Consider the following 57671-nt stretch of genomic DNA (forward strand, 5'->3'; position numbering starts at 1 on the left):
GTGTGCAGCGCTATACTGGCCCGGTCCCCATCGTCGCGCAGCGTGGTCGTGTCCTGGATGGCAAGGATGCGCCGACCAGAAACCCTCTCCTGCGTACCCTCGCGTGCCGACCCGATCATCTCCGACGACGTCACGCGCGCGTTGCGCAAAAAACGCGTAATCCGCATCTCTCCAGCACGGCTCCCACCAAGCGAGCGTACCCGTACCCGCGCCGCGCCGGTGCCCACCAACCGACCAAGCAAAAACGCCCCCCTTTTTGAAGGCGCAGGTCCCCAAAACAGCCCAGCCCTGACTTCATCACTTGCCCTCCGATCAAACCCCTCAACGGAATCAGATCGAACACCGAACCGCAAGATGTGTGAACGTCCTAGGGCCTTCGCCGGGGAACAAGTAGCTGGGAACAAGTCCGGCGTGACGGAATGGAGACCTGGAGTGATGGGGTAGAGATATGGAGAATGCCGCCTTCACCCGCCATTCACCCCGCGAACGGCAATGGTTGCCGTCACGTCAATTGCCTGTGAGGGATTTCTCGGCGATATGTCGGCCATGAAGCGGCTCATCGCGTTGTTCGCGGTTTCCATCCTGCTCTGGGCTCAGCCCGCGGTTGCGCAGTCGATCCTGCGCGACGCGGAGACCGAGGCGCTGTTCGCCGATATGTCGCGTCCGATGATCGTCGCGGCGGGGCTGTCGCCCAACACGGTCCGCGTCGTCCTGATCAACGACGATTCGATCAATGCGTTCGTGGTCGGCGGCCAGACCGTCTATGTCCATTCGGGCCTGCTCAAGGCGGCGGACAATGCCAACGAGGTGCAGGGCGTCATTGCGCACGAGCTTGGCCATATCGCCGACGGGCATGTCATCCTGCAGGACGCCGGGACCAAGCCGGCGCTCGGCATCACCATCCTGAGCATGGTGCTGGGCATCGCCGCGATGGCGGCCGGCGCGGGCGATGCGGGCGCCGGGATCATGGCCGCCGGGCAGACCGCGGCGATGGGCAAGTTCCTGGCCTTCACCCGCGTTCAGGAAGCGACGGCGGATGCGACGGGGGCGAAGTTCCTGCGCGAGGGCGGTGTCAGCGGGCGCGGCATGCTGAGCTTCTTCAAGAAGCTGCAGAATGAGGAATATGCCTATGGCCTGTCCAATATCGATCCGTTCGCGCAGAGCCACCCGCTGAGCGGCGCGCGCGTCGCCAATCTGACGGCCGACGTCATGGCGTCGCCTGCCTGGAACAAGCCGAACGACCGGGCGCTCGAGGATCGGTTCAAGCGGGTGAAGGCGAAGCTGCAGGGCTATGTCGCCCCCTATCAGCAGACGCTGAACAGCTTCCCGGAAAGCGACCAGTCGATCTACGCGCATTATGCGCGCGCCTATGCCTGGCATAAGGCGGGCTATCCGGACAAGGCGGATATGGAGGCGCAGGCACTGGTGAAGGCGCTGCCGCACGACCCCTATTTCCTTGAAATCAAAGGCCAGATCCTGCTCGAGGCGGGCAAGCCGGGCGAAGCGCTCGGGCCGTTGCGCGAGGCGACCGAGCGGTCGAACAATGCGCCGCTGATCGCGACCACCTTCGGTCACGCGCTGATCGCGACCGATGACAAGACGAACTATCCCGAGGCGATCAAGGTGCTGCGCCAGGCAGTGGCGCGCGACGACGACAATCCCTTTGCCTGGTATCAGCTCGGCACCGCCTATTCGCGCACCGGCGACGAGCCGCGCGCGTTGCTCGCGACCGCCGAGCAGGCGAGCCTGACCGGCGATGTCCGCACCGCCGCCTATACGGCGCGTGGCGCGATGCAGGGCATCCCGCCCAATACGAGCGACTGGATCAGGGCGCAGGATATCGCGATGACGGCGCAGAACGAAATGGACGACAACCCAAAGAAGTATAAGCGCCGATGATCGAACGCCTTTCCAAAAATCCACTGGCGCTCGCCGCGCTGGTGCTGATCGCCGCAGTGTTCGGCGCGGGGGCGTTCTGGCTTGTCCAGCGTGGCACGCCGTCGTCGCTCGGCAGTGCCGACCAGGCCCGGGTCGAGCGTGTCGTGCGCGACTATGTGCTCGCCCATCCCGAGATCATTCCCGAGGCGATGCAGCGCCTGCGCGAGCGCGAGGCGGGCAAGGTGATCGACGCCAATGCGAGCGCGATCCTCAAGCCGTTCGGCAGCGCCTGGGCCGGCAATCCCAATGGCGACGTCACCGTCGTCGAATATTTCGATTATAATTGCGGCTATTGCCGCGCCAGCCTGCCCAATGTCGCGCAACTGATCGCGTCCGACCCCAAGGTGAAAGTGGTCTATCGCGAGTTGCCGATCCTGGCCGAGACGAGCGCCGCGGCAGCCAAGCTGAGCCTCGCTGCTGCCGACCAGGGCAAGTTCACCGCGTTCCACGACGCGCTCTATGCCGCCGGGCCGGTGACGCCGGAGAGCATGACCGCGGCGGCGCAAAAGGCCGGTGTCGACATGCAGCGCGCCGCCGCCTTCGCGCCCCGCGCCGAGGCGGAGATCGCCTCCAACCTGCAGGTGATGCGGCAGCTTGGCATGACCGGCACGCCGAGCTTCGTGATCGGCAATCAGGTCGTCTCCTCGGTCCTGACGCTGGAGGAGTTGCAGAAAGCGGTGGCGGAGGCGCGCGCCAGGAGCTGAGTTTTCCCGCTGTGGTTGTTCCGCGTTGGCTGCATCCTTATTTGTGCGCCAACGAAAAGGGGCTCCATGGAAACCATCCTGTCCGTCAAGGGCATCTCCAAGACTTATGCGTCCGGCCATCGTGCGCTCGAGCCCGTCGATCTCGATATCAGGAAGGGCGAAATCTTCGCGCTGCTCGGGCCGAATGGTGCGGGCAAGACCACGCTGATCAGCATCATCTGCGGGATCGTCACGCCGTCCTCCGGCACCGTCACGGTGATGGGACATGACGCGCTGACCGACTATCGCGCGGCACGCCGGCTGATCGGGCTGGTGCCGCAGGAACTGTCGGTCGACATGTTCGAGACGGTGCTGGCCACGGTGCGATTCAGCCGCCGGCTGTTCGGCCGGCCGGGGCATGACGACTATATCGAGCAGGTGCTGCGCGACCTCTCGCTATGGGACAAGCGCAAGTCGAAGATCATGGAGCTTTCGGGCGGCATGAAGCGCCGGGTTCTGATCGCCAAGGCGCTGAGCCATGAGCCCGACATCCTGTTCCTCGACGAGCCGACGGCGGGTGTCGACGTGTCCCTGCGGCGCGACATGTGGAAGCTCATCCACCGGCTGCGCGAAAAGGGCACGACGATCATCCTCACCACCCATTATATCGACGAGGCGGAGGAGATGGCCGACCGGGTCGGCGTGATCGACAAGGGCAGGATCATCCTGGTCGAGGAGAAGGCCGAACTGATGAAACGGCTGGGCAAGCGCCAGATGCTGATCTCGCTTCAGGAGCCGATGACCAGCGTCCCGGCGGCGCTGGGCGAATGGCAGGTCGAGCTGGCCGATGAGGGCGCTACGCTGGCCTACAGCTTCAATGCCGAGGACGAGCATATTCCGGCATTGCTGGGCAAGCTGGCTGAGCTCGGCATCGGCTACAAGGATCTCGAGACCCACAAGAGCTCGCTTGAGGACATCTTCGTCGACCTTGTCGAACACAAGCCGGTGGAGAAGGCGGCATGAGCGCAGCATCCGAAGACTCGCGCTCGCGCGCGCCGGCGATCAACACGCACGGCATCTGGGCGATCTATCGCTTCGAAATGGCGCGTGCGCTCCGCACCCTGTGGCAGAGCCTCGTCACCCCCGTCATCACCACCTCGCTCTATTTCGTTGTGTTCGGCGGGGCGATCGGGTCGCGCATGCAGGAGGTCGGCGGGGTCGGTTACGGCAGCTTCATCGTGCCGGGCCTGATCATGCTGACGCTGCTGACCCAGAGCATCTCCAATGCGTCGATCGGCATCTACTTCCCCAAATTCACCGGCACCATGTACGAACTGCTGTCCGCGCCCGTCTCGCCGATGGAGATGGTGGTAGCCTATGTCGGCGCGGCGGCGACAAAGTCGATCGTACTCGGGCTGATCATCCTCGCGACGGCGGCCTTTTTCGTGCCGCTGCAGATCGCACACCCGATCGAGATGCTGGTCTTCCTGATCCTGACCAGCGTGACCTTCAGCCTGTTCGGCTTCATCATCGGTATCTGGGCGAAGGGGTTCGAGCAGCTTTCGTTCATCCCCGCGCTGCTGATCACCCCGCTGACCTTTCTTGGCGGGTCCTTCTATTCGATCGACATGCTGCCGGAGCCGTGGCGCACGATCAGCCTGTTCAATCCGGTCGTCTATCTGGTCAGCGGCTTCCGCTGGGCGTTCTTCGACAAGGGCGATGTGAGCGTGGCGCTGAGCCTGGGCGTGACGGCGCTGTTCCTGGTGGCGTGCCTCGTGCTGGTCGGATGGATTTTCAAGACTGGCTGGCGGCTGAAGAATTGAGCTAATTCCTCCCCGGAACGGGGAGGGGGACCATTTGCATCTTCTGCAAATGGTGGAGGGGCCTGGAGCGCGGAACGACTGCCCCGCGCTCCAAGCCCCTCCACCACGCGCTGAAGAAGCGCGCGGTCCCCCTCCCCGAGCAAGCTCGGGGAGGAATTTTTACATCACCGGCAGGGTCACCTTCGATCCGGCGCACACCTTCTGGGTCGCCTTCACGAAATCCTCCGCGCTGGCGCGCATGATGTTCGGCACGAACTTCTGCGGGTTGCGGTCGAGCATCGGGAACCAGCTCGACTGGACCTGAACCATGATCCGATGGCCTTTCAGGAAGACATGGTCGCGCTCGTGCAGCGGCACGTCCCATGCCACCACCTTGCCCGGCACCAGCGCCTGGGGCGCGGTGTCGCTGGCGAGGAAACGGCCGCGGCGCACGTCCATCGCAATCGGCAGCTGATAGCCGTTTAGGGACTTCGCATAATCGCCGACCTGCAACGGCTCCGGCGCCTTCGCATAGGTGTCGGGGAAGACGTCGATCAGCTTGACCACGAAATCGCTGTCGGTGCCGCTGGTCGACGCCATCAGCGTCGCCGCGACGGTGCCGGTGACGGTGAGGTTCTCCGTCAGCGGTGCGGTCATATAGCTGAGCACGTCGGGACGGCCGCCGAGGAAGCGCTGATCCGCTGCCTCCCACCAGCGCCAGTCCGGGCTGAGATAGGTACCCGACATCGGCCGCTGGCGGAACGGCACCGGGTTCGCCGGGTCGGACACATAGTCGCGACATGCCTCGCTCGCCGCCGGGGCGGTGAAGGACAATGAGCCGTCGGCATGGAGGAACAGGTCCTTCGCCGTGGCGCCGGGCGCCGGCCAGCTCTTATAGTCCTTCCACGTCCAGCTGCCGCTCTGGAAGCTCTTTACCGAGGCCTCGGGGCGCTTGCCCTTGCCGTGCAGCCAATAGGCGAAGAAGGGCGCCTCGATCTGTTCGAGGAATTGCTGGCCGCTCGGCACGCCGTACGGGATCGGGCCGAGGCTCTCGTTCGGCGTACGCCAGGTACCGTGTGCCCAGGGTCCGGAGACCATCGACACCAGCCCGTCGGGATCATTCTGCTTCTGCTTGAAATAAATCTGCCAGGAGCCCCAGGGATCCTCCTGGTCCCAATAGCCRGCGACGTTCAGTGTCGGCACCGTCGCCTTGCCGAGCGTGTCGCTCCAGCGCTGACCGGTATAGAAACTGTCGTGATTGGGGTGGTCGAGCAGCGCGGTGAACATCGGCACCCGGCCCTTGAAATAGTGCTTGTCGAGATTCTCGACCGGGCCGAGCTTCAGGAACCAGTCGTAGGTGTCATAGGTGTCGTATTCGAACGTCTTGTTGTCGTTCTTGTCGAGTTGGAGCGAGGAGACCCAGTCGGTCGCATAGCTGAGGCGGAGCGCGCCGTTGCGGTGGAGGTCGTCGCTCTTCCAGTAATCGATCCAGGCAGCCTGGGGGCTGACCGCCTTCAGCGCGGGATGGGGGTGGGCAAGCGCGACCGCGGCGGCGAAGCCGGGATAGGAGACGCCGAACATGCCGACCTTGCCATTGTTGTTCGGCACGTTCTTCACCAGCCAGTCGATCGCGTCATAGGCGTCGGTCGCTTCGTCGATCGCCTTGGGATCGTTGGGGTGAACGGCGGTGGACAGGGTAAAAACGCCGTCCGACTTGAAGCGGCCGCGCATCGACTGCGACACGAAGATATAGCCGTCCCTATCGAGCGCTTCCCACTGCTTCGGCACCGAGGCCGGGGCGTTGAGGTTCAGGCCGTAGGGCGTGCGGGAGAACAGGATCGGCAACGGGCCCGTCTGGTTGCGCGGGCGCAGGATGACCGTCTGCATCTTCGCGCCGTCGCGCATCGGCACCATCACCTCCTGCAGGATATAGGGCGACTGGGCGGCGGCTGGGGCCGCCTGAGGGCGGCCTGCAACGAGGGGAGCGGCCCCACCGAGTAAAAGGGCGGCGATGGCGCAGGCGGATTTCAGATGATGCACGAGCGTCTCCGTGGCTGGACGGCGCACATCCTGCGGCTGGAGGGGCGGAAGTCAATCGCGGCGTCAGGGCGCCTTGTGCGCGGCCCGCCTCGCGAGGAGCGCCGCCAGCGGATTGAGCTTCGGCTCGCCCACTTTCCGCAGCGTATTCTCGTCGCGGTGGGCAAAGGGCTCGGTACGGCCGTGCACCATGAGGACCGTGTCGGTGGCGTAGCTGAAGGTCCCGTCGGGATTGAAGGTGATCTCGATCCGGTAGCTGTCGGTCCTGAAGGCATATTCGAGAAAGGCGGTGGAGCAGATGCCGTTCTCGGTCTGGCCGCGCTCCGACGTCACCACGATGCTGTCGGCGTCGGGCGTCGATTGGCCCGAGGCGAGGGCGACCTGGCCGCGCGGGATCGCGACGGTCTGAAGCACCATGCCCGTTGCCGGCTCCCACAGCCAATAGCCGACCTGATCGTGGAAGGTGATGTCCTCTTCCTCGGTGGTGATGTGGATATGGTAGCGCAGGCCGTAGAGGAGCTGCGGCCCGTTCGCCTGCGGGTCGATCGGATCGAAGTCGATGCGTTCGATGAAGACGCGGCGCTCCGGGCCATCTGCCTTTGGATTCAGGTCGATGCCCTTGCGCGCGTGCCAGCGCCCCGCGAGCCGCCGCAGCGGGCCGAGATTGGCGAGGGTGTCGGGATCGACGTCGGTCGGCTCGGTGAAGACGTCTTCGTGGAGGATCATGGCTGGCCTTTCCAGGAGGGGCGACTGCCCGATCAGTGTTTCCGCAAAAGACTGGCGATCTGCAACAGGGTCGCGATGCCGGCAAAGACGATGCCCAGGATCGCGACAGCGCCCCAGCCGCCATGAGTCCAGGCCCAGGAGGCACCGGCGGACCCAACCGCGCCGCCCAGGAACATGATGCCCATGAAGATCGTGTTGAGGCGGGACCGGGCCTCCGGGCGGAGCGCGTAGACGACATGCTGGTTCGACACGATCGCGCTTTGTACGCCGAAGTCGAACAGCAGCACGCCGACGATCATGCCGGCCACGGACTGCCACAGGCCGAAAATCACCCAGGACAACAGGGCGAGCACCGCGCCCAGCGCGATCACCCGGTGCGGCCCGTGCCGGTCCGCGATGCGACCTGCGACCGGCGCGGCAAGAACGCCGACCGCCCCGACGACCCCGAACAGCCCGGCGACATCGGCCCCCAGCCCGAAACGCGGCTCCTGCAGGCGGAGGGCGAGGATGCTCCAAAAGGCGCTGAAGGCACCGAACAGCAACGCCTGAGTGATCGCGGCTAGGCGGAGCGCGCCGAATTCACGCCACAGGCCCACCAGCGACCAGATCAGCTGGCCGTAATGGAGGCCGCCGGCCGGTTCGCTGCGAGGCAGCTTGGCCGCCATCCAGCCGCCCGCGACGAGCGCGATCGGGACACCGAGCCAGAACATTTCCCGCCAGCCGGCATGGGCCGCGACGAAGCCCGACAGGGTACGGCTGAGCAGGATGCCACAGAGCAGGCCCGACATAACCGTTCCGACGACCGCGCCGCGCCGGTCGGGCGAGGCAAGGTGGGCGGCGAGGGGCACGATCTGCTGCGCGACGGACGAGATGGCGCCGACCAGCAGCGAGGCGGCGACGATCAGCCCGGCGCTCGGCGCCACGGCCGCCAGCGCCAGTGCGCCGGCCAGCGCCACGAACTGGATCACGATCAGGCGCTTGCGCTCTACCAGGTCGCCGAGCGGGACCAGCAGGAACAGCCCCAGGGCGTAACCGAGCTGGGTCGCGGTCGGGATCATCGCGGCGGCGGGGCCGGGCAGGTCGCGTTCGATGACGCCGAGCATCGGCTGGTTGTAATAGATGTTGGCGACGGCGAGGCCCGCCGCCACCGCCATGGCGAAGGTGAGGCTGCGGCTGAGCCCCGCCTCGGCGGGCCTGATCGCTTCTGCTGCGTGAATCGTCATGCGACGGGCTCTAGGCCGATTGGCCGACCGCGCCCACCATACGAACATTTGGGGAGAGATATAAATCGGACCGGAATGGCACTTATTGGACCCCAAGACGTTTAGTTGCGCAATCGTATCGAACGATTGGCCTCAGGAGCAGGACTATGAAGATCATCACCTTGTGCAGCGCTATTGCGCTTGCAGCGATCGGCAGCACGCCGTTGGCGGCACAGCAGGGGCAGGACTGGCGCGGCAACAGCAGCAGCTCCGGCTGGGACCGCGACGCATTCTGGCGCGGCGCGCCGGCCGGCCCACGCGAGCGCATCACGTTCCTGCAGCAGCGGATCGATCGCGGCGTGGCTGATCGCAGCATCGACCGGGGCGAAGCGCGGCGGGCGCAATCCCAGCTCAATGGCATCCGCACCGACCTGAACCGTGGTCGGCTGACGCCGCCACGCCGCGAGATGATCCTCAACCGGCTCGACGATCTGAGCCGGTCGCTCCGCTGGGCTCGCCAGAACGACCGGGACGGATATCAGAACGGTTACCGGAACCGCGACGGCTATCAGAATGGCCGGGATAATGACCGTGGACCGATCGCCGGCCGTGACGACGATCGCCGCTTCGCGACCGATTACGACGCCTCGCGCCATTACCGTGACGATCCCCGCTATACCGAGCGTCGCCTGTCGTCGAACGATGAGGTCTATCGCGGGTCGGACGGGCGCTATTATTGCAAGCGCAACGACGGCACGACCGGCCTGATCATCGGCGCGATCGGCGGCGGCGTGCTCGGCAACGTCATCGATGGCGGGCACAACCGCGTGGCCGGTACGCTGATCGGCGGTGCACTTGGCGCGCTGGCCGGCAAGTCGATCGACCAGAGCAACAGCGACGTTCGCTGCCGCTGATCCAGGTATCGGTCAGGAGAAAGGCCCCGTCGGCATTGCCGGCGGGGCTTTCGCGTTGTGGCCAAGATCAGCGGCGGTCGGGCCCGATAACGTCGCGGGCGACATCCCCGATCGCGGTCGCCGCCTCGTCGGTAAGGCCGTGCCCATGGGGATCATGGTCGGCCGTAGCGGCGCCGGGCCGCTCACGGCGGCGGTACCAGAGGAGCAGCAGGATCGCCGCCGCCGCACCGAGGACCACATAAAAGCCGAGCATATCACCTTCTCCGATCGACGGGCACCGCCCGGAAAGCCGGTTGCAGTGCCCATTCCCTTGGGGCGGCTGCGGGTATCGCACCGCCCGATTGCCGGCCCCGGTCGCGAGGGGCGGGGCCGGGGTACCTGGGGAATCAACGCCTGATGGAGATATTGGTCGCACCGTGACGGCGGGCGCGGGGACGAGACGCGGCTCAGACGTCGCCGGGATGAAAGCCGGCCTGCTCAGGACGTCTGGAGAACGAGCCTCGCTCGATGCGACCCCAAGCGGAGCAGAAAAAGGCCGCCATGCCGGGGACTGGTCGGCATGGCGGCAAGGGGAAGGGGAGAAACCTGGGAAGCTTAGTTGCGGGCGACCGGTGCCTTGGCCTGCTGGTCGTTCCGCGCGATCTCCGGCGTCTTCGCCTCGCATTTGACGATCGGGGTGATCACGCCTTTGCCGTGCGGCGCAAGCTGCTGCGCCAGAACGCAGTGCTTTGCGGCAGGGGCGTTGCGGCCGTCCGACGGAGCGGCTGCCACTGCGGTGGCCGAACCCAGCAGTGCGATAGTGAGAGCGGTACGTGCGAGCATGGACTATTCCTCGTAAAAAATTGCGAGTATGCTCAATAGCCCAACACCCTTTGCTGGCCGGGCACCGGTCCGTGACAAATTGTTTCTGACTGCTCCGCCATGCCGCGAAGCGATTGACCCTCAGGGAACGCCTACTTACCTCGCACCGCAACATGACAGCAATGAATCAACGCCCAAGCCCCGAAGTCGCCCCGACGATCCTGCTCGTCGAAGACGATCCGGCACTGCGTACCCTGTCCACCAGGGCGCTGCAGGAACAGGGCTATATCGTCCGCCCGGCCTCGGCCGCGCCGGAGATGTGGCTTGCGCTGAAGGCCGGCCCGGTCGACCTGGTGCTGCTCGACATCATGCTGCCGGGCACCAGCGGCATCGACCTGTGCCGCCAGCTGCGCAAGACGAGCGACGTGCCGATCATCTTCGTCAGCGCCAAGGGCAGCGAGACGGATCGCGTGATCGGGCTCGAGCTGGGCGCGGACGATTATCTCGCCAAGCCGTTCGGCACACGTGAGCTTGCCGCCCGGGTCCGCGCGGTGCTGCGTCGTGGCGCGCTCGACCGCCGCAGCGGCGAGCGCGAGCAGGGCGTGCTCAGCTTCGACGGCTGGACCGTGAACCTGCCGCGCCGCGAGCTGCTGTCGCCGTCGGGCGCCGTGGTTGAGTTGACCGGCGCCGAGTTCGACCTGCTCACCAGCCTGCTCGACCATGCCGGCCGTGTCATCGCGCGCGAGCGGCTGATCGAACTGTCACGCACGCGCATGACCGACAGTTCCGACCGGAGCGTCGACGTGCTGGTCAGCCGGCTGCGGCGCAAGCTGACGCATGGCGACAAGTCGGCACCGATCGTCACCGTCCGCGGCGTCGGCTATATGTTGAATACGGGCGTCACGCGCAGTTGAGGCATTTCGTGCGCCCGTCGATCGGCCTGCTCGGGCGGATCGTCGCGATCCTGCTTCTGGTCGTCATCGTCGAGTTTACCGCCAGCACGATCCTCTATGAGCGCGCGAGCCATTTTTCCCTGAGCGGCGACCGGGCCCGGCGGCTGGCCGAGCATCTGGTGATCGCGCGGCGCCTGGTCGCCGAGTTGCCGGCGCACGAGCGGCCAGCCATGGCGGCCGAATTGTCGACCGACCATTATATGATGGGATGGGAGCGCAGCCGTCCACCGCCTCCCCCGATGGCGCCCTCGCTCGACAGCATGCGCAAGGAAGTCGTCGCGTGGGAGCCGACGCTTGCGCCGACCGACCTGCGGTTCCGGGTCGTGTCCCTCGGCAGCAGTTCGGTCGTGGTCGGCGGGGTGACCCTGCCGGATGGCAGCTGGCTGCATTTCCAGACGCTGAAGCCGGTCGCCAACATCGATTTCTCGCCCAGCCGGATCCTCGTCGCCTCGATGCTGGCGATTGCGGCAATGTTGCTGGGCGGATTGCTGATCCGCCGGACCCTCGAGCCGATGCGCCAATTGGCCGATGCCGCGGATAATTTCGGCAGCCCCGACCAGGCGCAGGTGGAAGAGGCCGGCCCGGGCGAGGTGCGCCGCGTAATCGGCGCGTTCAACCGGATGCAGGCCCGAATCCACCGGCTGATCGTCGACCGCACCCAGGCGCTGGCCGCGGTCGGCCACGACCTGCGTACCCCGCTCGCCCGGCTGCGGCTTCGCGCCGACCGGGTCTCGGAACCAGACCTGCGCGACACGATCCATGCCGATGTCGCGGAGATGGAGGCGATGGTCTCCTCGTTGCTCGCCTTTCTCGGCGGGGAACAGGATGCCGAGAAGCCCGCGCTGATCGACATTGCCGTGTTGTGCGCGACCATCGCCGACAACGCGGCCGATATCGGGCGGGACGTGCGGTATGTCGGCCCCGACCACCTCAACGCGATCATTCGCCCGTCGGCGGTGCGCCGGGCGATCGGCAATCTCGTCGAGAACGGGCTCCATCACGGGAATGTGGTGACGATCACGCTGGCCGGCCGGCGCGAGCACATCACCATCTGGGTGGATGACGACGGGCCCGGCATCCCGGCCGAATCGCTCGAAACGGTGCTGGAACCGTTCGTCAGGCTGGACACGGCGCGCAGCCGCGACACGGTCGGCTTCGGGCTCGGTCTGCCGATCGTGGTCAAGGCGATCGAGAATGAGTGCGGTGCGCTGCGCCTGTCGAACCGGCGGGAGGGCGGCCTGCGGGCTGAAATCATTCTGCCACTCGGGAGACATGATTCGTTACAGTGATGCGGCGTCGCAGCAAAACTGCCGCCCTAGATATCCTGTCTAAGCCGCGCCCGACATGTTGGAGCCCGGCAGCAGGAGTCCAAGCAGTGAACGACCTTATTGGCCGAGTCCTCAGTTTCGAAAAGCAGGTCTTCCCGAACCAGAGCGCCTTGTTCGCAAAGTTGGTCAATGACGGGCAGAGCCCGAAGGCCCTGATGATCTCATGCGCTGATTCGCGCGTGGTGCCAGAGCAGATCATGCAGGCTGGACCCGGCGACCTGTTCGTGTGCCGCAATGCCGGCAATATCGTCCCACCCTTTTCCAATCATACCGGGGGTGTCTCCTCCACGGTCGAATATGCCGTGATGGCTCTCGGCGTGCGGGACATCATCGTCTGCGGCCATTCGGACTGCGGCGCGATGAAGGCACTGATGAACCCGGAAGGGCTGGACCGCATGCCGAACGTGGCCGCATGGCTGCGCCACGGCAGCGCGGCCGCCAGCGTGGTCAATGAATGCTACCCGCATATGGAGGATGCCGAGCGGGTTCGCACAGCCGCGCTGGAAAATGTCGTCGCCCAGATCGCGCACCTGCGCACGCATCCGTCGGTCGCCTCGACCATCGCGCGCGGCGAGATGACGCTGCATGGCTGGTTCGTCGACATCCGCGAAGGCGCGATCCTGGCGCTGGACGGCGTTTCCGGCCGTTTCACCACCGTGCGGGACGATCGTCCGCTGCCGGTGGCCCTGCCGGCGGCGCAGCGTCTCGCCAACGGCATCGACCTCCTGGAGGCGGCGGAATGAAGATCGCCGGTTTCGAGTTGCCGGCGTTCAGCGTCCTGTCGCGCGACTTCACGGCCTCGATCGTCGTTTTCCTGGTCGCGATGCCCCTCTGCATGGGCATCGCGGTCGCCTCCGGCGTGCCGCCTGAAAAGGGCCTGATCACCGGCATCATCGGCGGCATCATCGTCGGCGCCTTTGCGGGATCGCCGCTCCAGGTCAGTGGCCCCGCCGCCGGCCTTGCCGTCATCGTGTTCGAGCTGGTGCGCGACAAGGGATTGTCGGCGCTCGGCCCGATCCTGATTCTCGCCGGCCTCATCCAGGTGATCGCTGGCATCGCGAAGCTGGGTGGCTGGTTCCGCGCCATCTCCCCTGCCGTAGTGCACGGCATGCTGGCCGGCATCGGCGTGCTGATCGTTGTCGGTCAGTTCCATGTGCTGTTCGACGCGAAGCCGCTGTCGAGCGGCCTTTCCAACATTGCGGCGATGCCGGGCCGGCTGCTCGGCCTGTCGACCGACGTCTCCGCCGTCGAGCGGGCCTTCGCCATCGGCCTGCTGACCATCGGCGTCATGCTCGGCTGGGAGCGCTTCCGTCCCAAGGCGCTGAAGCAGGTCCCGGGCGCGCTGATGGGCGTCATGGCCGGTACGTTGACCGCGTTCGCGCTCGGCCTCGACGTGACCCGCGTCGACGTGCCGCAGTCGATCACCGCGGCGATCGCCTTGCCGGGCGCCGACCTGTTCGCCAAGTGGATGGACCCGTCGGTGCTGGTGGCGGCGCTCGCCATCGCGTTCATCGCCAGCGCCGAGACGCTGCTGTCCGCAGCAGCAGTCGACAAGATGCATGACGGTGTGCGTACCAACTACAACAAGGAACTCCGGGCCCAGGGCATCGGCAACCTGTTGTGCGGTTTCGCCGGTGCGTTGCCGATGACCGGCGTGATCGTGCGCAGCTCGGCCAACGTACAGGCGGGTGCGACCACGCGGCTGTCGACCATCCTGCACGGTGTGTGGATCCTCGGCTTCGTCGCGCTGCTGCCCTGGCTGCTGCGCGAGATTCCGATGGCGGCGCTCGGCGCCGTGCTGGTCGTGACCGGCTGGCGCCTGGTCAGCATCGCCCATGTCCGCCACCTGTTCGGCAATTATGGCGTGCTGCCCGCGGCGATCTGGGCGATCACCCTGATCCTGGTCGTCGTCGAGGACCTGCTGACCGGCGTTCTGGTCGGCATCGGTCTTTCGCTGGTGGAACTGATCCCGCATGTCCGCCGCCTGCGCCTGAAGGTCGCTTCGCATGACGATGACGAGGGCAGGGCGGTCCGGCTGACCGGCAGCGCGACCTTCGTCACCCTGCCCAAGCTGTCCGATGCGCTGGATGATCTGCCGCGGGAGAAGAAGGTCATGCTCGACATGTCGCGCCTCGCCACGATCGACCATACGTGCGCGGAGCTGCTCAAGGACTGGATATCCCGTCGCCGTGCGGCCGGGCATCCGGTGGAACTGATCGGCGCGCCGCAGAAATTGCTGGGCGCTGCACACTAAGGGCCGGAGATTCCCCACCATCCGGCCTTTGGCGGCCCCCTTTCCCTCCCGTCCGGGTAGGAAAGGGGGCCGTTCGGCCATCCGGAGGGTCTGTCTGGACATGCGCCATGGCGCTTCTGAAAGTCGTTCCTCCGCGCATTCCCAAACAGCCTCCGGGCAAGACCTCCTTTTCGAGCAACAATTCGTTACGAAGCGGCAACCTATGCCCGGAAGCGCGCCGTTAGAAATATCAGTGTTCGGGCACGACCGTTTCCCTGTCACCACAGGGCAGAGAGGGACGGCGGATCCGGCCGCAGGAGGGACCCTGTCCTAACAAAGGGGTGTCCCATGAAATCTCTCTATTTTCTCGGTGCGGCCATCATGTCCGTCGCCGCCATGCCTGCCGCAGCGCAGGACACCGCGCCGCCGTCGGCGATCACCGTCTCCGGCAGCGTCGCGCTCGTGTCCGACTACCGGTTTCGCGGCGTCTCCCAGTCCGACAAGGAAATGGCGATCCAGGGCGGCATCACCGTCGCGCATGAGAGCGGCTTCTATATCGGCGCCTGGGGATCGAACCTGGCCGGCTGGGGCACGTTCGGCGGCTCCAACATGGAGCTCGACCTGATCGGCGGATACAAGCGCAGCTTCGGCGGCGCGACGGTCGATGTCGGCCTGACCTGGTACATGTATCCGGGCGGCGCAGACACGACGGATTTCGCCGAGCCCTATGTGAAGGTCAGCGGCACCGCCGGCCCGGTCAACCTGCTGGCGGGCATCGCCTATGCGCCGAAGCAGAAGGCGCTCGGTAATTTCTCCAATACGCCGCAAAGCCTTGGACAGAGCGAGGACAATTTCTACATCTGGGGTGACGCGAGCGCCGGCATCCCGAGCACACCGGTGACGGTGAAGGCGCATCTCGGCTATTCTGACGGCAATCCCGGCCTCGGGCCGAACGGCACCAGCGTCGCGCCGACCGGCAAATATGTCGATTGGCTGCTCGGGATCGACTATGTGCTCGGCCCGGTCACCCTGGGTGCCGCCTATGTCGATACCGATATCAGCATGAAGGAGGCTGCCTATCTGCAGCCGAATTTCTCGAGCACGAAGGACGGATCGTCCATCGCGGGCAGCCGCTTCGTCGCCTCGATCACCGCCGCCTTCTGAGGTTCCGGGGGGAAGGGAGGCGCCATCCTGCACGGCAGGGTGGCGCCTTTCCTTTTTTGAATTGCCGGCCCCCTTCTGCGGACGGCTAACGCATATGAGAGCGGGCGTTTGTTCGAGCGTGGGGAATGCGATTGCCCTCTCCTGAACGGGAGGGCAATCGGCGCTACTTCTTCAGCTTGTTCAGCAGCGGTTTGGTCGGGGTCGTGCCGCCGGCATAGCTCGCCTTCTGCGCGAGCAGCCAGGAGAAGTCGCCGGTGAGTTGGCCCGATTGCGTGCCGGTGCCGGTCGACTGGTCATAGCTGGTCCACACGCCGGCTGAGCTGTGGCAGCCGGTGCAGCTCTCGGTGATGAAGGACAGGGTGTTGACCCCGGGCTTCACTGGCTTGCCGAGATTGTTGAGTGCCGAGTTCCACACGGGTGGGTCGACCGCCCCGGTCGGGCAGTTGAAGCTGTTTGGCGTCTCCTCGCTCTTGCAGGCGGGCTGGTTGCCCTTCTGGAAATAGGTTTCCATCGTGATGTTGGTGAGGAAGGTCGGGGTCGGCCGGCCGCCGGGCTTGTTGGTCACCGCGTCGGGCAGGCCGCCGTCCCACGCCGATGGCACCGCGCTCGGGTCGGTCGGCCATTGGGTGTCGATCAGCTGATAATATTGCCAGACGCTGCCCATCTTCTTCAGCGCGGCCTGGGCCTGGGCGTTGAGCGCCAGTTTGTCGCCGGGAATCGGGATGGCGCGCCACGCCTGGGTCGGGATCCGTGGATAGACGCCGTTCACCTTCTGCGGCAGCTGGTTGACCGCGCAGCCGGGGCAGTTGGTGTCGACGAAGGACGGCTTCAGCGTCGGATGCGCGACCGGATCGATGTCGAGATTGTCGATCTGCTCGAACGTCGACCAGATCCATTGCGGCGAGGTCGAGCTCTTGTGGCCGATATGCATGCCGACCAGACCCACCGTCACCTTGCGCTCGAGCTGGGCGCCGTCAGGCCCCTGGTCGATCACCACTGCGGGCTGGGTATGGAAACGGCTGAAATCGTCGCTGCCCTTTTTCAGGATGCGCCAGGCGAATTTCAGCTCGGTCGACCCGCCCCAATCCTTGTCGGGCGTGCCGAACGGCATCTGCACCTTGCCGCCGCCCTGGGTGAAGGCGACCTGGCCGTTGATGTTGAAGAGGCTGTTGGCGCAGAGATACTCGACCTCGTTCGGGTCGATCATGATCTCGTAATAGACGAACTCGCCATTCTGATCGATCAGCGGGCCCGAAAAGGCCTGCTGGATGTCGCCGAGGTTGGAGGCGTTCAGCTCGCCCACGGCCGAAACCACGCCAAGGAAACGCGTCTGGCGCGGATCGGAACCGGCGGTCGCCTGGGCGGAGAAGGCCTTCAGCCCGCGGCTGACGGGCTTGCTCAGGTCGCGTCGCAGCACGAGCGTGCGTGCGGCCGCCTTCGATGCGCAGGCGGCCGGGGTCGCGCCGTCGGCCTGGAAGATCGAGTTGGACGTATGCCACAAGGTCCAGTGCGGCGCACCGAAGCTGGTGTCGGTGATCTTCGGCGCGGCCTTGCCCTCGTTATCGGTTGGCCAGTTCAGCGCCAGGAACATCTGCCACGAATAGAGATCGAACTCGCGCTGCACCTCGGCGAACTTCTTCGCGCCTTCCAGCTTCTTCTTCAGCGCGATGTCGACGTCGCCGGGGAATTGAGCGGTCACGTCGGGCGCGAAGTTCGGGAAGGCGGCAAGATAGGAAGGGCCCGTCGGTTTTGCCGGCTGAGGCGTGCAGGCGGCGAGCAGGCCGAGGCCCGAGACCAGAGCCACGGCCGCCGCGGCGCCGCGCCGGCTGATCCGGCGCCTGTCGATCGAGAAAAGCATCATCGTCCCCCATGCGAATTTCAGGTCGAAATTCGGCGACGATTACGCAGTCGCCGGCGTGGCGCCCCCGCGGCACAAGGCGAAGGTGCGAGGGCGTGACGATATGCCTGGAGCATGTTTATGCAACGGGAGACAAAGTCGTTTCGGTTGCAATCCGAATCTGCGGGCCGTCCGTCCCTCCAGGATCAGAGCGCGCCCGGCCTGACGATGCTCATCATGCCGCCCGAGCCCAGGACGACCACCCAGTCGAGCGCGCGCAGGTCCTTGCCGGCGGCGCAATGCGCGATCCAGGCGTGATGGCCCTGTACCGGATCATGCGGGCCCGATCCGGTGATCGAGGGGCATTCGCCGCCCGCGTCCTTGATCGCCTTGAGCAGGACGACATCGCGCTGCTTGTCGGTCAGCGCGTTGATCCGGTCGGCATAATAATCCTTGTCCGGCGTCGTCGCGCCGGATGGGGCCGCCGCGACTGCGGTATTGTCCGGGGCCGGGGCCTGCTCGCATCCGCCAAGCGCGAGGATAATGAGCGCTGAGGTCAAGGCTGCGGTCTTCATCGATACTGACTCCGGTTGATCGGGCCTGTCTAACCCCCGAAGGGCGCGAAGCCAAATCCTCAGCCCTGACGTTCCGGCGACAAGGCGGCCCGATACTGCTCGAACAGGGCAATATCCCCGGCGAAGAAGCGGGTCAGGTCCGCCGCGCCATAAGGGCGCGCGGGGCGCCCGGGCCCGGTATTGACCCGCCTGCCATTGGCGATGCGGGTGCCGAGCCCTGCGTTCAGCCGTTCGAGCGACTGGTCCATCATCTCGACCACGCCGACCAGATCATATCGGTCGAGCTGTCTGGGGAGGAAGAACATCTCGTCGATCGGGCCGAACAGGGTGCCGTCACGGTCGAACCGGATTTGCCCGTCGCAATCCAGGAAGCGTCCGACAAAGGCTTTGAGATCGAGCCGGAACAGATCGACCATTTCCGGATAGCGCTCGCGGTACCGGACCCTGCCGGTGCCGATATCCGATTGCCCGCCTTCGGCAAGGTGATGGCGGCCATAATAATAGGTCGAATAGAATCGCTGCACGGGATGGCGGATGAAGGTGAAGAGATAATCGCCGTCCTGCCGGTCGAGCCGGTCGGCGCCGAACACGCCGAAGGAAATGTCTATCTTCCGCAGCCGCTCGAGCTCGAAGCGGCGCAGCTTCTCGCCCCGCGGCTCGAATAGGATCGGCAGCCGGCCGGGCCTTTCGGGGGTGAGCAGCTGCATCGGCTCATAATATTGGCGGGCGTGCCGTCGCCGGAGGTCGCCGAGCAGCTTGACCGTCAGGAAGCGGCGCGCCGCCTTGGGCAGGCTGTGGAAGATGATCATGCGGCCGATCGCGCGGCCGGGTGCCGCGCCTTGAGCCAGGCAAGGCTGGCAGCAGCGTCGAGCGGCGGCGGCACGATGCTGCGTACCCGACGCGGTTCGAGCAGGATCGCCTCCCGCAGGCGCGCTGCGGGAAGCCGCGGATAGAGCGAGCGCAACAGCGCCAGCGTGCCGGTGACGAATGCCGTCGCGACGCTCGACCCGCCCATGATGCCGATCCGGTCGGGCGCCAGCGCGCCGCGCACCTCTGCCGCCGGGGCGGAGAGCCCGCGCCGCCCGATGCCCGGCCCCAGATTGGAGCGCAGGTCGATCGATCCGTCGGCAAGGCTGGCGGCAACGGGAATCACCCAGTCGTCGGCAAACAGCCAGACTGGCCCGAGCCGCGCCTGGTTGCCCGAGGCGGCCACCAGCAAGGTGCCGGCTGAGCGCGCACGGGTGCAGGCCTCGATCATCTCCGGGATAGCGCGGGGACTGCCCGTGGCGATGCCCACGCTCAGGTTGATCACCTGCGTTCCCGCATCGATCAGCCGGTGGATCGCCGCCGCCAGCGCTTCGGGCCGGACCGAAGGGATGGTACCCGGCCCGGGCAGTTCGGCGAAGACCGGCAGGCTGACCAGGGTCGCTTCGGGGCATATGCCGCGAATGCCCGGCATGCCGCCGCCGACCAGCAGGCTGGCGAGGAAGGTGCCGTGCCGGCAGCCGATGCTGTCGGCCATCGTGCAGCGTGCCGCGCCTCCGCCGCCCGGCGTTTCGATCAGCGCGCCGGCGAGCGCCGGATGCTCGCCTTCCACCGCGCCGTCGATCAGCCCGATCCGCACGCCCGAGGCGCGTGTCAGCGCCATCAGGCGGTCGAGCCGTGCAAGATCGAACGGATCGCGCGTCACATGCGGTCTCCCGGCCCGACCGGCATGCTCAGTCCTTTTCGAAGACCGGGCGCAGCGCCGTCACCATGAAGGGGAACATGCCGGTCACATCGACCCGGGCGGCATACAATTCGCGCACATCGGTCTTGCGGCTGACGAAACGGAGCGTGACATCGACCAGCCGGCGCTGCGAGCGGGTCGAGACCGGGCTGATGCCGACACCCTGAAGGCTCTGGTCGCGGGCGTAATTCTCGATGACCAGGCTGTAGATCGCCGGATAGCGCATCGCGAGGTAGTTGACCGCCCGGTGCTCGTCGAGATCGCCGACATTGTCGATGAGATGCGTGATCCGGTTGAGCAGGTCCTGGCCGGCTGCGACCTGGCCCTTGTCGAGCGGCAGGGCCTTCACGAATTCGTCTACGCTGAACGAATAGATCTTGCTGGCAAGAACGGTCGGCAGTGAAAGCCCGCCACAGGCGCTGGCGGGCAGCGACATCGGGGAGCGGGTGCCGATCAGCACGTTGGTCGCGCCCGGCTGCGACCCCAGGGCGAGCGAGCCGATCAGCTCGGCCAGCTCGATGCCGGATTTCGGCACGACGGTGAAGGCCTCGACCCCGCCGACGCTGAACACCCAGCACATCTCACGGGCGATATAGGCGTTTTCGGGCTGGCTCAGCACCTGGTGGAGCACCTCGCGATCGGTGAGGTTCACCGTCTCGGTCCCGCGCACGACCTGGGCAAGTTCCTTCTCGATATCGATCGAGGGGAAGCGCGCGTTGATCCGGCCGATGGCATAAACATAGCCAGGCTCGTCGCCGGACCCGGCGCAGGAGGCGCAACCGCAGCCGCCCGAGTCCGCATGGCCGGCGGGGCTCGCCTCGTCGCGTGCGGCGTGCATCGGCGCAATGGTCGTGCCGGCCTCCTGATGGGCATGAGTCATGGTTTGTCCTCCTTCGAAACGATGAGATGTGGCTGGTGCGGGTATCGGTGCGACAGGGAGCGGATCTTCCGCCCGGGGTTGGTGCGGGAGCGGGATCGTCAGGAACCCTTTCCTGACGAGTTCGCGAACAAGGTCGGCGCGTTCATCCGCCGAGGCGATGCCGGGGATCGCGCCGATGGCGAACGGACCGGCATCGGCGACGAAGGTGAGCGCAGGCAGGGCCGGCAGTGGGCGCCTGACGCTCTCCTCCATGAAGCGGAGCACTGTCTCGTCGCCGGCCGTTTCGGCCAGTCCGACGAGGCCGGCGCGGCGGTGCACCACCGTAGTGTCGGCCAGATCGGAGAGGTGATCGAGCACTGCCCAATAGCCGTCCGGGATCGGCTCCTGCCCGCTGCGATACCGCCCGCGCCAGAGATCGATCCCGCGGCCAAGGTCGATCCGGTCGGCGATCTGCGGTGCGGCGCTCAGATCGTGCCGGCCGGACCCGTCCGCTGCCAGCACGACCGGAATCGCGGCACGCAGCATATCGGATTCGAGCGCCTCGCGGGCCAGTGCGTGCTCGGCCGCCTCGAGCCAGGTCAGGCCGTGCAGCGCGACGGTGAGGTGGAGCGAGGTCTCGTCCCGGTTCACCACCTCATGCCCGAAACCGCGCGGCACATAGAGCAGGTCGCCGGGGCCGAGATCGAACTCCTCGATGAACGGCCCTGCGTCCCAGCTGCCCAGCGCCGGCATCGCCTGTTCGGCCAGCTCGATCAGCTGGCGCAGCGGATGGACGCGGTTGCCCGGCTCGAACAGCCGCCAGCGCTTGGCCCCGTGGATCTGGAAGATGAAGAAGTCATGGGTGTCGTAATGCTTGGGATAGGCCTGGCCATCGGGCGGCGAGAGATAGGCATTGGTGGTGACCGGACAGACCAGCGCGCGCTCAAGCGTGCGCGTGACCAGCGCCATTGCCGGCAGCCGCTTGTGCAGGCCATGGATGACGATCGACTTGCCCTGTTCGAAGGCGCGGTAGAATTCGTTCACCGGCGGGGGCTTGTTCATCTCGTCCCGCCCGCGGAACTGCAGGTCGACGCCTTCCACGCTTTCGGACAGGCGATATTCCCCGGGACGCAGCCGCCCGGTGAACAGCAATTCGTCGATCGCGGCGAGCGAGAAGATCTGCCGGTAGAAGAGTGGCTGGCCGCGCCGCACGAGCAGCGGCTTCCGGCCCCAATGACCGGCGAGGAAGTCGGCGGCCGGAATGTCGTGCAGCAGGCGCTGCAGCGTCATCTCCTCCGGTGCGGGGCCGGCATCGCGGTTCATCTGCGGGTGCCGCTGGCGCGCCGTCTCACAGTCCTGCCATCACCCAATCGCGGATCATCGGGTGATAGGACGAGAGGCATTGTTTCATCCGCGAATGATGGTGGCGAGCTTCCCCGCCGCGCCGAAACGGAGACGGCCGCCCCGAGGGGAAGGCGTGGCGGGGAGGGCGGGGAAGCTCCTGTATCTCCCCCTTCGTCCGGCGGGGCATGCCCCGCCGATGCGAGGGAGTCAGGTGCCCTTGCAGACGTCGTTGAGGATGTTGCCGGTGTTGCCGCCCTCGGAGCAGACCTTCTGCATCAGCGGATAGAAGGACGAGACGACCACGCCGCATTTGATCGCGCCGTCCGGGCTCGTCCTGTTCGATTCGATGCATTTCGTCAGCATGTTGGCATAGCTGGCGTTCGGGTTGCGGCCGTTGCACCGCGCGAACATGCCGATCCAGGAGCCGCAGGCAAAGGCGCGCTGGCCTTGCCCGCTCTGCATGTCGCTGATCACGTTTTTGAGGCCTTCCATTGCGGCACGGGCGGCGGAGGACAGCGCACCGCCGATCGATTCGATGGCGTCCCTGATGAAATCCAGGAACTCCGGCTCGACCATGCCGTCCGACTCGATCGACAGGCTTGCCCCGCCATAATAGGCGCCAGCGGTTGGCGAGAGGCTGTTGGTCGCGGTGAAGCCCGGCATGCTCATAGGTCGCTCCTTGCGTCGCTGATCCGCTCAGTCGGAGATGAATCCGGTGGAACGGCGGGCGGCACGATCGGCCGTTCTTCCCCTGGCCAAAAAACCTATGGCCCGCCAGATTGGGCCGCAACAAACGCTAGTACCAATATGGTTTTATTCGTCGGGAATGGTGATAATTTCCGGATATTCTACGTTTCAAATCATTCGTTTAGAAAAGATGCAACCGTTCCTGCGATTAACCGGGTTACCGGAAAACTAACCTTGAGCGCGATCGGGCGCCTTCATCCCGAGCAACGCGTGGGTCGTCGACTATCAGGATAATAGCCGCGTCGTTTCGCGGAACTTCGGGCCGCCACCCGCATCGACGCAATTGGCATTCGAATCGAATACCGTGAGCGGCAGTTTGATCCTCGTCCAGCCGGGCAGGTGGGGCGGTGGCCTGCGCCGAGGGACGGCCACGATCGGCTTGGAGCCATCCGGCACGAAGCTGACTGCGCCTTTCACGTCCGGGGCGATCAAGGATAAGCACGGCGCCGTCTTACCGCTTCCAGCAGCAGATCTTAGAGCTTTCATGGCGGCAACCACTATCAGCGTGGACATGGGAAAGGGCCGATCGCGTTACGGACCCGCGGGATGACCGGAACACTCCCGGCGCTCAAGGCCTGCCAGGATGATCTCATGAAGAAATGGGGTGTCGACCCTGAGGACAGGGTAGCGGAAAGCGACACGCTGAACCCTGCGGCATGGTTCGGGGGAGATGCCTATCCGACTGACGCGATCAGGTTAGGTGCCGGGGGGCGGACGGTCGCGCTGATCACGGTTCGCAATGATGGCAAAGCCAAGACTTGCCGCACGGTCATCAAGAGCGGCACCGAGTCCCTGGACAGGAGAGTGTGTCAGATCGCGATGACCAGAGCACATTTTCCCAAGGCGGAGCGCGATCCCAAAGCGCCGCTTCGCTGGACTCTCCTCCCCGTGGCCTGGGCAATAGATTAGCGTCGCGGACGCGACGCTAATCGGTTACGGCACCGTCAGATGCGGTGCTCGCCCTTCACCCAACGCACCGTGCCCGAGCTGGCGCGCATCACGACGCTCTCGGTGGTCATCACGCCGGCCTTGCGCTTTACGCCGGCCAGCAGCGAGCCGTCGGTGACGCCGGTCGCAGCGAAGATGCAGTCGCCCTTGGCCAGTTCGGTCAGGTCGTACTGCTTGTCGAGGTCGGTCACGCCCCATTTATGCGCGCGGGCGCGCTCGTCGTCGTTGCGGAACAGCAGGCGGCCCTTGAACTGACCGCCGACGCAGCGCAGCGCGGCTGCCGCCAGCACGCCTTCCGGCGCGCCGCCCGAGCCGAGATAGATGTCGATCGTCGTGTCCGGGTTGGTCGTCGCGATCACGCCCGCGACGTCGCCGTCGCCGATCAGCATGATGCCGCAGCCGAGCGCGCGCAGCTCGGCGATCAGCTTCTGGTGGCGCGGGCGGTCGAGCACGCAGGCGATGATCGCGCTCGGCTCGACGCCCTTGGCGGCGGCGACTGCCTTGACGTTCTCGGTCGGGCTCTTGTCGAGGTCGATGATGCCGTCGGGATAGCCCGGGCCGACCGCGATCTTGTCCATATAGACGTCGGGGGCGTTGAGCAGGCCGCCTTCCTCGGCGATCGCCAGCACGGCGAGCGAGTTCGGGCCGGCGGTGGCGCAGATCGTCGTGCCTTCGAGCGGATCGAGCGCGATGTCGATCTTCGGGCCCTTGCCGATCGCCGAGCCGACCTTCTCGCCGATATAAAGCATCGGCGCCTCGTCGCGCTCACCCTCGCCGATCACCACGGTGCCGTCCATGTAGAGCTCGTTCAGCGCGCCACGCATCGCTTCGACGGCGGCGGCATCAGCCGCCTTTTCATCGCCGCGGCCGACAAGTTTCGAGGCGGCGATGGCGGCGGCTTCGGTCACGCGGACCATTTCGAGCACGAGGACTCGGTCGAGGACCTTGCTGGCGGTGGTCATGGAGATTGGCATCCTGAATCGTTTTGGGGCGGATAAGCGGGCTGCGTTACGATGTCGAGACGGTGGAGGCCCAGTATTGGACAGTAATCGTCAGTAATAGCGCTTGAGCGTGAGCGGACGGTGCGCGCCGTCGCAGGTTTCGAGGTCGACGACGTTGCCTTCCGGGCCATTGCGCCAGTCGAGCGCGGTGGGCGAGGCGGGGTCGACCGCATGGCCGCCAACCCGGCACAGCCGGTCGCCGACCTTCCACGCGCCGACCGCGGGCGCGCCGCTGCTGACGTGAAGGACCTTGAACGCGGTGCCGTCCGGCACGAGCGTGAGCCCGGCCCGGTCGATCCTGCGGGCGGGCGGCACGGCGAGCGGGCGGAGCCAGAGCGTGTTGGCGCCGATGTCGAGCACTACGTCATAGCGCTCCAGCGTCGCGGTGCCGAGCAGCCCGTCGACCTGGCCGGCAAAGGTGCTCGGCTGGCTGCGCACATCGACGTCGAGATCATGCTCCTTGAAGCTGCCGAGCATCAGATCGGGCAGCCGCGCCTGGACGACCGGCTGGAGCGCGCCGTTCGCGCCGGCGCCGACATCGTCGCTGAGGCGCACATCGGCCGGCCTCACCTTCGCCCAGGCATCGGGCGACAGCGAGACATCGCCGTTGAACCCGAGATCGACTTCGAGCCTGAGCGGCTTGCCGTCGGTCTGCACCGTCGCGACGGCGGCGAATTTCGCGCGCTTCAGCGGGATGGCGGTGAGGCCGGTCGGCGTCATGCCGGAGCGGCCGAAGCGGAACAGGCGGCGCCGGAAATCGATGCCGAGCGCGAGCTTGCGCATCACGTCGCCGCCCAGCACCATGTCGAGCCTGCGCCCGAGCAGCTTCGAGAAGGGCGCCAGGTCGGCGGACAGCATCTGGTTGGTGCTGCGGAACTGGCCGGGAATGTCGAGATCGACGCCGCGCACCATCGTCGCCGCGACATTGCCGGAGGTTCCCGCCATGTTGACTGCGTCGCCCGGCGGCAGGCCCAGCGACTTGACCAGCGCGGAATCGATCGTGCTGAAATCGGCGCCGTTGTCGAGCAGCACGGTGACCGGCCGGCCCGCGACGGACGCCTCGAACAGGATCTTGCCACGGAACAGCGTGAACGGAACCGGGCGCCCCTTCGTCGCCGCCACCGGGGTTTTGGGCGCGATTTTGGACGGGGCGGCAGGGCCGGTACCGGACTGTCCGGCACCGGTCAGCAGCGCGAGACACAGGATCGATGCGATGGCCCTGATCATCACGCTTTCCCTCCGGCTCAGTCGCGCAGCAACTCGTTGATGCTGGTTTTGGACCGTGTCTGTTCGTCGACACGCTTGACGATCACTGCGCAATAGAGCGCCGGCTTGCCGTCTCCACCGCCGATGCTGCCGGGCACGACCACGGCGTAAGGCGGCACCGCGCCGCGGAAGACCTCGCCGGTCGCCCGGTCGATGATCTTGGTCGAGGCGCCGAGATAGACGCCCATCGACAGCACCGCGCCTTCGCCGACACGCACGCCCTCGGCGACCTCGGCACGGGCACCGATGAACGCGCCATCGCCGATGATCACCGGATCGGCCTGGAGCGGTTCCAGCACGCCGCCGATGCCGGCGCCGCCCGAAAGATGGACGTTCTTGCCGATCTGAGCGCAGCTGCCGACCGTGGCCCAGGCATCGACCATCGTGCCCTCGCCGACATAGGCGCCGATATTGACGAAGCTCGGCATCAGGATCGCACCCCTGGCGATGAAGGCGCCGCGGCGCGCGACAGCACCGGGGACGACGCGGATGCCGGCTGCGCGGAACTCGGCCTCGCCCCAGCCGGCGAATTTCGACGGCACCTTGTCGAACGCGGGGGAGCCGGCGGAGCCGCCATCGATCAGCGCGTTGTCGTTGAGGCGGAAGGACAGGAGCACGGCTTTCTTGAGCCACTGGTTGACGCGCCAGCCGCCATTGCCGTCGGGCTCGGCAACGCGTGCCGCGCCGGAATCGAGCATGCCGAGCGCCGTCTCGACCGCGTCACGCACGGCGCCGGTGGTGCCGGTGTTGATCCCGTCGCGCGCGTCCCATGCCGCTTCGATACTGCCCTGCAAGTCGCTCATCATGCCTCCAATATGCTTTCCAGCCAGTGCCGGATATCGTGTGTCGTGAAATCGATATAGCTCCGGTCCATGTCGGCCGTCTGCTCGGAGCCGTTGTCGATCCACACCGTGGTCATGCCGATCGCCTTGGCCGGCTTCAGGTTGCGGGCCATGTCCTCGACGAACAGGCTCTCCGCCGGGTCGATGCCGAAGGCGGCGCACAGGCCGGCATAGGCCGATTCCTGCGGCTTGGGCTTCATGTCCATCGCATGGATGTCGTGCACCGCCTCGAACGTCGCGCCGAGGCCGAGCCGGTCGAGCACGCGGCCGGCATAGGGTGTGTCGGCATTGGTGAAGACGATCTTGCGCCCCGGCAGCTTCGCGATGGCGGCGGCGAGGGGCAGATTTTCCTCGATCACGTCCATCTCGATATCATGGACGAAGTCGAGAAACTGGTGGGGGTCGACCTGATGCTCGGCCATCAGCCCGGCGAGCGTCGTGCCGTGCCCGTGGAAATAACCCTTCTGGATACGCCGCGCCTCGACCAGGTCGCAGCCGAAACGATCGGCGATATAGGCGCCCATGTTGCGGTCGATCTGGTCGAACAACCGCGCGCTCGCCGGATACAGCGTGTTGTCCAGATCGAAGATCCAGTTGCGGATTGGGGCAAGGCGCGCGAGCATGGCGCCGAGGCTCTAGGGTCCATCCACGATCCCCGCAATGGCGGTGATCGGCTCCGCCCGTCGTGTCCCGACAGAAGGATAATGCGGCGGGACGAAAGCATTGCTTGTCACTACCTGATACCGAAGGGCTTTCGCCCGCGGCGGGCGCTTCCCATGTTCCCCATCATGACAGCTTATTCCCTGCTCGACCTCGTTCCCGTCACCGAAGGCGGCAGCGTTTCCCTGTCCCTCGCCAATGCCGCCGACCTCGCCCGGCATGCGGAGAGCCTCGGTTTCAGCCGCTATTGGGTGGCGGAGCATCATGGCATGACCGGCATCGCCAGCGCCGCGACGGCGGTGGTGATCGCCCATGTCGCGGCGGCGACCGAGGCCATCCGGGTCGGGGCGGGGGGCATCATGCTGCCCAATCACGCGCCACTGGTGATCGCCGAGCAATTCGGCACGCTCGACGCCCTGTTCCCGGGGCGGATCGACCTGGGACTCGGCCGGGCGCCGGGATCGGACCAGATCGTCGCGCGGGCGTTGCGCCGGACGTTGGAGAGCGACGCCAATGCCTTTCCGCGCGACGTGGTCGAGCTGCAGAGCTATTTCGCCGATGACGGCCAGACCGGCATCCGCGCGACGCCGGGTGCGGGCGCCGATGTCGCCTTGTGGATCCTGGGGTCGAGCACCTTCGGCGCGCAGCTCGCGGCGATGCTTGGCCTGCCCTATGCCTTCGCTTCGCATTTCGCGCCCGATGCGCTGGACCAGGCGATCGCGATCTATCGGCGCGATTTCCGGCCGTCGAAGGCCCTGGCCAGGCCGCATCTGATGGCCGGATTCAACGTCTTCGCCGCCGACACCGATGAAGATGCGGAGTTGCTGGCGAGTTCGCAGCAACAGGCGTTCGTCGCCCTGCGCACCGGCAATCCGGGCAAGCTGAAGCCGCCGGTACCGGGTTATCGCGAGACGCTTGGGCCGCAGGGCGAGCGGATTCTCGATCATGTGCTGCAATGCTCCGCGGTGGGCAGCCCCGAGACGGTCGCGCGCGGGATCGCGGCGTTCGTGAAACGCACGGGTGTGGACGAGCTCATGGTCGCGAGTTCGATCTACGACCATGACGCCCGCAAGCGGAGCCTGACGATCACCGCCGAGGTGATGCGGGAGCTGAACGTAGCGGCGTAAAATTTCCTCCCCGGCACGGGGGAAGGAGACCACGAAGTGGTGGAGGTGCTTGGAGCGCGGGGCAGATGTTCCGCGCTCCAAGCCCCTCCACCACCCGCTGAAGAAGCGGGCGGTCCCCCTCCCCGTGCCGGGGAGGATTTAATTGGCGGCCGGCAGCCTGAGCCTGACCATCAACCCGCCAAGGTCCTCGCTCTCCTCGAGCGAGACCGTGCCCTCATAGATCTCCGCAACATCGCGCACGATGGCCAGCCCGAGGCCGGTGCCCGGCTTGCCCGTATCGAGCCGCACGCCACGATCGAAGATCCGGATTCTTTCTTCTTCCGGAATGCCGATGCCGTCATCCTCGATCAGGAATTCGACGAACCCGGCCTGCGCGCCCACGGTGACGAACACGCTGCCACCGCCATATTTCGCGGCATTTTCGATCAGGTTGCCGAGCATCTCGTCCAGATCCTGGCGCTCGACATGGACCTGCAGGTTCTTCGGGCCCGTCACGTCGATCCGGACATGGCGGTAGAGCCGGGCGACCGCGCGCTCGACCGATTCGAGACTCGGCCATACATCGGCGCGGCTGTGCGCCGATCCGCGGCGCCCGACGGCGCGGGCGCGGGCAAGGTGGTGGTCGACCTGGCGGCGCATCGTCCGTGCCTCGCGCACCACCGTCTCGCCGAGGTCGTCGGCCTGCGCCGTCGCCGCGTTCATGATGACCGTCAGCGGCGTCTTGAGCGCATGGGCCAGGTTGCCGGCATGGCGGCGCGCTTCCTCCGCCTGCTTTTCGTTATGCTCGATCAGCGCGTTGAGTTCCTCGACCAGCGGCGCGACCTCATTGGGCATGGCGCGTTCGACCTGGCGCGACTTGCCGGCGCGCATCCTGGCGATCTCCTCGCGCACGCGGCGCAGCGGCCAGAGGCCGTAAAAGGTCTGGAGCGCGGCCATCACGATCAGGCCGAGCGCGAGCAGCAGGAAGCTGCGCACCAGCGTCTTGCGCAGTACGCCGATCTGCGCGTCGAGCCCGTCGCGGCTTTGCGCCACCTGGAATCGCCAGCGCACCGGCGACCCGGGCAGCTTCACGTCGCGTTCGAGGATGCGCAGCTTCTCGTCGCCGAATTGCGGGCTGTCATAGGCGTGCACGACCATGTCCGAATGGTTGCTGCCGAACGCCATGCGCCGGTCCCACAGGGATCGCGACGGGAAGGGCTCGCGACCCTTGGCGCTGACCTGCCAATAGAGACCCGAATAGGGTTCGAGGAAGCGCTGGTCGGCCGGCTCGCGGTTGAACACCACCTCGCCCTCGGGCCCGATCTCCGACGAGACGATCAGTGCGGTCAGCACATATTCGAGCTGGTCGTCGAAATTGCGCGTGACGGCGGCAGCGAGCACCCGGTCGAGCGCAAAGCCGCCGCCGGTGAGCAGCAGCAGAATCCACCCGGCCGCGATCAAGATCATCCGCCGGCTGAGCGAGCCGGTGGTCTTCTGCTTCGCATAGACGGTCGGGGCCGGGCGATTCTCTTCGGCCGGTTTCGATGGCGTGACGAGTTGGGCCGCGGTCGCAGCCTCGCCGTCAGCCATGGGACGTCACGGGGACGGGATCACGCATCCGGATCTTCGAGGCTGTAGCCGAGCCCCCGGATGGTGGTGATGACGTCCTGGCCCAGCTTCTTCCGGATGCGCGTGACGAACACCTCGATCGTGTTCGAATCGCGGTCGAAATCCTGGTCGTAGATATGCTCGATCAGTTCGGTGCGGCTGACCACCTTGCCCTTGTGATGAAGCAGGTAGCTGAGCAGCTTATATTCCTGCGCGGTCAGCTTGACCGGCTCGCCGGCCAAAGTGACCTTGCCCGACCGGGTGTCGAGGCGGACATCGCCCGCAGTCAGTTCCGACGAGGCATTGCCCGAGGCCCGGCGGATCAGCGCGCGAAGGCGGGCGATCAGCTCCTCGGACTGGAACGGCTTGGCGACATAATCGTCCGCACCGGCGTCGAGGCCGGCGACCTTGTCCGACCAGCTGTCGCGCGCCGTCAGCACCAGGACGGGCGCGGTGCGGCCTTCCTTGCGCCAGCGGTCGAGCACGGTCAGCCCGTCGATCTCGGGCAGGCCGAGGTCGAGCACGATCGCATCGTAATTCTCGGTGGAACCGAGGAAATGGCCTTCCTCGCCGTCGGTGGCGAGATCGATGGCATAGCCGGCGCCTTCCAGTGTGTTCTTCAGCTGCTGGCCCAGGCTGGGCTCGTCCTCGACGATCAGTACGCGCATAGGATTACCCTTTCAGACGGCGCCGTAGTGGCGCTCAATTTCCGTCCTGGCCGATGACTTTGCCGGACCGGCCATCGACATAGACCCAGATGACAGTTCCCTTACGCACGAACTTGAGCGTGTAAATACTGGTGCTGCTGTCGAGCTCGACACCGAGATATTGCGAGCCGGTCATACGCGGCAGGACACGTGCCTCGATCTCGCGCAGGGGCATGATGCGGCCCTGGCGCAGCTGATCGAACGCTTCCTGCTGGTCGCGCCGCTGGACGGGCTCCGCGGGGGCGGAAGCCGGGCCAAGCGCAACAAGGGCGGATAACGCAAGCGGTACGAGCATCTTCATTGCGTCTCGCATAGGCAGCCGGGCTTGAACAGCCTGTGAATGCTTCCGTCAGGCGTCGCTCATTCAGGCGCAACTTGCCGGGTCCCGCGCGCGGCCCTAACGGAGCCCGCATGGCAGCTCCAATCCTCGCATATGAAAATCTCGGCATCATCCAGGGATCGGGGTGGCTGTTCCGCGGCCTCGACATCCATGTCCAGCCGCGCGACCGGCTGGCGCTGATCGGGCGCAACGGCGCAGGCAAGACGACCCTGCTCAAGCTGATCGCCGGGAAGATCGAGGCCGACGAGGGCCGGCGGACGATCGTACCGGGCACGCGCGTGATCCTGCTGGAGCAGGAACCTGACCTGCGCAATTTCGAGACGCTGCTGGATTACGTCCTGTCGGGCGACGACGCGCCGACGCGGCACGAGGCGGAGGCGATCGCCGACCAGCTCGGCATCGACCTGTCGCGCGAAGCCGGCAGCGCCTCGGGCGGCGAGCGGCGTCGCGCCGCGATCGTGCGTGCGCTGGCGCAGGACCCCGATGTCCTGTTGCTCGACGAACCGACCAACCATCTCGACATCGTCGCGATCGACTGGCTCGAGGACTGGCTGTCGCGCTTCCGCGGCGCGTTCATCGTGATCAGCCATGACCGCACTTTCCTGACCCGGCTGACCAAGCAGACGCTGTGGCTCGACCGCGGCACGGTGCGGCGCGCCGAGATCGGTTTTGGCGGGTTCGAGGCGTGGACCGAGACCGTCTTTGCCGAGGAGCAGCGCAATGCCGAGCGGCTCGATGCCAAGCTGAAGATCGAGGAGCATTGGCTGCTGCGCGGGGTCACCGGCCGGCGCAAGCGCAACCAGGGGCGGCTCGCCAAGCTGAAGGACATGCGCGCCGAGCGTGCGTCTATGATGGGGCCGCCGGGCACCGCGAACCTGACGATCGGCACGGACGATGCACGGTCCAAGGTGGTGATCGACGTGAAGGGCGTGTCCAAGAGCTTCGGCGACCGGACGATCATTCGGGACCTGACCCTGCGCGTCACGCGCGGCGACCGGATCGGTATCGTCGGCGCGAACGGCGCGGGCAAATCGACCCTGCTCAAGCTGCTGACTGGCGAGATTCCGCCGGACGAGGGGCATATCCGCTTCGCCAAGACGCTGGATGCGATCGTCATCGACCAGCAGCGGAGCCTGATGGCGCCCGACAAGACGGTGCGCGAAGTGCTCGCCGATGGCGGCGACTGGATCGAGGTCCAGGGCGTGAAGAAGCACATCATCGGCTATCTCAAGGAGTTCCTGTTCGAGCCCGGGCTGGTCGATGCGATGATCGGCACGCTCTCGGGCGGCGAGCGATCGAGGCTGTTGCTCGCGCGCGAGTTCGCCCGGCCGTCGAACCTGCTGGTGCTGGACGAGCCGACCAACGATCTCGACCTGGAGACGCTCGACCTGTTGCAGGAAGTGATCGGCGATTATGACGGTACCGTCCTGATCGTCAGCCATGACCGCGACTTCCTCGATCGCACGGTGACTATAACGCTCGGGCTCGACGGGTCGGGCACGGTCGATGTCGTCGCCGGCGGTTATGAGGATTGGGAAAAGCGCCGCAAGCTCCGCGTTTCGGGCGGCAAGCGCCCCAATCCGCGCAAGGCGGAGCCGACCGCCCCGCCAGCGCCCAAGGTGAAGCTGACCTACAAGGACCAGCGCGACTATGATTTGCTGCCCAAGCGGATCGAGGAACTCGACAAGGCCATCGCGCGTGATGTGGAAGCATTGGCCGATCCCGATCTCTACACAAGGGATCCGACTGCGTTCGACCGGCTGATGAAAGCGATCGACAAGGCTCGGGAGGAAAAGGATGCCGCCGAGCTGCGCTGGCTGGAGCTGGCGGAGACGGTCGAGGGATTGGGCTGAAGCGCACTCTGTCCCGGGGCTCTGTGTCGTCGCGCGCTCATGCGCGACGACACAGAGCCGCAGGGTTCAGATGTTGACGCTGGTCGGGATCAGGCTCGGCTGAAGATAGGGATAGGGATATTGGCGCTCGGCATTGCGGGCGACGATACGCTCGTCGACCCCGCGCAACGTCGCCTGGAAACGCGCCAGCGGCCCGTCGTTGCCGATGATCGCCGGATCGCGGAACCATTCGAGATAGGGGAAGTCGTTGCTGCGATAGTCGCCGAGCGGGCGATAATGCACCGAGCCGAGCAGGTAGAGCACGTTGAGCTGCTCCAGCGCCAGCGACAGCGGTGGCATGTAGCCGAGCCATTCGGCCTTGTCGTGCCCGGCCTGGCCCGTCGGCGCTGCCGCCCATCCAGCGCCGGTGACGGCGGGGGAGAAGGCCATGATATCCTTTTGCGGAAAATTCACCGCGGCATGCTGCGCGCTCGCAGTGAACAGGATCATGGCGCACACCTCGGCAAGCTGCGCCCGCGTGACGATCGGCTTGAACCCCTTGAGCTTGCCGTCGGAGGCGAGCGTGGCAACCCAGGCGGCCAGCTCGGTGTCGCCGGTGACGGCTGCATCATCGGCATAATAGATGTCGATATATTGCGTCGTCCATTCATGGATCGCCTGCCACACGAGCAGCGCGTCGTCGCGATAGGGATAGTCGGGCAGCGCCTCGACGTCCGCCACGTTTCTCGCGGCGAGATCATGGTGCAGCATCTTGCCGTAGAAATCGAACGCAAGCCGGTCTTTCGCCGCCGCGAGCTGGCTCGAGGTGATGGTGCCGGCAAAGATATGGTCGATCGGCCCGTTGGCGGCGATCAGCGAGGTTGCCGCCTGGTAGTTGATGAACAGCGACCCCTCGAAATGCGGCACCAGCAGCGCCCAGAGCGGGTGGATATCGGCCAGTTCGCGGTGGGTCGCGACCGCGCAGGCCTCCATCACCAGATGGGTGCGCGCCAGATGCACGAACAGCTCGTGATAATTGCCGTCGGCGATCTGCACGACCGTCTTGGCGATCTCCCAGCCCCAGGCTTCGGACGCGACCACCGTCGGGGTGAAGATCGGATGCTCCTCGCTATCCTGGCCGCACTGGATCGCGACCGGTTTCAGTGCCGATCCGCCCGGCGGCACGGCGAACAAGGCGAGCGGCTGCCAGACATATTTGGCCAGCCCGTCCCAGACGCCGGGCACCAGCACGGCAAGCTCGGCATAGTCGATCAGGTAGACGCGCCCATCGGCCAGCGCCCGGTCGAGCGAATCGCCATGCCCGATCGCCGCCGCATATTGTTTCGCGGTGACCGGGAAATTGTCGGGCAAGGCGCTGATGCCCTTGATCAGCATCGCATTCGGCCCCGCCACGCGCAGCCGTGCGAACTGGTCGTCCTCCTGGAAGATATAGGCGAAACCCGGCACCGGGATCGTGTCGAACAGCGCGCGATAGGCATCGAGCGATATTGCCCGTCCGCCATCCAGTCCGGCCCTCTCGTCGTCGCTGAGCGCGGCGATGTCGCGCAGCTCGGCGGCATGGCTCTTCAGCAGGGCGATATGGGCATCATGCTCGGCATCCTCGACCACCGTCGCGATATCGGCCGCGGCGCGCGACAGGACCGACGTGCCCGTCTGCACGGCATGGTGCCTGGCGATGCGCGTGGCGGACGCCTCGATCAGGTCGCAGCGTCCCTGGGCGCCGATCAGGGTCGACGGCAGCGTGTCGAGATGCCCTTGATCGAGGCCGGACAATTTCACCGCAATCACGTTGCGGGCAATCTTCAGGCCGACGCCGATCAGGATCAGGAACCAGGGAATAGTCGGCTCGTCACTGGCGGGGACGGTCGCGGCCAGCGGCACGCCGGGCAGAGTCGGCATGTCGGTCGTCCAGACATAGCTTTTGCAGGCCGCCGCGATCTGCGCCTCGCGTGCGGTCTGCTGTGCCGTGGTGTCGTTCTGAGGAAGGCTGGGATGGATGGCCGCACGCGTCATCGACTGCTCCTGATGGTCGTTCGTTTCGGGCGTGGTGCTATGCGAGCATGGTTAACAAAGACGCTTGGGCGAGCCCGGAACTGGGACCGGATTCGGATCTATCTCTCCGTGCCGACGCGGCCGAACGATCTTGTGCGCAGGGGCACAGGCGGAATGGGCGGGTCGGGAAGAACATGGTTCAGGAAAAGGGTAACTGACGGTTTACCTCGTGCTGCTAATCCCGCGCCATGAGAGCAACGATCCACGCCCTTTGGGATAACGCCTTTCCGCCGGTCCCGGAGGCGATCCAGGACGATTTCACCCTGCTTCGCGCCGCGCGGCTGCAGAGCCAGATTCCGCTGCTCTATCTCACCCTGTTCCTCACCATCCCGACCGCGATCTACGGGTCGAGCGAGGGCGCGTCGCCGATCGTCAGGTTCGGTATCCCGATCTTCATGGCAACTGCCTGCCTGCTGCGCTTCTTTGCCTGGATGAAGAAGCGCGCCATCGTGCTGGATGTCGATCGGGCGGCGAAGATGATCAAGGCGGCGACCTGGGTGTCCGGTTCGCTTGGCGTGCTGTGCAGCACCTGGTGCGTGATGAGTTGGTTCAGCGCGCCACCTGCGATGCGGATCTATTATCCGATGATCATGGCGATGGGCTCGCTCGCCACCGCCTATTGCCTGTCGACCATCCGCGTGGCGACGATCATCAACCTGGCGATCGGCCTGTTGCCGATCACCGTCCTGCTGCTTTTCACCGGCAACCGGATGGACCTGGCGGCCGGCACGAGCCTGGCCGTCGCCAGCGCCTTCCTGCTCCGCATGATCGCGCAGCAGCATGTCCAGCTGGTCGACCTGCTGATGCTCCAGCGGAAGATGCGCGACCTGGCGAATACCGATCCGCTGACCGGCCTGCTCAACCGCCGCGCGCTCGATGCGCGGCTGCAGCAGGAGATCGCGGCAGCCGGGCCGGAGACATGCTTTTCGGTCGCGCTGATCGATCTCGACGGCTTCAAGCCCGTCAATGATTGCCACGGCCACGCGGCCGGCGACGTGCTGCTGTGCGAGGTGGGGCAAAGGCTGCGCGACGCCGGTGGCGATCACGCGGTGGTGGCCCGTCTCGGCGGTGACGAATTCGCGATCCTGGTGCCCTGCGAATCCGCCATCGCGACCCATGCCATCGCCGGGCACATGCTTTCCGCCCTGGTGCCGCCGCACCGGATATTTGGCCACGACATCCGTGTCGGCGCCAGCATCGGCGTGGCCACCTGGCCGGCCGATGGCCGGAGCGCGGACGCCCTGTTCGATACCGCCGATCGTGCACTCTACGCCGCCAAGGCCGACAGCAAGCACCCGCGCCGCATGGAGAATCCGGGGCGACCCGTCGCGGTGTGAGCCTTCAGGCCGTCAGCGTCATCACCACGCGTGTGCCGGTATCGTCGCTTTCGGTCGCGAGCGTGCCGGCGGCCTGACTGGCAAAGGCTTCAAGTCAAACCGTGTTCTCGGAAAGATGAGCCAGGTCTGCGACTATGTGAGGGAGTGCCCGTTCCTGCCCGCCAGATCGACGATATAGTKCCAGGCGACCCGCCCCGAACGGCTGCCGCGCCGCGTGGCCCAGCCGACCGCATCGACCGGATCGAAGGGCAGGCCATAGGCATCGGCATAGCCCTTCACGATCGCGATATAGGCATCCTGGTCGATCACATGGAAGCCGAGGCTGAGCCCGAACCGGTCGGCCAGCGCAAGCTGATCGTCGACCGCGTCGCGCGGATTGATCGCGCTTTCCTGCTCGGCGATGTCGCGTGGGATGAGGTGGCGGCGGTTGGAGGTGACGATCAGCCGGGCATTGGCCGGGCGCGCCTCGGCGCCGCCCTGAAGCATCGACCGCAGCGCGCGGGCATCGCCGGCCGCGTCGAAGCCGAGATCGTCGATGAACAGCACGAAGGCGCGCGGCAGCGCGGCGATCGCGGCGAACAGTGCGGGCAGGGTCTCGAGCCGGGTCGTCACGACCTCGATCAGGGCGAGATTGCCGCCCGATGCCTGGATATGCGCGACCGCGCTCTTCACCAGCGCCGACTTGCCGGTACCGCGCGCGCCCCACAGCAGCGCGTCATGCGCGGCGGCACCCCTGGCCAGCCGTTCGAGATTGTCGACCAGCGCCGTCTTCTGCAGATCGATATTCTGGAGCTGATCGAGCGGCAGCCCGGCAAAGTCGCGCGCCGCGGTCAGCGTGTCGCCGCGCCAGACATAGGCCGGATGCGCGAGCGGGTCGGCCGCCGGCGGGGCGGGCGGGGCCAGTCGTTCGAGGGCGTCGGCGATGCGGGTAAGGGCGTCGGTCATGCTTGGCCTGTTACAACCAGCCGCTCGCCAGGCAATAGCCTTCCCCGGCGAAGGCCGGGGAAGGCAGAATCAGCTGTTGAGCGTCTTCAGCACCGCCTGCGCCGCATCCCGGTCCTGGAAGCTCGGATCGGCCAGCGCCGCCTGGATTTGCTTTGCCGCCTCCGCCTTGCGGCCGAGATCGGCATAGGCCTGTCCGAGATGCCAGCGCAGCACGGCATGGTCGGGCGCGATCGACGTCGCCTTTTCGAGCAGCTGTACCGCCGCGCCGTCATTGCCCGACTGATAGAGCGCCCAGCCATAGGCGTCGGTCGCCGCGGGGTTCATCGGGGCGAGCGCATAGGCGGCCTTGGCGTAGGACAGGCCGGTCTGGTCGTCCCCGTCGCCGAGATAGGCATAGGCAAGCTCGGCAAGCAGGGCAGCGTCGCGATTGCCGACGCGCTGGCGCAGGCCTTCGAGCGTCTCGATCGCCGAATCCCATTCGCCCCCGGCGATCTGCCAGTGCGCGGCAAGGCGCTGGCCGGCGACGTTCTGCGGGTTCTGCGACAGGAACAGCGCAAGCACGTTAGCCGCCTCCGGCCGGCGCCCCGCGCGGTCGAGCGCATCGACCGCGCGGAGCATGGTCGGCTCGTCGAAATGGATGTCGGCGGCACGGCCATAGGCGGCGGCGGCATCGCCGTAGCGCTTCATCACCATCAGCGTGTCGCCGACCGCGAGGTGGGCGGCGGGGGCGCCCGGATTATCGCGGGCGAGCGCCTGGGCCTGGACGAGCGCCCCAGCCGCATCGCCCGAATCGATCAGGCCGCGCAGATAGCCGACCCGGACGACGGGGTCGTCGGGGTCCTCGTTCCGCGCGGCGGTGAGGATCGGCAGGCTGTCGTCGGTGCCGAACGGGCTTGATTCCTCGCGCGGTGGCCAGGCGGCGCGGTCGAGGAACCTGCCCGACCAGTCGCGCTCGCCGGTCCGCTCGAAGGCGCGGGCGACGAGGCTGAGCGTATAGCTGTCGGCGTCGCCGCGCAGCGCGGCGGGGCGCAATATGTCGAGCGCACCCGTGGCATCGCCCGACCGCAGCAGGGACGCGCCGAGCAGGCGGCGGGCGGTGAGGTTCATGGGCTGGCGGCCGACGAGCTGGCGGAACTGCTCGATCGCCTGTTCATAGGCGCCGGCCTGATAGGACAGGGTGCCGCCGAGCAGCAGCGTGCCGGGCGTGCCGTCGAGCTTGCCGCCGATCCGCGCCATCAGGGTGCGGGCGAGATCGAAATTGCCGGCGCGGGCGGCGAGCACCGCCTGGAGATAATAGGCCTGAGGGCTGTCCGGCCGTGCCGCCAATGCCTTGCGCGTCGCCTCCAGCATGTCGCCATAGCGACCGACATCACCGAGCGTGCCGGCATATTCGATCAATGCGGGATGGAAATAGGCGTCGCGCTTCAGTGCCTGCTCGAACCAGGGCAGTGCCGCGACGAGGCCGTACTGGCCGCGTACCAGCTCGCCGCGCAGGGTCAGCGCCTCGATATTGTTGCGGTCGAGCGCGATTGCGCGGGTCGCCGCATCGATCGCGCCCGCGATGTCGCCGCTGGTGTAGCGCACCCGGCCGAGATCGGACCAGGCGGCACTGTCGTTCGGCGCGGCGGCCAGCACGGCGCCGAGCGTGCGCTGCGCACCGGGGAGGTCGCCCTGAAGCGCGAGCGCGCGGGCACCGACGCGCGCGGCATAGCCGGCATAAGGCGATCTGGCCCGGGCCGCTTCGGTCAGGGCGCGCTTGGCGTCGCCCTGGAGCAGCCAGGCATGGGCATAAAGCTGATGCGCACGCTCGGCGTCGAAGCCGGCGGCGCGGGCGCGGCCAAGCTCGCCTTCGGCCGCGACCCCGTCGCCAAGGGCGAGGAAGATTCTGGCGAGCACGGCATGGGCCAGGCCCCAGTCGGGATCGGCCTTGATCGCCGCCTGGGCATGGGCACGGGCCGCGCTGATATTGCCGAGCTTGAGCAGCCCAAGGCTTTCGCCGAGCTCGACGCGGGAGCTGGCGGCATCGACGCGGGCTGGCCGGGTCACGGCAAAGGCGAAGACAAGCGCACATAGCAAGGCGGCGGCGCAGGCGGCGACGACCACGCCCCAGCGGCGCGCGCGTCCACCCTTCGTCGCGGAACGGCGGCGGCGGCCATTCGCGCGGCCGGGGATGGTGGGCGGTGCGTCCACCGGTTCCACGCTGATCGAGAAGCGGCTGCGCGATTGTTCAAGCATGGAGGTCATAGCTCTTCAGCAGGTCGTACAGCGTTGGGCGGCTCACCCCGAGCAGCTTGGCGGTGTTCGAGATATTACCCTCGGCCCGGGTCAGGGCATGGCGGATCGCCTTGCGATCGGCGGTTTCGCGCGCGGCGCGCAGGTTGAGCGGTATGTCGTCGGCACGCTCGGCAAGATCGAGGTCAGCCGCGGTGACGAGCTTGCCCTCGGCCATGATGACCGCGCGCTTCATGCGGTTCTCCAACTCGCGGACATTGCCCGGCCAGCCCCAGGCATCGATCGCCGATCGCGCGTCGGGCGAGAGGCCGGTGACCCCGCTGTTCATCGTCTTGGCGTATTTCTTCAGGAAATGCCGCGCGAGCAGGCCGGCATCGCCGGTGCGTTCGGCGAGCGACGGGATACGCACGACGATTTCGGCGAGGCGATAATAGAGATCTTCGCGGAATCGACCTTCGGCGACCATCGCGTCGATGTCCTGATGGGTCGCGCAGACGATTCGCGTGTCGACCGGGATCGCCTTTCGCCCGCCGATCCGTTCGATCACGCGTTCCTGCAGGAAACGCAGCAGCTTGACCTGGAGCGGCAGCGGCACGTCGCCGATCTCGTCCAGGAACAGCGTGCCGCCATTGGCCTGCTCGATCTTGCCCTCGGTCGTCTTGACCGCGCCGGTGAAGGCGCCCTTTTCATGGCCGAACAACTCGCTTTCGAGCAGCGTGTCGGGGATCGCGGCGCAGTTGATCGCGACGAACGCCCCCTTCGCGCGGCGGCTGGTATCGTGAAGCCCGCGTGCGAGCAGTTCCTTGCCGGTGCCGCTCGCGCCCAGCAGCATCACCGACACGTCGGCGCCGGCGACCCGCTCGATCGTGCGGGTGACCTTGAGCATTTCGGGGGCGGCGGTGATCATGCCGCCAAGCGCCGTCTCGCCGACCTGACGCTCGGCCAGGCGGCGATTCTCCGCCTCAAGCGCATGGACGTGGAAGGCGCGCGCGACGATCAGGCCCAGCGCGTCGATGTCGATCGGCTTGGCATAGAAATCCCAGGCGCCGTCGCCGATCGCCTTCAGCGCGCTCTCGCGGGCGCCGTGGCCCGAGGCGACGATGACCTTGGTGTCGGGCTTGAGCGCCAGGATCGCCTCGAGCGTCGCAAAGCCTTCGGTCACTCCGTCCGGGTCCGGCGGCAGGCCGAGGTCGAGCGTGACGACCGCCGGTTCCTCGGCGCGGATCGCATCGAGGGCGGAGGCGCGGTCGCTCGCGACGATCACCTCATAATCCTCATAGGCCCAGCGGAGCTGGCGCTGCAGGCCGAGATCGTCCTCGACGATCAGCAGTTTCGGTTTGGGGGTGGCGGTGCCGCTCATGCCGCTTTCCCGATCAGGACGTCGCGCGCGGCGGGCAGGGTGACGCGGAACCGCGACCCCTCATTCTCGCGACTGGATACGTCGAGCGTGCCGCCCATCGCCTGGACGAGTTGGAGCGCTTCGAACGCGCCGATGCCGAAGCCGCCGGTCTTGGACGAGACGAAAGGCTTGAACAGTTTTTCGCGCAGGAAGGCAGGCGACATGCCGCAGCCCTTGTCGATCACGTCGATCTCCACTCGTGTGTCTTGTGCCATCACCGCGATCGTGACGGGCTCGGCCGGGATGCTCGCCTCGATCGCGTTCTGGACGAGATGGCCGAGCAGTTGTTCGAGCCGTGCCGGATCGGCGAGCGCCACCGCCTCGCCGCGCGAGATGGTCGCGATCGGATGCTGCGTGCGCCGGCGGGCGGCGACCCGTTCCACCAGCGGCGCCACCTCGACGGCGCGCAACTCCTCGGCGCGGCCCGAATGGTGCTGCGACAGGCGGGCGAGCAGGTCGTTCATGCGGCCGGCCGAATCCTGCAGGGTCGCGATCATGTCGGCGCGAAACTCGGGGTTGTCGGCGTGGCGTTCGGCGTTGCGCGCCGTCAGGGTCAGCTGGCTCACCAGATTCTTGATGTCGTGCATGATGAAGGCGAAGCGGCGGTTGAATTCGTCGAAGCGCTGCGCATCGGACAGCGCCTCCTGCGCCCGCGCCTCGGCGAGATAGCTGGCCACCTGGCGGCCGGCGACGCGCAGCAGGTCGAAATCCTCCCAGTCGAGCGCGCGGTCGACCGGTGGGCGGGCGAGCAGGATCGCACCCTGGAGCCGGTCGAGATGGACCAGCGGCACCAGCGCCCAGGCGCTGGCCTTGTCGGTCATCCATAGCGGCACGCTGACCAGCTCGCCCGGATCGGCGGTGTCGCCGCGTACCGAATCGAGCTCGACGATCCGGCCGGTGGTGGAGAGATAGGTGACCAGCGCTTCGTCGCCGCCCGTGGCGGGCAGGCCGTCGCGCGGCCAGTTCCAGTCGGCCCCGATGCCCAGGCCGGTGCCCTCGGGCACCAGCAGCAGGCCGGCGGGGGAGTCGGTCAGGTCCGCGACCGCCTTGACGATGCGCTCTTCGAGCGGCGCGGCGCCTTCGCCGGGCTTGCCCAGCGTGTCGGTGAACCGGGTCCATTCGGCGCGGTAGTCATAGCGGTGACGGAAGAAATGCTTGGCGACCTGCACCTTGGCCCAGGCCCTGACCCAGGGCGAGGACAGGATGGTGAGCACCGCTGCGGTCGATCCGAAGATGAAGGCAGTCTGCAGCACCCGCGCATTGTCGCCGCCGAACGCAGCGATCGCGCTCGTCGCCGCGAGCATGACCAGGGCGTAGACCAGGGTCCCGGCGAGGGAGAGGGTCTGCCAAGCGACGGTGCGCGAAAGCTGAAGCGTCCAGTCGCCATTACGCTGCGCCGCGATCGCGAAGACGGGCGCGGCGAGCGCCATCACGATACCGCGGCCGGCGATCAGTCCGCTTTCCACATGGCCGATCAGATAGGTCGTGGCGTAGAGCAGCAGGTCGATGCTCCACATCGCCGCAAGGGCAAGCACGGCGAGCGAGATGCTGCCCCGCGTTCGTGGTGCGACGGCCGAATAGAGATGATTGACCAGCACCAGCGCGCTGATTGCTACCATGGTGCGCAGCAGGACACGGACTGTACCGAGTTCGGGGACGGCGCCCGGACCGATCGCCTCGTCGGCGATGGCGAGGCCGGCGCCGACCAGCACCACCAGCGCCACGACGCCGTAGATGACCGTGACGGCACGCGCCTCGGGCCCGCCGCCGTCACGGCGGACGAGGGCGAACATGAAGCCGAGCCATGCGATGTTGCGCGCGCTCTCGGCGATCCGGGTCACCAGCTCGAACGGCCCGATGCCCGCCACGGCCAGCGCCCAGAGCGCCGTAACCCCGAGTGCGACGACGAAGGTCAGGCGGGGCAGGGCGCTGCCGGCGTCGCGCAGGCGTGTCATCGCCACCCCCGCAAAGAGCAGGGCGGCGAGCGCATGGCTCCACAGGACGGCCGTTATCGGCACGGGATCAGCGAGCCCCCTCCGGCCACAATACGACCCGGATCGTCTGCAGCAGGATCAGCACGTCGAGGAAGGGCGAGTAGTTCTTCGCGTAATAGAGGTCGTATTCCAGCTTCTGCCGGGCGTCGTCGATCGAGGCGCCATAGGGATAGTTGATCTGTGCCCAGCCGGTGATGCCCGGCTTCACCATATGGCGCTCGGCGTAGAAATTGAGCTGCTGTTCGAGGTCCTCGACGAACTGGGGCCGTTCGGGACGCGGGCCGACAAAGCTCATCTCGCCCTTCAACACCGACCAGGTCTGCGGCAACTCGTCGATGCGCAGCTTGCGGATGATCCGGCCGATCCGGGTGATTCGGGGATCGTCCTTCTCGGCCCAGACAGCCTTGCCGTCGATCTCCGCGTCCTGCCGCATCGAGCGGAGCTTGATGACGTCGAACCCCACGTTGAACAGGCCGACGCGACGCTGGCGGTAAAAGGCGGGCCCCTTGCTCTCCAGCTTGATGGCGAGTGCGGTGATCAGGATCAGCGGCAGCGTCAGGATCAGCAAAGCAAGGCTGGCGGTGATGTCGAACAGCCGCTTGAACAGGCTCGACAGCATCCGGCCCGACGAGAAACCGTCGGAGAAGATCAGCCAGCTCGGATTGACGCTCTGCAGGTCGACACGACCCGTCTCGCGTTCGAGGAAGGTCGAGATCTCGTTGACATGCACGCCGGTGGTCTTGATGCGCAGCAGGTCCTTGAGCGGCAGCGCGTTGCGGCGCTCCTCCAGCGCGAGAACCACTTCGCTTGCGTTGAGCAGCACGACATGGTCGGCGAGATTATAGATGGCGTCGCGGGCGATCGCCTCGGGAATGACGCGGGCAGGCTCGCTCATCGAGACATAGCCGACCACGACGAAACCGGCCCCCGGGGTGGTCGCGAGCGCCTTCAGCCGCGCGGCGCGGGCGCCGGCGCCGAGCACGACGATGCGCCGCTTGAACACCTGGCCGCCCAGCGTCTTGCCGAGCAGGATGCGGAGCGCGATCAGCAGGCCGATCGCGATGCCCATCGAATAGAGCAGGTTGGATCGCCAGAAGGTGATCGCGGGCACGAGAAAGAAGAGGACGCTGAGGAAGATCACGCCGAGCGAGATGGCGACGATCAGCCGGGCCGCAGCGAAGCGCAGCGACTGGAGAGCCCCCGCACCGTAAACGCCGACCGCGATCATCGCGAGTTCGATCGAGGCTGCGAAGGTGATCAGCTGGGGAATACGGTTCTGGATCGGATCGATCAGGCTGCCGATCTGATGGATGCGCAGCGAGTAGCCGAGCTCCCCGGCGACGACCAGCAACACGAGGTCGAACAGGCCGAGCAGGAGCACGGCATTCGGAATATAGTGCTTGAACAGCCTGATCATCGTCGTTCCAGCCTCTGGTACCCGCGTGTAAACAAATCCGACACGCAGCATGGGCTGTCGCAGAAATTGACAAACAAAGATTGAACGTCCCGGATTCGGCGCCTCCATCCTGAAACATGCCGCTTTTATGGGCGGACAGGGATCATCCTTGATCCAGGGCAGTTTCCATGGAACGCCTCCCGGTCTAGAGGCGGTTCATCGCAGGAGAACCAAGAATGCCGCTTTCCAAGCCGATCGTCCCTGTCATCCTGTCGGGCGGATCGGGTACGCGCCTGTGGCCGATGTCGAAGCCGGAGCGGCCGAAGCAGATGCTGGCGCTGACGGCGGAAGATACGATGCTCCAGCTGACGGCGCGGCGGGCATGCGGAGAACGGTTCGCGGCGCCGATCGTGGTGGCCAATGCCCGGCACGCCGACATGGTCGAGGAACAGCTCGGCGCAGTCGAGGCGACGGCCCAGTCGCTGATCTTGGAACCGATGGGACGCAACACCGCGCCGGCGATCGCGCTGGCCGCGCTGGCGGCCGGCGGTGGGTCCGATCCGCTGCTGGTGATGCCGTCGGACCATGTCATCACCGACGTGCCTGCCTTCCACGCGGCGATCCATGCAGCGATGCCGCTGGTGGCCGAAGGATGGCTGGTCACGTTCGGCATCGATCCGCAGGCGCCGGAAACCGGCTATGGCTGGATCCAGGTCGGCGAGGAGATTTCGGGCGGCGTCCACCGCGTCGCGAAATTCGTCGAGAAACCACCGCGCGACAAGGCCGAGGCGATGCTGGCCGCGGGCGACCATGCCTGGAACGGCGGCATCTTCCTGTTCCGCGCGGACATCTATCTCGCTGCGCTCGCCGCCTATGCGCCGGAGATGTTGCATGCCTGCCAGCGCTCGATGGCGGAGGCGCGGACCGAAGGACGCCGAATCTATCCCGACGCCGACGCCTTTGCCGCGTCGCCGGCCGATTCGATCGACTATGCGGTGATGGAGAAGGCCGAGCGGGTCGCAGTGGTGCCGGTCAGCATGGGCTGGAGCGATGTGGGCAGTTGGGATGCGCTGCACGAGATCAGCCAGGGTGACGATGCCGGCAACGTCCATCATGGCGAGGTCATCGCGATCGACACCGCCAATTGCCTGGTGCGCACCGACGGGGTGCGCGTCGCCCTGGTTGGGGTGGAGGATCTGATCGTCGTCGCGAGCGGCAACGACGTGCTGATCCTGCCGCGCGGGCGCAGCCAGGAAGTGAAGAAGCTGATCGAGGCGATGAAGGGCTAGCCAACGGCCGTGTCGGCTGTTGGAGACTTTTGTCATGCCCATGGGCGGTTTTCGTCGCCATCATCGAAATATTGATCTGATATATCAATGGGTTGTTTTTGCAGCTCAGGGTGGTCGTGTGACAAAAGTCACCGCTTGCGAATCGCATATCATGTTATATAACTCGTTATGTAACTGATGGAGCGGGGCATGGCGGGCGATATCGTTGCTGAACTCGGGCATCTTTTCCTGGGAACAAGGCTGAAGCGGCTGGCGGAGCGGATGCAGGCAGACGTGCTGAAAGTGGCGGCGGGCGCGGGCCTGCCGATCCAGCCGAGCCAATATCCGCTGCTTGCCGCGATCGAGCGCGAAGGCAGCATGACGGTGGGCCAGATCGCGGAGACGCTTGGCATCAGCCAGCCGGGGGTCACGCGCAATATCGCGAAGCTGGTCGAACTCGGCCTGGTCGAGACGGCGCGGGAAGGGCGGGACCAGCGGCAGAAATCGCTGTCGCTGAGCGAGGCGGGCAAGGCAGCGATGGAGGTGTCGAAGCGGGAGGTGTGGCCGCGGATCGACATGGCCGTCGCCGCGATGTGCGAGCCGCTGACCGGCCCATTGCTCGGCCAGATCTCGGCGATCGAGCGTGCGCTCGATGAAAAGCCGCTGGACCGGCGAGCCGCCGATCTAGGCCTGACGATCCTGCGGTACGACGATTCGCTGGCACGCCATTTCCACGACATCAACGCGGAGTGGATCGGGGCGATGTACCAGCTGGAGCAGACCGACCGCGACGTACTGGAGAATCCCCGCGCGCGCATCGTCGATCCGGGCGGGGACATATTGTTCGTCGAGGCGGACGGGCTCGGCGTCGTCGGCACCTGTGCGCTGCAGAGGACCGGACCCGGACGGTTCGAGCTGACCAAGATGGGGGTGCTCGCCTCGGCTCGCGGGCGCAAGGCGGGAGAGTTTCTGCTGCGTGCGGTGATCGCGCGTGCCGGGGATATGGGAGCTGAGACGCTTTACCTGCTCAGCAACCGGAAGAGCGAGGCGGCGATCCACCTCTATGAGAAGCTCGGCTTCGTGCATGACGACGAGATCATGCGCGATTTCGGCGCGCGTTATGAACGGTGCGACGTCGCCATGCGGTATCGGCCGGCTTAGGGGCTACGCCCACACTACATCCGTCATGCCGGACTTGTTCCGGCGACCAGATTCTCCCAACGTAAACCTTCCCCGGCGAAGGCCGGGGTCCAGTTGGGAGGCAGAGGGTAACGGGCGAATCGCCCATTTCAGGAGTCCCCCGACTGGGCCCCGGCCTCCGCCGGGGAAGAAATACGATGGAGTTTGGGGCTTTACCCCATCAGCGCCTCGGCCTGGTCGAGGGTATCCTTGAAGGTCGCGACGACCGCCTGGTACGGCGCGGGGCTCGCCATATCGAGGCCGGCGCGCTTCAGGATGTCGACCGGGTAATCGGATCCGCCTGCCTTCAGCACGCTGAGGTAATTGTCGCGCTCCTTCGCGCCGCCCTTCAGGATCGACCGGGCGAAATAGGACGCGGCCGAGATGCAGGTCGCATACTGATAGACGTAGAAGCTGGTGTAGAAGTGCGGGATATATGCCCATTCCGCGGCATAGACCGGGTCGATCGCGACCTTCGGGCCGTGATAGCGCTTCAGCAGGTCGAGATAGATGGCAGTGAACTTCTCGCCCGACAGGCCTTCGCCCGCCTCGGCCTGGTCGTGCACCGCGAGTTCGAACTCGGCGAACATCGCCTGGCGGTAGAAGGTGCCGCGCATCGCCTCGAGCTGCTGGCCGAGATAAAATAGCTTCTCCTGCTTCGTCTTGGCCTGCTTGACCATATAGGCGGCAAGAAGCTGCTCATTGCAGGTCGAGGCGATCTCGGCGAGGAAGATCGGATAATCCGACTTGTCATAGACCTGGTTCTTGTTGGCGAGCAGCGAGTGCATCGCATGACCCCATTCATGGGCATAGGTGGTCATCCCGTCGTAATTCTCGCCGAGATTGAGCAGCAGATAGGGGTGCAGGTCATAGGCCGCGCCGGGGTTCATATAGGCGCCGGACTTCTTGCCCGGGCGAGGCAGAGGATCCATCCACTTTGCCGCCGTCGCCTGGGCGAACAGCGCGCCATATTCCGGACCGAGCGGCTTCACCGCCTCGATCGTGGTGGTGCGCATCTCCGCCAGGGTCACCTTCTTGTCGAGCTGAACCAGCGGCGGATAGATGTCGTAATAGGCCATGTCCGGCAGCTTCAGCATCCGGCGGCGCAGCTCGAAATAGCGGTGCAGCTGGGGCAGGCCGTTGTTGGTCTCGGCGACGAGCGAGCGGTACACGGCCTCGGGCACGTTCGAGCCCGACAGGTACATCGCCAGCGAGGTCGGATATTTGCGCGCCTTCTTGCGAAAGATGTCGGCCTTCACATGGCTGAGATAGGCGGCGCCGAGCGAGCTCTTGAACTTGCCATATTCGGCCCAGAAGGTATCGAACACCAGCTTGCGGTCGGCGCGATTGGGCGCATCGCGGTTGAGCGTATAGGCCTGGTCGTCGAGCCGCACCTGCTTGCCGGTGGACAGGGTGACGGTCGGCCAGGGAATGTCCGAGGCGACGAGCTGCTCGCGGATGTCGCGCGATCCCGAAAAGGGCGAGGAGGTACCGGCGAGGAGATTCTCGCCTTCCGGCGAGAGGGTATGTTCTTCCTGGCGCAGGATATCGGCGAGGTAGAAGTCGAACCGCGTCTTGAGCACCTTGTTGGCGGCGACGAAGCCGTCGATCTTCGCCTTGCCGACTGCGAGCAGTTCGGGCGCGATCCAGGACGTCGCCTCGCCGAATGCGGTGAACATGTCGTTCGCCTGAGCCTGCTTCTCCTGCGCGGTGGCGACGCGAAGGTCTTCGTCGGCCTTGAGGCTGATATAGGTATAGACCCGGCTGGCGACGCGGCCGAGATCGGACTGAGCGGTGAGCGCGGCAGCGAGCGCGTCGGCGCTGGTGCCGAGCGTGCCCTTGAACTTGAGCAGGCCGGGGATTTTTGCCAGCACGTCCTTGCGCGCCGTGTCCCATGCCGCGTCGTTGGGGTAGAGCTCGCTCAGGTCCCAGGCGGCGGTTTCGCCCGCTGCGGCCTTGTCCTGCGCCCAGGCGGGCATGGCAGCGGCAAGCGTGGTCAAGGCGGCGGCGGCTAGGGCCTCGCGGCGCGAAAGATCGGTCATGAAAGGGCTTCCCCCAAAGGTTTCGATTGCAACCATTTTGTCGCGGTTCGGCTGCATTGGGAAGAGTGTGTGTCAATAAACTAACGCACTTGTGCTGCGAACGCCGCGCCCCAAGCCGGTCACCGACACTGGCTCAGCGGCACAGGGTCGGCGGCGGGGCAGGCCGTTCGGGCGGGATGAAGGCCACGCCGTCGAGCCTGCGCACCCGCGATGCGAGGGCGGCCGGTACCTTCTCCCCCCGATATAGGATGTAGAGCCGCGTCGGATCGATCCGGCCGGCGAGGAAGGCGTTGCGATCCGCGTCGATCCGCGCCTGCACCGAGCGCGGGGTGCGCGCGACATACATGTGGCGCATCGGACGGCAGGCAAGCATCGCGCGCCAGCCTATCTCTTCGGTCAGCCGCAGGTCCCGGTGCGGATCGGGCGGCTGAAGCTCGATCGCCGACGCGCTCGCGACCAGCGCCTGCCAACGCGGGTCGAGAGTCGCGCGATAGATGCCGGGTTCGCTCGCCAGGGCGGTCTGCTGCCTGATCGCGGCGAACATCGGTGCCATGTCGGCGACCTGGATCACCAGCGCGGCGCTGAGCACCAGGGTGCGACGCTCCAGCCGGTACACGGCGAGGACGGCGGCATAGACCAGCGTATAGGCGACTGGCCAGAACAGCCGCCCGGACCCGCGGACGAGATCGAGCGCATCGACCATGGCTTGCGGGAGGGGGACGAACAGGATCCGCTGGCCCTGGAAGATCAGTACATTGCTGATCGCAAGCAGCGTCAGCACGACGAAGGCGGGCAGGAGCCAACGCAGATTCGCGGTCGCGGAGGATAGGCCCGTACGGATCGTCGCGGCGATCGCGACGACGAGCAGCAGGATCAGCCCGGCACCGAGATACTGGAACCCCTCATAGCCGAGCGCGCTGTTGCGCGTCGACGGGAGGAACAGGCTGTAGCCGGGATTGGCCGGGTTGATCAGCGCATCGAGCGCCATCGGGAAACCGGCATAGGTGCCGGTGGAGATGGGCGGGTCGAGCAGGCCGTGGAGCAGCGCCAGTCCGATCGCTATCGCCCCGACCGCGCCGGTCATCGCGATGGCGCGCCGCCGATCGGGCGCGGCGCCGGTCACCAGCTCGCGCAGCATCGCGCTCGCCCAGATCGCGCCGACCATCAGCAGCAGGTAGCTGTGAACCAGCCCGGCCACGCCGATCACCGCGAGCCAATGCCTCCATCGCCGCGAGCGGTCGCGATCGACGAAGATCCACAGCGCCCACAGGATCAGCCAGTGGGCGCAGAGATTGGCGTGGCCGTAGCGGTTGTAGAGCGTCGGCAGCAGGGTGAGCAGCGCGGTGCCCATCCAGGCGCTCGCGAAATCGGGCGCGTGCGGCCGGACCAGTAGCGAGGCGAAACGCACATGCAGTGCCAGGCAGACGAGCAGCCACCAGCCGATGAACTGGGCTCCGGCGGGGAGGAGGAAGGCGAAGGGCTTGAGCAGCAGCCCGAGCAGCGGGTTGCCGTCCATCATCAGCAGATGCACGCCGTCGGGCGCAAGGATCAGCGGCGTCGCCGTGCCCGGCCAGTTGCCCGATTGAAGATAGGCGGCCAGCCCGAGTGCGGTCGGCCCCCAGTCCTGTCCCCTCAGCACCCAGCCGACATTGGTCACGTCTAGGATGGCGGGATTCATCCAGGCGAGGAACGCACCGGCCACGATCGCTGCAAGCGCGAGGAAGCGGAGGGCGGGAGCGGCCATGACGCGCTTGTGCCCCATCCGCGCGAGGATAGGGTTAACGCGGGCCGGAACGTTCGGCGGGAATGATCGACACGCCGTCGAGCTTCACTACCCGGCCGGCCAGTGTCGCGGGCGCCTCGCCGTCGAGCAGGACATAGAGCCGGCGCGGGTCGGTCTGGCCCGTGACGAAGGCTGCGCTGTCCCGCCTCAGCCGCTGCCGCACCGCGACCGTCTCACGCGAGGCATAGAAGAAGCGCACCGGCTTGCCCGCGACGATCGCGCGCCAGGTGACCTCCTCCATCAGCGCCAGATCGCGGTACATCTCCGGCGGCTCGAACTGAATCATGTCGGCGTCGGCGATGACCTTGTCCCAGCGCGGATCGAGCGTGCGGTGGTAGGGGCTGGTCAGTTCGGCCCAGCCGCCGCTCTCCCGTGCCGAAGCGAGCATCGGCAGCATGTCGATCGTCTGGACCAGCAGCGCGCCCGCCAATATCCAGGTGCCGAAGCGCATCCGGCCGGCCGTTACGATCGCCGCAAAGGCAAGAGTATAGAGCACTGGCCAGAACATCCGGCCCGAGGCGCGGATCGGGTCCAGTGCTTTCCCGATCCAGTCGGGCATCGGCAGGCTGGCGATCACTGCGCCGCGCCAGATGAGATGCGGCGCTATGGCGACGATCGTCAGTACGGCAAAGGCCGGCAGCAGCCAGGCGAGCCGGCGAAACAGCATGTCGTCCCGGGTCTCGCCCCAGCGGCGAACGCCTTGGAACAACGCGACGATGATGAGCAGGAGCAGGCCAAGGCCGGGATAGTTCATGCCCTCCAGCGCCTGACCCGGATCGAGCGCCTTGACCGGCAGAAATGTCGAATACGCACGGCTGTTCGGATTCCACAGCGCGTCGATCGCCATCGAGAAACCGCCATAACCGCCCACCGCCATGGTCGGCTCGCTGACGGTGCCGAGCAGGATCGGGACGATCAGCAGCGGCGCGACGACAATGGCGACATCGCCGATCATCGCGGCACGGGCCTTGACGTCCGGCGCCAGCAGGAACTGGCGCAGCATCGCGCTGGCCCAGATCGCGGCGACCATCACCAGAATATAGGGGTGGATCAGGATCGAGGCGGTGATGACCGCCACCCACCAGCCGGGCCGGGCCGACCGCGCCGCATCGACATAGATCCACAGCGCCCACAGGATCAGCCACTGGGCGCAGAGATTGACATGGCCGAACCGGGCGAGGAGCACCGGCATCAGCGTCAGCAGGGCAGCACCGATCCAGGTCGCCACCGGGCCGGGCAGGAACCGGCGCACCAGCGCCGCGGCGATCGCGGTGTGCAGCAGGATGCAGAGGAACAGCCAGAGCCCGATATACTGGATGCCCACCGGCAGCACCGAGGCGAACGGGCGCAGCAACAGGCCGAGCGCCGGATTGCCGTCGGTCAGCGACAGCGGAATGCCGTCGGGCGCCATCAGCATCGTCGAATGGAGCGACGGCCAGGGCGGCGGGGCGCGCAGATAGGCCGCCATCCCGATCGCCGCCTGGCCATGGTCGTTGCCGTCGAGCAGCCAGGCGATGCGCGTCGGGTTGAGCACCGATGGATTCTGCCAGGCGAAGAACACCACCACGCTCAGGGCAAGCCAGGGCAGGATCCAGGTGAGCAGGCGGCGCATTGGGGAGGATCATGGCCGAGCGGATGGGGAAAATCCATTCCCTCCTTCTCATTCCTCCCCGGAACGGGGAGGGGGACCGCGCGCTTCTTCAGCGCGTGGTGGAGGGGCTTGGCGCGCGGAACATCTGCCTCGCGTCCAAGCCCCTCCACCATTCGCCGGAAGAGGCGAATGGTCCCCCTCCCCGTGCCGGGGAGGAACAAAAAAAGGGCCGGGAGATCGCTCTCCCGGCCCCTTTCCTGTTTCCAGCCGGTTGGCTGGGCAGTCCTGGAATTCTGGCGCGGGCAAAGCCCGCGCTTTCGCCGGTCGGGTTCGGCGGCTTGCCGCCGACCCGCCGTCCGTCCTCGGGCGAGTCCTGCGCCAGCATGGCGCAGGCCGCCCTTCGGATCAGAAGTCCATACCGCCCATGCCGCCCATGCCGCCGCCGCCCATGGGCATGGCGGGCTTGTCTTCCGGCAGCTCGCTGATCGCCGCTTCCGTGGTGATCAGCAGGCCCGAGACCGATGCCGCGTCCTGAAGGGCGGTGCGGACGACCTTGGTCGGGTCGATCACGCCGCTCTCGACGAGGTTCTCGTACTTGTCGGTCTGCGCATTGAAGCCCTGGGTCGGGTCGTTGCCCTCGAGCAGCTTGCCCGAGATCACCGCGCCGTCATGGCCCGCATTCGCCGCGATCTGGCGAACCGGTGCGTAGAGTGCGCGACGCACAATATCGATACCGCGGGTCTGGTCGTCGTTCGCGCCCTTCAGGCCTTCGAGAGCCTTGGTGGCATAGAGCAGTGCCGTGCCGCCGCCGGGGACGATGCCCTCTTCGACTGCTGCGCGGGTTGCGTGGAGAGCGTCGTCGACGCGATCCTTGCGCTCCTTGACTTCCACTTCGGTCGAACCGCCGACCTTGATCACGGCAACGCCGCCGGCGAGCTTGGCAAGACGCTCCTGGAGCTTCTCCTTGTCATAGTCGCTGGTGGTGATCTCGATCTGCTGGCGGATCGCGTCGGTGCGGCCCTTGATCGCGTCATGGTCACCAGCACCATCGACGATGGTGGTGTTGTCCTTGTCGATCGTGACGCGCTTGGCGGTGCCGAGCATGCCGATCGTGACGGACTCGAGCTTGATGCCCAGGTCTTCCGAGATCATCTCGCCCTTGGTCAGGATCGCGATGTCCTCGAGCATCGCCTTGCGACGATCGCCGAAGCCAGGCGCCTTGACGGCTGCGACCTTCAGGCCGCCGCGGAGCTTGTTCACGACGAGCGTGGCCAGAGCCTCACCCTCGATGTCCTCGGCGATGATCAGGAGCGGACGGCCCGACTGAACGACTGCTTCCAGGATCGGGAGCATTGCCTGCAGGTTCGACAGCTTCTTCTCGTGGATCAGGATGTAAGGATCGTTCAGCTCGACCGACATCTTCTCCGGGTTGGTGATGAAGTAAGGCGACAGATAGCCGCGGTCGAACTGCATGCCCTCGACGACGTCGAGCTCGAATTCGAGACCCTTCGCTTCCTCGACGGTGATCACGCCTTCCTTGCCGACCTTCTCCATCGCCTCGGCGATCTTCTCGCCGACGACGGTGTCGCCGTTAGCCGAGATGATGCCGACCTGGGCGATTTCCTTGGTGCCGGCGACCGGCTTGGAACGAGCCTTGAGGTCCTTGACGACTTCGATGACCGCGAGGTCGATGCCGCGCTTCAGGTCCATCGGGTTCATGCCGGCCGCAACCGACTTCATGCCCTCGCGAACGATCGCCTGGGCGAGGACGGTCGCGGTGGTGGTGCCGTCACCGGCGATGTCGTTGGTCTTCGAGGCCACTTCGCGCAGCATCTGTGCGCCCATGTTCTCGAACTTGTCCTTCAGCTCGATCTCCTTGGCGACGGTGACGCCGTCCTTGGTGATGCGCGGAGCGCCGAACGACTTGTCGATGACGACGTTGCGGCCCTTCGGGCCGAGCGTGACCTTCACCGCATCGGCGAGGATGTCGACGCCGCGGAGAATGCGCTCACGCGCGTCACGCGAAAATTTTACGTCCTTGGCTGCCATGTGAGGCTACCCTTTCAGATTGGAAGTTGAGGAAATTCAGGAACGGCTCGGTCGTCGGAAGACGATCCCAAGCCCGTTGGCGTCAGCCAACAATACCCAGAATGTCGGATTCCTTCATGATCAGCAGGTCTTCACCGTCGATCTTGACCTCGGTGCCCGACCACTTGCCGAACAGGATCTTGTCGCCGGCCTTGACGTCCAGCGGCGTGATCGTGCCATCCTCGGCGCGAACGCCGGTGCCGACGGAGACGACTTCGCCTTCCTGCGGCTTTTCCTTGGCGGTCTCGGGGATGATGATCCCGCCCGCGGTCTTCTCTTCAGCCTCTACGCGGCGGACGAGGACGCGGTCGTGCAACGGACGAAAAGTCATATGCGCTTGTCCCTTTTTACTGGGTTGATAAATTGTTGTTAGCACTCGCCAGAGGTGAGTGCCAGCGACCTGCATATGTGCCTGCCAATGCGCCGCGTCAACGGGCCGCTGCCTGAAAAATGCCACCGGCCATCGCTGCGTGTCGGCGTCGCGCCTCGGTTTTCCGTGGCCTATCGCTGACGCTGTGAAGGGGCGTTTTCTTGAGAGAAGAATGACTAAGACGAGCGTTTTGCCGGTACGGTCCGGGCGTTTACTCCCGTTCCCGCTTGCTCTAGCGGTTATGGCCAACCGCATATTTGCAGGGGTAGGCTTACGTGAAACTGGTTCGGGGCGCCTGGAAGATCCTGGTCGGCATCAAGGACGCGCTCGTCCTCGTCGCCATGCTCATCTTCTTCGGCCTGCTGTTCGGCGCGCTTTCCGCGAAGCCCGGACCGGCGACGATCCGGGATGGCGCGCTGCTGCTCCGGCTCGACGGGCAGATCGTCGAGCAGCCGGCCGAGGCCGATGCCTTCGCCGCCCTTGGCGGTTCGGCCCCGGTGCATGAATATCGCCTGCGCGACCTGGTCCGCGCAATCGACAAGGCGAAGACCGACGACCGGGTGAAGGCGATCGTGCTCGACCTCGATTCGTTCGGCGGCGGCTATCCCGCTGCGATCGAGGAGGTCGGCAACGCCCTGCGCCGCACCCGCGATGGCGGCAAGCCGGTCCTCGCCTACGCGACCGCCTATACCGATTCAGCCTATCGCCTCGCCGCCAATGCCAGCGAGATCTGGATGAGCCCGATGGGCGGCACCTTGTTCATGGGGCCGGGCGGATCGCAGCTCTATTACAAGGGCCTGATCGACAAGCTCGGCGTCACTGCGCACGTCTACCGTGTCGGCAAGTATAAATCCTATGTCGAGCCCTATACCCGCGCCGACGCCTCGCCCGAGGCGAAGGAAGAGAATCTGAAGCTCTACGGCGTGCTGTTCTCCCAGTGGCAGGAATCGATCGCCAAGGCGCGGCCCAAGGCGAAGTTCGCCGATTTCCTGAGCAAGCCGGGCGAGGTCATCACCGCCGCCCAGGGCGATATCGCTAAGGCCAACCTCCAGTCCGGGCTGGTCGACAAGCTCGGCACCCGCTTCGATTTCGGCAAGCGCGTGGCGGAGATCGCCGGCCATGACGGCAGCAAGCCGGCGGGTAGCTTCAACACGATCCGCTATGACGCTTATGTCGAGGCCAATCCGCTGCCGACCAATGGCGATGCGATCGGCGTGCTGACCATCGCCGGCGACATTGTCGACGGCCGGTCGCGCACCGGCAGCGTGGGGGCCGATACCGTCAACAAGGCGCTGCTCGACGGGCTCGCGAAGAAGAACCTGAAGGCGCTGGTGGTGCGGGTCGATTCACCGGGTGGCTCGGCGCTCGCGTCGGAGGACATGCGCCGTGCGATCATGGAGGCGAAGGCGCAGAAGCTGCCGATCGTCGTGTCGATGGGCAGCCTCGCCGCATCGGGCGGCTATTGGGTGTCGACTGCTGGCGACGTGATCTTCGCGCAGCCCAATACCATCACTGGATCGATCGGCATCTTCGGCATCATCCCGTCCTTCGAGAACACGCTGAAGAAGATCGGCGTGACCGCGGACGGGGTGAAGACCACGCCGCTTTCCGGCCAGCCCGACGTGGTCGGCGGCTTCACCGCGGAAACCGACACGATCTTCCAGGCAGGCATCGAGAATGGCTATCGCCAGTTCATCACCCGCGTGTCGGAGGCGCGCAAGCTCAGCCCGCAGCGGGTCGACGAGATTGCGCAGGGGCGGGTGTGGGATGGCGGCACGGCGCGGCAGATCGGCCTGGTCGATCGCTTCGGCGGGCTGAACGACGCGATCGCCGAGGCAGCGAAGCGCGCCGGCCTGAAGCCCGAAAATGTCCATGCCGAATATCTCGAGAAGAAGCCTGCCTGGTTCGGCCAGTTCGTCCAGAAATTCATGGGCCCCGGCGATGATGACGACAGCGCGAACGGCGAGGGCACCGACGCCTTCACGCGCATCGCCGCTGAGCGCCGCGCGATCTTCGCCCGTGCGCTGGGCGATGTGAAGCGCATCGGCACCGGCGCCGCGATCCAGGCGCGCTGCCTCGAATGCGACGGCCTTGGCGGCAGCTTCGGCACCGCAAGCGCCTCGGCCGCCGATATCAAACTGATGGATTTTGTACTCGCAAAGGTGACTCAATGATCGCAATCCGCGCCGCCCGACCCGACGACGCAGCCGCAATTGCCGGAATCTACGCGCCCTATGTCGAAACCGGAACAGTCTCGTTCGAGCTCGAACCGCCAGACGCCCGGGCGATGCGCACGCGCATGCACGCGTCGGAAGGGCTCTACCCCTGGCTTGTCGTGACCAATGGCGACGAGGAAGGCGGCGTGCTCGGCTATGCCTATGCGACCAAGTTTCGCGACCGGCCGGCGTATAAATATATCGTTGAGACCTCGGTCTATCTCGCCAGCGGCACGCAGGGGCAGGGCAATGGCCGCCAGCTCTATGAGGCGCTGGTCGCGACCCTGCGCACCCAGGGTTTCACCCATGCGATCGGCGCGATCGCTTTGCCCAACGATCATTCGATCCGCCTGCACGAATCGGTCGGCTTTCGCCGCACCGGCGTGCTGCGTGAGGTAGGCTACAAGCAGGGCCGCTGGATCGATGTCGGTTTCTGGCAGCGCGAGCTGAACGCCGCGACCATCCCGCCGATGGAGCCGAAGCCGTTCAGCGAGGTGGGGTTGGTTCGCTAGAGGGACTCTCTCTTATCGCCTCTCCCAGCGGGAGTGGGCGAGGGGTAAGGGGTGCGTTGCGGAT

48 protein-coding genes are annotated in these 57671 nt (G+C 66.2%); 18 read left to right on the forward strand and 30 right to left on the reverse strand.

Annotated features, from left to right (window positions below):
• Positions 1-546 precede the first annotated feature (546 nt).
• The 4 genes from AC1DT7_RS20580 to AC1DT7_RS20595 all read left to right on the forward strand — a co-directional run bounded on the left by AC1DT7_RS20580 (position 547) and on the right by AC1DT7_RS20595 (position 4444).
• Positions 547-1899, forward strand: coding sequence for a M48 family metalloprotease (locus tag AC1DT7_RS20580; protein ID WP_478038049.1), 1353 nt, complete (start codon positions 547-549; stop codon positions 1897-1899).
• On the forward strand, positions 1896-2642 hold the full coding sequence (locus AC1DT7_RS20585) for a DsbA family protein (protein WP_478038050.1): 747 nt from the start codon (positions 1896-1898) through the stop codon (positions 2640-2642). The genes AC1DT7_RS20580 and AC1DT7_RS20585 overlap by 4 nt, the downstream gene beginning before the upstream one ends.
• Positions 2643-2708: 66 nt before the next feature.
• Positions 2709-3644, forward strand: coding sequence for an ABC transporter ATP-binding protein (locus AC1DT7_RS20590; RefSeq protein WP_478038051.1), 936 nt, complete (start codon positions 2709-2711; stop codon positions 3642-3644).
• The gene (locus tag AC1DT7_RS20595) at positions 3641-4444 is read left to right on the forward strand and encodes an ABC transporter permease (RefSeq protein WP_478038052.1); all 804 of its coding nucleotides are present in this window, start codon (positions 3641-3643) and stop codon (positions 4442-4444) included. Before AC1DT7_RS20590 ends, AC1DT7_RS20595 begins: the two co-directional genes overlap by 4 nt.
• Positions 4445-4603: 159 nt before the next feature.
• Here AC1DT7_RS20595 and AC1DT7_RS20600 read toward each other — a convergent pair whose 3' ends face one another.
• The 3 genes from AC1DT7_RS20600 to AC1DT7_RS20610 form a co-directional block, all read right to left on the reverse strand.
• Positions 4604-6463: a CocE/NonD family hydrolase gene (locus tag AC1DT7_RS20600; protein ID WP_478038053.1), complete on the reverse strand. Its 1860-nt coding sequence runs from the start codon at positions 6461-6463 to the stop codon at positions 4604-4606.
• 63 nt (positions 6464-6526) lie between these two features.
• Complete coding sequence (locus AC1DT7_RS20605; protein WP_478038054.1) at positions 6527-7186, reverse strand: FABP family protein; 660 nt, start codon at positions 7184-7186, stop codon at positions 6527-6529.
• Between the two features lie 32 nt (positions 7187-7218).
• Positions 7219-8409: an MFS transporter gene (locus AC1DT7_RS20610; protein WP_478038055.1), complete on the reverse strand. Its 1191-nt coding sequence runs from the start codon at positions 8407-8409 to the stop codon at positions 7219-7221.
• A 146-nt stretch (positions 8410-8555) separates the two neighbouring features.
• Between AC1DT7_RS20610 and AC1DT7_RS20615 the strand changes: the two genes are divergently transcribed.
• Positions 8556-9302 (forward strand): glycine zipper 2TM domain-containing protein, encoded by a 747-nt coding sequence (locus AC1DT7_RS20615; protein ID WP_478038056.1) that lies wholly within the window; start codon positions 8556-8558, stop codon positions 9300-9302.
• A 67-nt stretch (positions 9303-9369) separates the two neighbouring features.
• On the opposite strand, the gene AC1DT7_RS20620 is transcribed toward AC1DT7_RS20615, so the two are convergent.
• Positions 9370-9555 (reverse strand): hypothetical protein, encoded by a 186-nt coding sequence (locus tag AC1DT7_RS20620; RefSeq protein WP_478038057.1) that lies wholly within the window; start codon positions 9553-9555, stop codon positions 9370-9372.
• A gap of 341 nt (positions 9556-9896) precedes the next feature.
• Positions 9897-10124, reverse strand: a complete 228-nt coding sequence (locus AC1DT7_RS20625) for a hypothetical protein (RefSeq protein WP_478038058.1) — start codon at positions 10122-10124, stop codon at positions 9897-9899.
• 161 nt (positions 10125-10285) lie between these two features.
• Here AC1DT7_RS20625 and AC1DT7_RS20630 point away from each other — a divergent pair, with 161 nt between their 5' ends.
• The 5 genes from AC1DT7_RS20630 to AC1DT7_RS20650 all read left to right on the forward strand — a co-directional run bounded on the left by AC1DT7_RS20630 (position 10286) and on the right by AC1DT7_RS20650 (position 15781).
• Positions 10286-11017, forward strand: a complete 732-nt coding sequence (locus AC1DT7_RS20630; RefSeq protein ID WP_478038059.1) for a response regulator — start codon at positions 10286-10288, stop codon at positions 11015-11017.
• A complete protein-coding gene (locus AC1DT7_RS20635) occupies positions 11014-12345 on the forward strand; it encodes an ATP-binding protein (RefSeq protein WP_478038060.1) in 1332 nt (443 codons plus the stop codon). The genes AC1DT7_RS20630 and AC1DT7_RS20635 overlap by 4 nt, the downstream gene beginning before the upstream one ends.
• A gap of 86 nt (positions 12346-12431) precedes the next feature.
• Complete coding sequence (locus AC1DT7_RS20640; protein ID WP_478038061.1) at positions 12432-13127, forward strand: carbonic anhydrase; 696 nt, start codon at positions 12432-12434, stop codon at positions 13125-13127.
• On the forward strand, positions 13124-14638 hold the full coding sequence (locus AC1DT7_RS20645; RefSeq protein ID WP_478038062.1) for a SulP family inorganic anion transporter: 1515 nt from the start codon (positions 13124-13126) through the stop codon (positions 14636-14638). Before AC1DT7_RS20640 ends, AC1DT7_RS20645 begins: the two co-directional genes overlap by 4 nt.
• A 327-nt stretch (positions 14639-14965) precedes the next feature.
• Positions 14966-15781 (forward strand): TorF family putative porin, encoded by an 816-nt coding sequence (locus AC1DT7_RS20650; protein ID WP_478038063.1) that lies wholly within the window; start codon positions 14966-14968, stop codon positions 15779-15781.
• A 163-nt stretch (positions 15782-15944) separates the two neighbouring features.
• On the opposite strand, the gene AC1DT7_RS20655 is transcribed toward AC1DT7_RS20650, so the two are convergent.
• The 7 genes from AC1DT7_RS20655 to AC1DT7_RS20685 form a co-directional block, all read right to left on the reverse strand.
• The gene (locus AC1DT7_RS20655; protein ID WP_478038064.1) at positions 15945-17642 is read right to left on the reverse strand and encodes a hypothetical protein; all 1698 of its coding nucleotides are present in this window, start codon (positions 17640-17642) and stop codon (positions 15945-15947) included.
• Positions 17643-17824: 182 nt separating this feature from the next.
• Positions 17825-18193, reverse strand: a complete 369-nt coding sequence (locus AC1DT7_RS20660) for a hypothetical protein (protein WP_478038065.1) — start codon at positions 18191-18193, stop codon at positions 17825-17827.
• Between the two features lie 59 nt (positions 18194-18252).
• Positions 18253-19002 (reverse strand): hypothetical protein, encoded by a 750-nt coding sequence (locus AC1DT7_RS20665; protein ID WP_478038066.1) that lies wholly within the window; start codon positions 19000-19002, stop codon positions 18253-18255.
• Positions 18999-19883, reverse strand: coding sequence for a S8 family peptidase (locus AC1DT7_RS20670; RefSeq protein ID WP_478038067.1), 885 nt, complete (start codon positions 19881-19883; stop codon positions 18999-19001). Before AC1DT7_RS20670 ends, AC1DT7_RS20665 begins: the two co-directional genes overlap by 4 nt.
• A gap of 28 nt (positions 19884-19911) precedes the next feature.
• Positions 19912-22104, reverse strand: a complete 2193-nt coding sequence (locus AC1DT7_RS20675; RefSeq protein ID WP_478038068.1) for a cyanobactin maturation protease PatG family protein — start codon at positions 22102-22104, stop codon at positions 19912-19914.
• Between the two features lie 228 nt (positions 22105-22332).
• A complete protein-coding gene (locus AC1DT7_RS20680; RefSeq protein WP_478038069.1) occupies positions 22333-22794 on the reverse strand; it encodes a hypothetical protein in 462 nt (153 codons plus the stop codon).
• Between the two features lie 303 nt (positions 22795-23097).
• Entirely contained in the window at positions 23098-23385 is a 288-nt protein-coding gene (locus AC1DT7_RS20685) for a hypothetical protein (RefSeq protein WP_478038070.1), read from the reverse strand.
• 33 nt (positions 23386-23418) lie between these two features.
• On the opposite strand from AC1DT7_RS20685, the gene AC1DT7_RS20690 reads away from it, so the two are divergent.
• Positions 23419-23781, forward strand: coding sequence for a TonB family protein (locus tag AC1DT7_RS20690; protein ID WP_478038071.1), 363 nt, complete (start codon positions 23419-23421; stop codon positions 23779-23781).
• A 35-nt stretch (positions 23782-23816) separates the two neighbouring features.
• On the opposite strand, the gene glpX is transcribed toward AC1DT7_RS20690, so the two are convergent.
• From glpX to AC1DT7_RS20710, 4 genes are all read right to left on the reverse strand, one after another.
• Positions 23817-24782 (reverse strand): class II fructose-bisphosphatase, encoded by a 966-nt coding sequence (gene glpX / locus AC1DT7_RS20695; protein ID WP_478038072.1) that lies wholly within the window; start codon positions 24780-24782, stop codon positions 23817-23819.
• A 90-nt stretch (positions 24783-24872) separates the two neighbouring features.
• Positions 24873-26048, reverse strand: a complete 1176-nt coding sequence (locus tag AC1DT7_RS20700) for an aspartyl protease family protein (protein ID WP_478038073.1) — start codon at positions 26046-26048, stop codon at positions 24873-24875.
• Positions 26049-26065: 17 nt separating this feature from the next.
• On the reverse strand, positions 26066-26890 hold the full coding sequence (dapD, locus tag AC1DT7_RS20705) for a 2,3,4,5-tetrahydropyridine-2,6-dicarboxylate N-succinyltransferase (RefSeq protein WP_478038074.1): 825 nt from the start codon (positions 26888-26890) through the stop codon (positions 26066-26068).
• On the reverse strand, positions 26890-27552 hold the full coding sequence (locus tag AC1DT7_RS20710; RefSeq protein ID WP_478038075.1) for a pyrimidine 5'-nucleotidase: 663 nt from the start codon (positions 27550-27552) through the stop codon (positions 26890-26892). The genes dapD and AC1DT7_RS20710 overlap by 1 nt, the downstream gene beginning before the upstream one ends.
• 165 nt (positions 27553-27717) lie before the next feature.
• Between AC1DT7_RS20710 and AC1DT7_RS20715 the strand changes: the two genes are divergently transcribed.
• Complete coding sequence (locus tag AC1DT7_RS20715; protein ID WP_478038094.1) at positions 27718-28716, forward strand: LLM class flavin-dependent oxidoreductase; 999 nt, start codon at positions 27718-27720, stop codon at positions 28714-28716.
• A gap of 138 nt (positions 28717-28854) precedes the next feature.
• Here the strand turns inward: AC1DT7_RS20715 and AC1DT7_RS20720 are convergent, their stop codons facing one another.
• From AC1DT7_RS20720 to AC1DT7_RS20730, 3 genes are all read right to left on the reverse strand, one after another.
• Complete coding sequence (locus AC1DT7_RS20720) at positions 28855-30162, reverse strand: sensor histidine kinase (protein ID WP_478038095.1); 1308 nt, start codon at positions 30160-30162, stop codon at positions 28855-28857.
• 143 nt (positions 30163-30305) lie between these two features.
• The gene (locus tag AC1DT7_RS20725; protein WP_272625383.1) at positions 30306-30971 is read right to left on the reverse strand and encodes a response regulator transcription factor; all 666 of its coding nucleotides are present in this window, start codon (positions 30969-30971) and stop codon (positions 30306-30308) included.
• 34 nt (positions 30972-31005) lie between these two features.
• Positions 31006-31311 carry a PepSY domain-containing protein gene (locus tag AC1DT7_RS20730; RefSeq protein ID WP_478038076.1) on the reverse strand — a complete coding sequence of 102 codons (306 nt, stop codon included), beginning with the start codon at positions 31309-31311 and terminating at the stop codon, positions 31006-31008.
• A 110-nt stretch (positions 31312-31421) separates the two neighbouring features.
• Here AC1DT7_RS20730 and AC1DT7_RS20735 point away from each other — a divergent pair, with 110 nt between their 5' ends.
• Complete coding sequence (locus tag AC1DT7_RS20735; protein WP_478038077.1) at positions 31422-33203, forward strand: ABC-F family ATP-binding cassette domain-containing protein; 1782 nt, start codon at positions 31422-31424, stop codon at positions 33201-33203.
• Between the two features lie 66 nt (positions 33204-33269).
• On the opposite strand, the gene AC1DT7_RS20740 is transcribed toward AC1DT7_RS20735, so the two are convergent.
• A complete protein-coding gene (locus AC1DT7_RS20740; RefSeq protein ID WP_478038078.1) occupies positions 33270-35216 on the reverse strand; it encodes a lipoxygenase family protein in 1947 nt (648 codons plus the stop codon).
• A gap of 227 nt (positions 35217-35443) precedes the next feature.
• Here AC1DT7_RS20740 and AC1DT7_RS20745 point away from each other — a divergent pair, with 227 nt between their 5' ends.
• Entirely contained in the window at positions 35444-36592 is a 1149-nt protein-coding gene (locus tag AC1DT7_RS20745; RefSeq protein ID WP_478038079.1) for a diguanylate cyclase domain-containing protein, read from the forward strand.
• A 132-nt stretch (positions 36593-36724) separates the two neighbouring features.
• Here the strand turns inward: AC1DT7_RS20745 and AC1DT7_RS20750 are convergent, their stop codons facing one another.
• The 5 genes from AC1DT7_RS20750 to AC1DT7_RS20770 form a co-directional block, all read right to left on the reverse strand.
• The gene (locus AC1DT7_RS20750) at positions 36725-37537 is read right to left on the reverse strand and encodes an ATP-binding protein (protein ID WP_478038080.1); all 813 of its coding nucleotides are present in this window, start codon (positions 37535-37537) and stop codon (positions 36725-36727) included.
• A 69-nt stretch (positions 37538-37606) separates the two neighbouring features.
• On the reverse strand, positions 37607-39772 hold the full coding sequence (locus AC1DT7_RS20755; RefSeq protein WP_478038081.1) for a tetratricopeptide repeat protein: 2166 nt from the start codon (positions 39770-39772) through the stop codon (positions 37607-37609).
• A complete protein-coding gene (gene prsR, locus AC1DT7_RS20760) occupies positions 39765-41129 on the reverse strand; it encodes a PEP-CTERM-box response regulator transcription factor (RefSeq protein ID WP_478038082.1) in 1365 nt (454 codons plus the stop codon). The genes AC1DT7_RS20755 and prsR overlap by 8 nt, the downstream gene beginning before the upstream one ends.
• Positions 41126-43186: an XrtA/PEP-CTERM system histidine kinase PrsK gene (gene prsK, locus AC1DT7_RS20765; RefSeq protein ID WP_478038083.1), complete on the reverse strand. Its 2061-nt coding sequence runs from the start codon at positions 43184-43186 to the stop codon at positions 41126-41128. Before prsK ends, prsR begins: the two co-directional genes overlap by 4 nt.
• A 4-nt stretch (positions 43187-43190) precedes the next feature.
• Positions 43191-44579 (reverse strand): TIGR03013 family XrtA/PEP-CTERM system glycosyltransferase, encoded by a 1389-nt coding sequence (locus AC1DT7_RS20770; protein ID WP_478038084.1) that lies wholly within the window; start codon positions 44577-44579, stop codon positions 43191-43193.
• A gap of 215 nt (positions 44580-44794) precedes the next feature.
• On the opposite strand from AC1DT7_RS20770, the gene AC1DT7_RS20775 reads away from it, so the two are divergent.
• A complete protein-coding gene (locus AC1DT7_RS20775) occupies positions 44795-45847 on the forward strand; it encodes a mannose-1-phosphate guanylyltransferase/mannose-6-phosphate isomerase (RefSeq protein WP_478038085.1) in 1053 nt (350 codons plus the stop codon).
• 189 nt (positions 45848-46036) lie between these two features.
• On the forward strand, positions 46037-46987 hold the full coding sequence (locus tag AC1DT7_RS20780) for a bifunctional helix-turn-helix transcriptional regulator/GNAT family N-acetyltransferase (RefSeq protein WP_478038086.1): 951 nt from the start codon (positions 46037-46039) through the stop codon (positions 46985-46987).
• A 191-nt stretch (positions 46988-47178) separates the two neighbouring features.
• Here the strand turns inward: AC1DT7_RS20780 and pepF are convergent, their stop codons facing one another.
• The 5 genes from pepF to groES all read right to left on the reverse strand — a co-directional run bounded on the left by pepF (position 47179) and on the right by groES (position 54840).
• The gene (gene pepF, locus AC1DT7_RS20785; RefSeq protein ID WP_478038087.1) at positions 47179-49047 is read right to left on the reverse strand and encodes an oligoendopeptidase F; all 1869 of its coding nucleotides are present in this window, start codon (positions 49045-49047) and stop codon (positions 47179-47181) included.
• A gap of 133 nt (positions 49048-49180) precedes the next feature.
• Complete coding sequence (locus AC1DT7_RS20790; protein ID WP_478038088.1) at positions 49181-50791, reverse strand: DUF6311 domain-containing protein; 1611 nt, start codon at positions 50789-50791, stop codon at positions 49181-49183.
• A 34-nt stretch (positions 50792-50825) separates the two neighbouring features.
• Positions 50826-52442, reverse strand: a complete 1617-nt coding sequence (locus tag AC1DT7_RS20795) for a DUF6311 domain-containing protein (protein ID WP_478038089.1) — start codon at positions 52440-52442, stop codon at positions 50826-50828.
• A 384-nt stretch (positions 52443-52826) separates the two neighbouring features.
• Positions 52827-54470, reverse strand: coding sequence for a chaperonin GroEL (gene groL / locus AC1DT7_RS20800; protein WP_478038090.1), 1644 nt, complete (start codon positions 54468-54470; stop codon positions 52827-52829).
• Positions 54471-54552: 82 nt separating this feature from the next.
• A complete protein-coding gene (groES, locus tag AC1DT7_RS20805) occupies positions 54553-54840 on the reverse strand; it encodes a co-chaperone GroES (protein ID WP_372849354.1) in 288 nt (95 codons plus the stop codon).
• A 314-nt stretch (positions 54841-55154) separates the two neighbouring features.
• Here groES and sppA point away from each other — a divergent pair, with 314 nt between their 5' ends.
• Both sppA and AC1DT7_RS20815 read left to right on the forward strand, forming a co-directional pair.
• On the forward strand, positions 55155-57053 hold the full coding sequence (gene sppA / locus AC1DT7_RS20810; protein ID WP_478038091.1) for a signal peptide peptidase SppA: 1899 nt from the start codon (positions 55155-55157) through the stop codon (positions 57051-57053).
• A complete protein-coding gene (locus AC1DT7_RS20815) occupies positions 57050-57607 on the forward strand; it encodes an N-acetyltransferase family protein (protein WP_478038092.1) in 558 nt (185 codons plus the stop codon). The genes sppA and AC1DT7_RS20815 overlap by 4 nt, the downstream gene beginning before the upstream one ends.
• Positions 57608-57671: the final 64 nt, after the last annotated feature.

The organism is Sphingomonas sp. P3_C6 (assembly GCF_056402595.1).

Bases quoted from the DNA above. Each gene is read 5' to 3' on its own strand.
- AC1DT7_RS20735 (WP_478038077.1), top strand. From the start codon at position 31,422: ATGGCAGCTCCAATCCTCGCATATGAAAATCTCGGCATCATCCAGGGA.
- AC1DT7_RS20795 (WP_478038089.1), bottom strand. From the start codon at position 52,442: ATGCGCCGCCTGCTCACCTGGATCCTGCCCTGGCTTGCCCTGAGCGTG.
- prsR (WP_478038082.1), bottom strand. From the start codon at position 41,129: ATGAGCGGCACCGCCACCCCCAAACCGAAACTGCTGATCGTCGAGGAC.
- AC1DT7_RS20595 (WP_478038052.1), top strand. From the start codon at position 3,641: ATGAGCGCAGCATCCGAAGACTCGCGCTCGCGCGCGCCGGCGATCAAC.
- pepF (WP_478038087.1), bottom strand. From the start codon at position 49,047: ATGACCGATCTTTCGCGCCGCGAGGCCCTAGCCGCCGCCGCCTTGACC.
- AC1DT7_RS20710 (WP_478038075.1), bottom strand. From the start codon at position 27,552: ATGCTCGCGCGCCTTGCCCCAATCCGCAACTGGATCTTCGATCTGGAC.
- AC1DT7_RS20590 (WP_478038051.1), top strand. From the start codon at position 2,709: ATGGAAACCATCCTGTCCGTCAAGGGCATCTCCAAGACTTATGCGTCC.
- AC1DT7_RS20740 (WP_478038078.1), bottom strand. From the start codon at position 35,216: ATGACGCGTGCGGCCATCCATCCCAGCCTTCCTCAGAACGACACCACG.
- AC1DT7_RS20690 (WP_478038071.1), top strand. From the start codon at position 23,419: ATGACCGGAACACTCCCGGCGCTCAAGGCCTGCCAGGATGATCTCATG.
- AC1DT7_RS20585 (WP_478038050.1), top strand. From the start codon at position 1,896: ATGATCGAACGCCTTTCCAAAAATCCACTGGCGCTCGCCGCGCTGGTG.
- AC1DT7_RS20730 (WP_478038076.1), bottom strand. From the start codon at position 31,311: ATGAAGATGCTCGTACCGCTTGCGTTATCCGCCCTTGTTGCGCTTGGC.
- AC1DT7_RS20745 (WP_478038079.1), top strand. From the start codon at position 35,444: ATGAGAGCAACGATCCACGCCCTTTGGGATAACGCCTTTCCGCCGGTC.
- AC1DT7_RS20625 (WP_478038058.1), bottom strand. From the start codon at position 10,124: ATGCTCGCACGTACCGCTCTCACTATCGCACTGCTGGGTTCGGCCACC.
- AC1DT7_RS20780 (WP_478038086.1), top strand. From the start codon at position 46,037: ATGGCGGGCGATATCGTTGCTGAACTCGGGCATCTTTTCCTGGGAACA.
- AC1DT7_RS20605 (WP_478038054.1), bottom strand. From the start codon at position 7,186: ATGATCCTCCACGAAGACGTCTTCACCGAGCCGACCGACGTCGATCCC.
- AC1DT7_RS20715 (WP_478038094.1), top strand. From the start codon at position 27,718: ATGACAGCTTATTCCCTGCTCGACCTCGTTCCCGTCACCGAAGGCGGC.
- AC1DT7_RS20720 (WP_478038095.1), bottom strand. From the start codon at position 30,162: ATGATCTTGATCGCGGCCGGGTGGATTCTGCTGCTGCTCACCGGCGGC.
- AC1DT7_RS20775 (WP_478038085.1), top strand. From the start codon at position 44,795: ATGCCGCTTTCCAAGCCGATCGTCCCTGTCATCCTGTCGGGCGGATCG.
- groES (WP_372849354.1), bottom strand. From the start codon at position 54,840: ATGACTTTTCGTCCGTTGCACGACCGCGTCCTCGTCCGCCGCGTAGAG.
- AC1DT7_RS20700 (WP_478038073.1), bottom strand. From the start codon at position 26,048: ATGATCAGGGCCATCGCATCGATCCTGTGTCTCGCGCTGCTGACCGGT.
- AC1DT7_RS20675 (WP_478038068.1), bottom strand. From the start codon at position 22,104: ATGAACCGCGATGCCGGCCCCGCACCGGAGGAGATGACGCTGCAGCGC.
- AC1DT7_RS20655 (WP_478038064.1), bottom strand. From the start codon at position 17,642: ATGATGCTTTTCTCGATCGACAGGCGCCGGATCAGCCGGCGCGGCGCC.
- AC1DT7_RS20815 (WP_478038092.1), top strand. From the start codon at position 57,050: ATGATCGCAATCCGCGCCGCCCGACCCGACGACGCAGCCGCAATTGCC.
- AC1DT7_RS20650 (WP_478038063.1), top strand. From the start codon at position 14,966: ATGAAATCTCTCTATTTTCTCGGTGCGGCCATCATGTCCGTCGCCGCC.
- AC1DT7_RS20580 (WP_478038049.1), top strand. From the start codon at position 547: ATGAAGCGGCTCATCGCGTTGTTCGCGGTTTCCATCCTGCTCTGGGCT.
- AC1DT7_RS20615 (WP_478038056.1), top strand. From the start codon at position 8,556: ATGAAGATCATCACCTTGTGCAGCGCTATTGCGCTTGCAGCGATCGGC.
- AC1DT7_RS20665 (WP_478038066.1), bottom strand. From the start codon at position 19,002: ATGATCATCTTCCACAGCCTGCCCAAGGCGGCGCGCCGCTTCCTGACG.
- AC1DT7_RS20620 (WP_478038057.1), bottom strand. From the start codon at position 9,555: ATGCTCGGCTTTTATGTGGTCCTCGGTGCGGCGGCGGCGATCCTGCTG.
- AC1DT7_RS20610 (WP_478038055.1), bottom strand. From the start codon at position 8,409: ATGACGATTCACGCAGCAGAAGCGATCAGGCCCGCCGAGGCGGGGCTC.
- glpX (WP_478038072.1), bottom strand. From the start codon at position 24,782: ATGACCACCGCCAGCAAGGTCCTCGACCGAGTCCTCGTGCTCGAAATG.
- AC1DT7_RS20770 (WP_478038084.1), bottom strand. From the start codon at position 44,579: ATGATCAGGCTGTTCAAGCACTATATTCCGAATGCCGTGCTCCTGCTC.
- AC1DT7_RS20680 (WP_478038069.1), bottom strand. From the start codon at position 22,794: ATGAGCATGCCGGGCTTCACCGCGACCAACAGCCTCTCGCCAACCGCT.
- groL (WP_478038090.1), bottom strand. From the start codon at position 54,470: ATGGCAGCCAAGGACGTAAAATTTTCGCGTGACGCGCGTGAGCGCATT.
- AC1DT7_RS20725 (WP_272625383.1), bottom strand. From the start codon at position 30,971: ATGCGCGTACTGATCGTCGAGGACGAGCCCAGCCTGGGCCAGCAGCTG.
- dapD (WP_478038074.1), bottom strand. From the start codon at position 26,890: ATGAGCGACTTGCAGGGCAGTATCGAAGCGGCATGGGACGCGCGCGAC.
- AC1DT7_RS20790 (WP_478038088.1), bottom strand. From the start codon at position 50,791: ATGGCCGCTCCCGCCCTCCGCTTCCTCGCGCTTGCAGCGATCGTGGCC.
- AC1DT7_RS20685 (WP_478038070.1), bottom strand. From the start codon at position 23,385: ATGTCCACGCTGATAGTGGTTGCCGCCATGAAAGCTCTAAGATCTGCT.
- AC1DT7_RS20630 (WP_478038059.1), top strand. From the start codon at position 10,286: ATGAATCAACGCCCAAGCCCCGAAGTCGCCCCGACGATCCTGCTCGTC.
- AC1DT7_RS20660 (WP_478038065.1), bottom strand. From the start codon at position 18,193: ATGAAGACCGCAGCCTTGACCTCAGCGCTCATTATCCTCGCGCTTGGC.
- AC1DT7_RS20645 (WP_478038062.1), top strand. From the start codon at position 13,124: ATGAAGATCGCCGGTTTCGAGTTGCCGGCGTTCAGCGTCCTGTCGCGC.
- AC1DT7_RS20755 (WP_478038081.1), bottom strand. From the start codon at position 39,772: ATGCTTGAACAATCGCGCAGCCGCTTCTCGATCAGCGTGGAACCGGTG.